The sequence below is a fragment of the Enterococcus pernyi genome (assembly GCF_045371165.1).
Lineage (GTDB): Bacteria > Bacillota > Bacilli > Lactobacillales > Enterococcaceae > Enterococcus_B > Enterococcus_B pernyi.
Genome location: NZ_JBIQDM010000001.1, coordinates 1 through 57297, shown reverse-complemented (window position 1 = coordinate 57297; position 57297 = coordinate 1). Strand labels below are relative to the sequence as shown.

The 57297-nt window shown below is 38.3% G+C and carries 60 protein-coding genes and 2 pseudogenes; 19 read left to right on the top strand and 43 right to left on the bottom strand.

Annotation, left to right across the window (positions count from 1 at the left end; all coding sequences use genetic code 11):
• Nucleotides 1-232: 232 nt before the first annotated feature.
• Both ACH0AK_RS00310 and ACH0AK_RS00305 read right to left on the bottom strand, forming a co-directional pair.
• A complete protein-coding gene (locus ACH0AK_RS00310) occupies nucleotides 233-496 on the bottom strand; it encodes a hypothetical protein (RefSeq protein WP_499796682.1) in 264 nt (87 codons plus the stop codon).
• A 17-nt stretch (nucleotides 497-513) separates the two neighbouring features.
• Nucleotides 514-1566, bottom strand: a complete 1053-nt coding sequence (locus ACH0AK_RS00305; protein ID WP_023518870.1) for a radical SAM/SPASM domain-containing protein — start codon at nucleotides 1564-1566, stop codon at nucleotides 514-516.
• Nucleotides 1567-2233: 667 nt separating this feature from the next.
• Between ACH0AK_RS00305 and ACH0AK_RS00300 the strand changes: the two genes are divergently transcribed.
• Nucleotides 2234-3829, top strand: coding sequence for an ATP-binding cassette domain-containing protein (locus ACH0AK_RS00300; RefSeq protein ID WP_010734530.1), 1596 nt, complete (start codon nucleotides 2234-2236; stop codon nucleotides 3827-3829).
• A gap of 121 nt (nucleotides 3830-3950) precedes the next feature.
• Here ACH0AK_RS00300 and ACH0AK_RS00295 read toward each other — a convergent pair whose 3' ends face one another.
• Nucleotides 3951-4778 (bottom strand): class I SAM-dependent methyltransferase, encoded by an 828-nt coding sequence (locus tag ACH0AK_RS00295; protein WP_194179946.1) that lies wholly within the window; start codon nucleotides 4776-4778, stop codon nucleotides 3951-3953.
• 445 nt (nucleotides 4779-5223) lie between these two features.
• Nucleotides 5224-5786, bottom strand: a pseudogene (locus ACH0AK_RS00290) (LOG family protein).
• Nucleotides 5787-5854: 68 nt separating this feature from the next.
• On the opposite strand from ACH0AK_RS00290, the gene ACH0AK_RS00285 reads away from it, so the two are divergent.
• From ACH0AK_RS00285 to ACH0AK_RS00270, 4 genes are all read left to right on the top strand, one after another.
• Complete coding sequence (locus tag ACH0AK_RS00285; RefSeq protein ID WP_010734535.1) at nucleotides 5855-6172, top strand: MazG nucleotide pyrophosphohydrolase domain-containing protein; 318 nt, start codon at nucleotides 5855-5857, stop codon at nucleotides 6170-6172.
• A gap of 87 nt (nucleotides 6173-6259) precedes the next feature.
• Nucleotides 6260-7006 (top strand): MurR/RpiR family transcriptional regulator, encoded by a 747-nt coding sequence (locus ACH0AK_RS00280; RefSeq protein WP_019722675.1) that lies wholly within the window; start codon nucleotides 6260-6262, stop codon nucleotides 7004-7006.
• Nucleotides 7007-7151: 145 nt separating this feature from the next.
• Nucleotides 7152-8462, top strand: coding sequence for a PTS sugar transporter subunit IIC (locus ACH0AK_RS00275; protein ID WP_019722676.1), 1311 nt, complete (start codon nucleotides 7152-7154; stop codon nucleotides 8460-8462).
• A 33-nt stretch (nucleotides 8463-8495) separates the two neighbouring features.
• Nucleotides 8496-9935 carry a 6-phospho-beta-glucosidase gene (locus tag ACH0AK_RS00270; RefSeq protein WP_010734539.1) on the top strand — a complete coding sequence of 480 codons (1440 nt, stop codon included), beginning with the start codon at nucleotides 8496-8498 and terminating at the stop codon, nucleotides 9933-9935.
• A gap of 52 nt (nucleotides 9936-9987) precedes the next feature.
• Here ACH0AK_RS00270 and ACH0AK_RS00265 read toward each other — a convergent pair whose 3' ends face one another.
• A complete protein-coding gene (locus ACH0AK_RS00265) occupies nucleotides 9988-11016 on the bottom strand; it encodes an FUSC family protein (RefSeq protein WP_023518865.1) in 1029 nt (342 codons plus the stop codon).
• A 470-nt stretch (nucleotides 11017-11486) separates the two neighbouring features.
• Between ACH0AK_RS00265 and ACH0AK_RS00260 the strand changes: the two genes are divergently transcribed.
• Entirely contained in the window at nucleotides 11487-11936 is a 450-nt protein-coding gene (locus ACH0AK_RS00260) for a hypothetical protein (protein WP_023518864.1), read from the top strand.
• 311 nt (nucleotides 11937-12247) lie between these two features.
• Here ACH0AK_RS00260 and ACH0AK_RS00255 read toward each other — a convergent pair whose 3' ends face one another.
• Both ACH0AK_RS00255 and ACH0AK_RS00250 read right to left on the bottom strand, forming a co-directional pair.
• Nucleotides 12248-12388, bottom strand: coding sequence for a hypothetical protein (locus ACH0AK_RS00255; RefSeq protein ID WP_153830006.1), 141 nt, complete (start codon nucleotides 12386-12388; stop codon nucleotides 12248-12250).
• A gap of 186 nt (nucleotides 12389-12574) precedes the next feature.
• Nucleotides 12575-13153: a TMEM175 family protein gene (locus ACH0AK_RS00250; RefSeq protein ID WP_023518863.1), complete on the bottom strand. Its 579-nt coding sequence runs from the start codon at nucleotides 13151-13153 to the stop codon at nucleotides 12575-12577.
• Nucleotides 13154-13347: 194 nt separating this feature from the next.
• On the opposite strand from ACH0AK_RS00250, the gene ACH0AK_RS00245 reads away from it, so the two are divergent.
• Entirely contained in the window at nucleotides 13348-13545 is a 198-nt protein-coding gene (locus tag ACH0AK_RS00245) for a hypothetical protein (RefSeq protein ID WP_010734544.1), read from the top strand.
• Nucleotides 13546-13624: 79 nt separating this feature from the next.
• On the opposite strand, the gene ACH0AK_RS00240 is transcribed toward ACH0AK_RS00245, so the two are convergent.
• Both ACH0AK_RS00240 and ACH0AK_RS00235 read right to left on the bottom strand, forming a co-directional pair.
• Nucleotides 13625-14443: a ZIP family metal transporter gene (locus tag ACH0AK_RS00240; RefSeq protein WP_019722681.1), complete on the bottom strand. Its 819-nt coding sequence runs from the start codon at nucleotides 14441-14443 to the stop codon at nucleotides 13625-13627.
• Nucleotides 14444-14540: 97 nt separating this feature from the next.
• Nucleotides 14541-15518: a Gfo/Idh/MocA family protein gene (locus ACH0AK_RS00235; RefSeq protein WP_023518861.1), complete on the bottom strand. Its 978-nt coding sequence runs from the start codon at nucleotides 15516-15518 to the stop codon at nucleotides 14541-14543.
• Between the two features lie 159 nt (nucleotides 15519-15677).
• Between ACH0AK_RS00235 and spxB the strand changes: the two genes are divergently transcribed.
• On the top strand, nucleotides 15678-17420 hold the full coding sequence (gene spxB / locus ACH0AK_RS00230; protein WP_010734547.1) for a pyruvate oxidase: 1743 nt from the start codon (nucleotides 15678-15680) through the stop codon (nucleotides 17418-17420).
• Between the two features lie 100 nt (nucleotides 17421-17520).
• Here the strand turns inward: spxB and ACH0AK_RS00225 are convergent, their stop codons facing one another.
• A complete protein-coding gene (locus ACH0AK_RS00225; protein WP_010734548.1) occupies nucleotides 17521-18042 on the bottom strand; it encodes an HdeD family acid-resistance protein in 522 nt (173 codons plus the stop codon).
• Nucleotides 18043-18276: 234 nt separating this feature from the next.
• On the opposite strand from ACH0AK_RS00225, the gene ACH0AK_RS00220 reads away from it, so the two are divergent.
• The gene (locus tag ACH0AK_RS00220; protein ID WP_010734549.1) at nucleotides 18277-19899 is read left to right on the top strand and encodes an ABC-F family ATP-binding cassette domain-containing protein; all 1623 of its coding nucleotides are present in this window, start codon (nucleotides 18277-18279) and stop codon (nucleotides 19897-19899) included.
• A 72-nt stretch (nucleotides 19900-19971) separates the two neighbouring features.
• Here the strand turns inward: ACH0AK_RS00220 and ACH0AK_RS00215 are convergent, their stop codons facing one another.
• The 22 genes from ACH0AK_RS00215 to ACH0AK_RS00110 form a co-directional block, all read right to left on the bottom strand.
• Nucleotides 19972-20835 (bottom strand): DegV family protein, encoded by an 864-nt coding sequence (locus ACH0AK_RS00215; RefSeq protein WP_010734550.1) that lies wholly within the window; start codon nucleotides 20833-20835, stop codon nucleotides 19972-19974.
• 379 nt (nucleotides 20836-21214) lie between these two features.
• Nucleotides 21215-22507, bottom strand: coding sequence for an adenylosuccinate synthase (locus ACH0AK_RS00210; RefSeq protein WP_010734551.1), 1293 nt, complete (start codon nucleotides 22505-22507; stop codon nucleotides 21215-21217).
• Nucleotides 22508-22882: 375 nt separating this feature from the next.
• Nucleotides 22883-24250: a replicative DNA helicase gene (dnaB, locus tag ACH0AK_RS00205; RefSeq protein ID WP_010734552.1), complete on the bottom strand. Its 1368-nt coding sequence runs from the start codon at nucleotides 24248-24250 to the stop codon at nucleotides 22883-22885.
• 189 nt (nucleotides 24251-24439) lie between these two features.
• On the bottom strand, nucleotides 24440-24892 hold the full coding sequence (gene rplI / locus ACH0AK_RS00200) for a 50S ribosomal protein L9 (protein WP_010734553.1): 453 nt from the start codon (nucleotides 24890-24892) through the stop codon (nucleotides 24440-24442).
• Between the two features lie 5 nt (nucleotides 24893-24897).
• Nucleotides 24898-26871 (bottom strand): DHH family phosphoesterase, encoded by a 1974-nt coding sequence (locus ACH0AK_RS00195; protein WP_226075977.1) that lies wholly within the window; start codon nucleotides 26869-26871, stop codon nucleotides 24898-24900.
• Nucleotides 26872-27222: 351 nt separating this feature from the next.
• Nucleotides 27223-27690, bottom strand: a complete 468-nt coding sequence (locus tag ACH0AK_RS00190; RefSeq protein WP_499796681.1) for a type II toxin-antitoxin system death-on-curing family toxin — start codon at nucleotides 27688-27690, stop codon at nucleotides 27223-27225.
• Nucleotides 27691-27692: 2 nt separating this feature from the next.
• Nucleotides 27693-28709: a DNA-binding protein gene (locus tag ACH0AK_RS00185; protein WP_499796680.1), complete on the bottom strand. Its 1017-nt coding sequence runs from the start codon at nucleotides 28707-28709 to the stop codon at nucleotides 27693-27695.
• A gap of 1379 nt (nucleotides 28710-30088) precedes the next feature.
• On the bottom strand, nucleotides 30089-30457 hold the full coding sequence (locus tag ACH0AK_RS00180; RefSeq protein ID WP_499796679.1) for a sigma-70 RNA polymerase sigma factor region 4 domain-containing protein: 369 nt from the start codon (nucleotides 30455-30457) through the stop codon (nucleotides 30089-30091).
• 196 nt (nucleotides 30458-30653) lie between these two features.
• Nucleotides 30654-30857, bottom strand: a complete 204-nt coding sequence (locus ACH0AK_RS00175) for a cold-shock protein (protein ID WP_499796678.1) — start codon at nucleotides 30855-30857, stop codon at nucleotides 30654-30656.
• 13 nt (nucleotides 30858-30870) lie between these two features.
• Nucleotides 30871-31461 (bottom strand): hypothetical protein, encoded by a 591-nt coding sequence (locus tag ACH0AK_RS00170; RefSeq protein WP_499796677.1) that lies wholly within the window; start codon nucleotides 31459-31461, stop codon nucleotides 30871-30873.
• A gap of 1 nt (nucleotide 31462) precedes the next feature.
• Nucleotides 31463-32062 (bottom strand): hypothetical protein, encoded by a 600-nt coding sequence (locus ACH0AK_RS00165; protein WP_499796676.1) that lies wholly within the window; start codon nucleotides 32060-32062, stop codon nucleotides 31463-31465.
• Nucleotides 32059-32376, bottom strand: coding sequence for a hypothetical protein (locus tag ACH0AK_RS00160; RefSeq protein ID WP_499796675.1), 318 nt, complete (start codon nucleotides 32374-32376; stop codon nucleotides 32059-32061). Before ACH0AK_RS00160 ends, ACH0AK_RS00165 begins: the two co-directional genes overlap by 4 nt.
• Nucleotides 32373-32729, bottom strand: coding sequence for a hypothetical protein (locus ACH0AK_RS00155; protein ID WP_499796674.1), 357 nt, complete (start codon nucleotides 32727-32729; stop codon nucleotides 32373-32375). Before ACH0AK_RS00155 ends, ACH0AK_RS00160 begins: the two co-directional genes overlap by 4 nt.
• Nucleotides 32719-33090: a phage replication protein gene (locus tag ACH0AK_RS00150; protein ID WP_499796673.1), complete on the bottom strand. Its 372-nt coding sequence runs from the start codon at nucleotides 33088-33090 to the stop codon at nucleotides 32719-32721. The genes ACH0AK_RS00155 and ACH0AK_RS00150 overlap by 11 nt, the downstream gene beginning before the upstream one ends.
• 193 nt (nucleotides 33091-33283) lie before the next feature.
• Nucleotides 33284-33466, bottom strand: coding sequence for a hypothetical protein (locus ACH0AK_RS00145; RefSeq protein WP_458868917.1), 183 nt, complete (start codon nucleotides 33464-33466; stop codon nucleotides 33284-33286).
• Nucleotides 33467-33730: 264 nt separating this feature from the next.
• A complete protein-coding gene (locus ACH0AK_RS00140) occupies nucleotides 33731-34654 on the bottom strand; it encodes a phage replisome organizer N-terminal domain-containing protein (RefSeq protein WP_499796672.1) in 924 nt (307 codons plus the stop codon).
• Between the two features lie 20 nt (nucleotides 34655-34674).
• Nucleotides 34675-34863 carry a hypothetical protein gene (locus ACH0AK_RS00135; protein WP_499796671.1) on the bottom strand — a complete coding sequence of 63 codons (189 nt, stop codon included), beginning with the start codon at nucleotides 34861-34863 and terminating at the stop codon, nucleotides 34675-34677.
• Nucleotides 34860-35081 (bottom strand): hypothetical protein, encoded by a 222-nt coding sequence (locus ACH0AK_RS00130; protein ID WP_458868919.1) that lies wholly within the window; start codon nucleotides 35079-35081, stop codon nucleotides 34860-34862. Before ACH0AK_RS00130 ends, ACH0AK_RS00135 begins: the two co-directional genes overlap by 4 nt.
• Complete coding sequence (locus ACH0AK_RS00125) at nucleotides 35074-35223, bottom strand: hypothetical protein (protein WP_458868920.1); 150 nt, start codon at nucleotides 35221-35223, stop codon at nucleotides 35074-35076. The genes ACH0AK_RS00130 and ACH0AK_RS00125 overlap by 8 nt, the downstream gene beginning before the upstream one ends.
• Nucleotides 35224-35471: 248 nt before the next feature.
• Nucleotides 35472-35771 (bottom strand): DNA-binding protein, encoded by a 300-nt coding sequence (locus ACH0AK_RS00120; RefSeq protein ID WP_206854279.1) that lies wholly within the window; start codon nucleotides 35769-35771, stop codon nucleotides 35472-35474.
• 11 nt (nucleotides 35772-35782) lie between these two features.
• Nucleotides 35783-36484 (bottom strand): BRO family protein, encoded by a 702-nt coding sequence (locus ACH0AK_RS00115; RefSeq protein WP_458868923.1) that lies wholly within the window; start codon nucleotides 36482-36484, stop codon nucleotides 35783-35785.
• Between the two features lie 2 nt (nucleotides 36485-36486).
• Complete coding sequence (locus ACH0AK_RS00110) at nucleotides 36487-36675, bottom strand: hypothetical protein (RefSeq protein ID WP_499796670.1); 189 nt, start codon at nucleotides 36673-36675, stop codon at nucleotides 36487-36489.
• A 161-nt stretch (nucleotides 36676-36836) separates the two neighbouring features.
• Between ACH0AK_RS00110 and ACH0AK_RS00105 the strand changes: the two genes are divergently transcribed.
• Both ACH0AK_RS00105 and ACH0AK_RS00100 read left to right on the top strand, forming a co-directional pair.
• Nucleotides 36837-37469 carry a helix-turn-helix domain-containing protein gene (locus ACH0AK_RS00105; RefSeq protein ID WP_458868925.1) on the top strand — a complete coding sequence of 211 codons (633 nt, stop codon included), beginning with the start codon at nucleotides 36837-36839 and terminating at the stop codon, nucleotides 37467-37469.
• A 51-nt stretch (nucleotides 37470-37520) separates the two neighbouring features.
• Complete coding sequence (locus tag ACH0AK_RS00100) at nucleotides 37521-38669, top strand: site-specific integrase (protein ID WP_499796669.1); 1149 nt, start codon at nucleotides 37521-37523, stop codon at nucleotides 38667-38669.
• A gap of 90 nt (nucleotides 38670-38759) precedes the next feature.
• Here ACH0AK_RS00100 and rpsR read toward each other — a convergent pair whose 3' ends face one another.
• The 9 genes from rpsR to dnaA form a co-directional block, all read right to left on the bottom strand.
• On the bottom strand, nucleotides 38760-38996 hold the full coding sequence (rpsR, locus tag ACH0AK_RS00095; RefSeq protein WP_010734555.1) for a 30S ribosomal protein S18: 237 nt from the start codon (nucleotides 38994-38996) through the stop codon (nucleotides 38760-38762).
• Between the two features lie 25 nt (nucleotides 38997-39021).
• A complete protein-coding gene (gene ssb / locus ACH0AK_RS00090) occupies nucleotides 39022-39543 on the bottom strand; it encodes a single-stranded DNA-binding protein (protein ID WP_010734556.1) in 522 nt (173 codons plus the stop codon).
• A 47-nt stretch (nucleotides 39544-39590) separates the two neighbouring features.
• The gene (gene rpsF / locus ACH0AK_RS00085; RefSeq protein ID WP_019723039.1) at nucleotides 39591-39890 is read right to left on the bottom strand and encodes a 30S ribosomal protein S6; all 300 of its coding nucleotides are present in this window, start codon (nucleotides 39888-39890) and stop codon (nucleotides 39591-39593) included.
• A gap of 238 nt (nucleotides 39891-40128) precedes the next feature.
• Entirely contained in the window at nucleotides 40129-42624 is a 2496-nt protein-coding gene (gyrA, locus tag ACH0AK_RS00080; RefSeq protein ID WP_023518859.1) for a DNA gyrase subunit A, read from the bottom strand.
• 19 nt (nucleotides 42625-42643) lie between these two features.
• Nucleotides 42644-44590, bottom strand: a complete 1947-nt coding sequence (gene gyrB, locus ACH0AK_RS00075) for a DNA topoisomerase (ATP-hydrolyzing) subunit B (RefSeq protein ID WP_010734559.1) — start codon at nucleotides 44588-44590, stop codon at nucleotides 42644-42646.
• Nucleotides 44591-44596: 6 nt separating this feature from the next.
• Nucleotides 44597-45712, bottom strand: a complete 1116-nt coding sequence (gene recF, locus ACH0AK_RS00070) for a DNA replication/repair protein RecF (RefSeq protein WP_010734560.1) — start codon at nucleotides 45710-45712, stop codon at nucleotides 44597-44599.
• The gene (gene yaaA, locus ACH0AK_RS00065; protein ID WP_019723041.1) at nucleotides 45699-45941 is read right to left on the bottom strand and encodes a S4 domain-containing protein YaaA; all 243 of its coding nucleotides are present in this window, start codon (nucleotides 45939-45941) and stop codon (nucleotides 45699-45701) included. The genes recF and yaaA overlap by 14 nt, the downstream gene beginning before the upstream one ends.
• A 207-nt stretch (nucleotides 45942-46148) precedes the next feature.
• Nucleotides 46149-47279 (bottom strand): DNA polymerase III subunit beta, encoded by a 1131-nt coding sequence (dnaN, locus tag ACH0AK_RS00060; protein WP_023518858.1) that lies wholly within the window; start codon nucleotides 47277-47279, stop codon nucleotides 46149-46151.
• Nucleotides 47280-47476: 197 nt separating this feature from the next.
• Nucleotides 47477-48811 carry a chromosomal replication initiator protein DnaA gene (gene dnaA, locus ACH0AK_RS00055; protein WP_023518857.1) on the bottom strand — a complete coding sequence of 445 codons (1335 nt, stop codon included), beginning with the start codon at nucleotides 48809-48811 and terminating at the stop codon, nucleotides 47477-47479.
• Between the two features lie 539 nt (nucleotides 48812-49350).
• On the opposite strand from dnaA, the gene rpmH reads away from it, so the two are divergent.
• From rpmH to jag, 4 genes are all read left to right on the top strand, one after another.
• On the top strand, nucleotides 49351-49485 hold the full coding sequence (rpmH, locus tag ACH0AK_RS00050; RefSeq protein WP_002293121.1) for a 50S ribosomal protein L34: 135 nt from the start codon (nucleotides 49351-49353) through the stop codon (nucleotides 49483-49485).
• 118 nt (nucleotides 49486-49603) lie between these two features.
• On the top strand, nucleotides 49604-49960 hold the full coding sequence (gene rnpA / locus ACH0AK_RS00045; protein WP_010734564.1) for a ribonuclease P protein component: 357 nt from the start codon (nucleotides 49604-49606) through the stop codon (nucleotides 49958-49960).
• Nucleotides 49957-50778: a YidC/Oxa1 family membrane protein insertase gene (locus ACH0AK_RS00040; RefSeq protein ID WP_010734565.1), complete on the top strand. Its 822-nt coding sequence runs from the start codon at nucleotides 49957-49959 to the stop codon at nucleotides 50776-50778. Before rnpA ends, ACH0AK_RS00040 begins: the two co-directional genes overlap by 4 nt.
• A 14-nt stretch (nucleotides 50779-50792) precedes the next feature.
• Nucleotides 50793-51536, top strand: a complete 744-nt coding sequence (jag, locus tag ACH0AK_RS00035) for an RNA-binding cell elongation regulator Jag/EloR (protein WP_062805932.1) — start codon at nucleotides 50793-50795, stop codon at nucleotides 51534-51536.
• Nucleotides 51537-51695: 159 nt separating this feature from the next.
• On the opposite strand, the gene ACH0AK_RS00030 is transcribed toward jag, so the two are convergent.
• Nucleotides 51696-52034, bottom strand: coding sequence for a heavy metal-binding domain-containing protein (locus ACH0AK_RS00030; RefSeq protein ID WP_010734567.1), 339 nt, complete (start codon nucleotides 52032-52034; stop codon nucleotides 51696-51698).
• Nucleotides 52035-52373: 339 nt separating this feature from the next.
• Here ACH0AK_RS00030 and mnmE point away from each other — a divergent pair, with 339 nt between their 5' ends.
• Both mnmE and mnmG read left to right on the top strand, forming a co-directional pair.
• Entirely contained in the window at nucleotides 52374-53771 is a 1398-nt protein-coding gene (gene mnmE, locus ACH0AK_RS00025) for a tRNA uridine-5-carboxymethylaminomethyl(34) synthesis GTPase MnmE (protein ID WP_010734568.1), read from the top strand.
• A gap of 14 nt (nucleotides 53772-53785) precedes the next feature.
• Nucleotides 53786-55687 carry a tRNA uridine-5-carboxymethylaminomethyl(34) synthesis enzyme MnmG gene (mnmG, locus tag ACH0AK_RS00020; RefSeq protein WP_137073068.1) on the top strand — a complete coding sequence of 634 codons (1902 nt, stop codon included), beginning with the start codon at nucleotides 53786-53788 and terminating at the stop codon, nucleotides 55685-55687.
• Between the two features lie 79 nt (nucleotides 55688-55766).
• Here mnmG and ACH0AK_RS00015 read toward each other — a convergent pair whose 3' ends face one another.
• Entirely contained in the window at nucleotides 55767-56219 is a 453-nt protein-coding gene (locus ACH0AK_RS00015) for a VanZ family protein (RefSeq protein WP_226076015.1), read from the bottom strand.
• 351 nt (nucleotides 56220-56570) lie between these two features.
• Here ACH0AK_RS00015 and ACH0AK_RS00010 point away from each other — a divergent pair, with 351 nt between their 5' ends.
• Both ACH0AK_RS00010 and ACH0AK_RS00005 read left to right on the top strand, forming a co-directional pair.
• The gene (locus ACH0AK_RS00010) at nucleotides 56571-57089 is read left to right on the top strand and encodes a hypothetical protein (protein WP_023520590.1); all 519 of its coding nucleotides are present in this window, start codon (nucleotides 56571-56573) and stop codon (nucleotides 57087-57089) included.
• Nucleotides 57089-57297 (top strand): annotated as a pseudogene (locus ACH0AK_RS00005) (triacylglycerol lipase); the annotation flags it as partial. The gene ACH0AK_RS00010 and the pseudogene ACH0AK_RS00005, both read left to right, overlap by 1 nt.

Here is a 57297-nt window from a genome sequence, read left to right as displayed (position 1 = left end):
AAACGAACGAAGGACTGCTATCCTGAATACAATTATTGTGGATGAAACAATCGGGACTAAAAATTGTTTGGGGAAGTAGTTTTTAGTACTTTTCGTCCATACGTGTCAATGGCGTGCTACTTTCAGCATCACTAAAAACGAGAGTAGAACAAATCGGTCTCCTCTCGAAAAAATAAGCAGCAACCCATCAAATTTGATCGGTTGCTGCTTATTTTGCTAGATTCAACGATCTTCAAGATCCAATCATAATTCCATTAATTTTAAGTACGGTCAAAAATTCCTCTATATAACTATCTTTTTCATCATCTGTAAATTCTTGATCTAAACGATACTTGTCTCGCACAAAGGCTTTTATGTTTTCTTTCGTCGATTCAGCCTTTAACAAATTAAATATATCAATTGCTACGTCATTGTCTAAAACATAACGTTCATCCTCGACCATGATGTATAAGTCATTACCCATTTTTTCATAAGTGATGTGCTCATTGAGTTTCATGTCTTCCACTCTTTTCGTTATTCATTTGTACAGCTACGAACCATTTGATGCTTTAGGATTTCCTTGATCAAATTACACTCTACTTCGTCTACACCTTGGGTATCATTGGTTGCATAATAATGATGTGCACGACATCCTCCACCGCATAAGTAACGGAATGAACAATCATTACATTTTGTTAAATGATTGATGCTTTGAGAGCGAATAAAAGCAATATTCTCTTCGCCAAAAACCTCGCTAAGTTGCTTTTCTCTAATATTTCCCAGTTTGTAGTCAGCAGTTTCTAACAGTTTACAGGCAAATATATCACCAACAGGATTGATTGCAAATTCTCCAACGCCAAGTCCACAGGATTCTTTGATGGTGAAAGGTTTTAAAAATGGTGAACGATTTTTGTTCTTTTGTTTTAACTCTATTTCTGTTCTCTCACTATCAGTTAAAGAAATCTCTGCCATTTTTGCACGTCCTAGTTCACTGAATCCGCCTAATTTATAATTGATGTTATTCTTCTTTAAAAATTCCACCGTTTCGTCAATATTATTGAAATTATTATTGGTAATGATCGTATTGACTGCAATATTTGGATAATTCAAGTCTAATAGATTTTGAATCCCTCTCATTGCTATGCGATAGCAGCCTTTCCCTCTATTTTTATCATTTGCAACTTGATCGATCGAATCTAAGCTGATGGTGATCGAAGCACATCTTTCAGCTAGAAACGCTGCATCTTTTGCATTCCGCACTAAAGTCCCATTCGTGATCAAACCAATAGTTAGACCAATTTTTTTGGCATAATCGATATATTTTAGCGCATCCTTACTTAACCCAACCTCACCGCCAGTAAAGATAATTTTCTTTACACCGCAATCCTTCAATTGATTGAGAACGTCGATCCATTCGACAAAATTTAAACTATCCTCATATTCCTTTTCAGGACTGGCTTCTGCATAGCAGTAAACACACTTCAAATTACATTGATGGGTCATAACCAAATAAGCTGTCTCTGGTATTCCATGCTCCGTTTTTTCTACTTCAATCGGGTCTTCTAAAAGGATTTGAAACAGATCCATCTTTTTCTGGGTTGTCATTGGTAGATATTTGTAATCTTGCTTTTTTATTTTGTTTAATTCTTCTTGATCAACTAATATCCATGTACTACGTAGGACATTATGTACAATAAATTGTTCATTGAATCGATAGGCATGAAGATTCTCTTTGATTCGGATAAAATCACCTCATTTTTTAAACCACAAATTCATTTTCGCAGGGTAAACCGAAGGGAGCGCCCACTTTCTGCACCAAAAATAAGTAGCAAACATTTGAAACCCCTTTCAAAAAAACAAGCTGAAAGTCACAAAAATCGCATGAACAATTTCCGTAATCTTCAGCTTATTTCTTGAGGTAAGACATGTTGTCATCGTCTCATCTCTATTTACGATCCTTGACCAGCAATAATCCCACAGTTGCATGGAACTGCGTATGTACCTGTAATTCTTTTCAAGTCAGGTTTTTTGAACATTACTATTCCTCCTTTACGTTTTCAAACCATATCAAAAAATCAGCATGAGCATACGAAACAACATAAATTCTGTTAAGTAACTACCTAATTTTTCTGTCTTTACACACTCACAAATTTAGGAAAAAAAGAGAAAAATAACCTTTCCATTTTTTCCTAATAAAAGTATAATATTCTTTATAATGATTTGTCAACCACGTACTTAAGGAGTGTAATGGAAAATGAATTTTTTTTCAAAGAAAGGCTACATATATCTATTTATATCTATGTTATTAGTTTTAGTAACCGTACTAACCACCTTGATTGCTCCCTTCATCCTTAATAGTATCAATAGTTATCAGTCAACCACTATTTTTCCTATTATCTTCCTAATAATTGGTGCCATGACACTCTCTTATCTTTTTCAGGTTTGTTTGATCATTTACCGAGAAAATTTTGCAAAAAAATTCAATTTGAACTCAATTTCCGATTTGTTAGCCAAAATATATACTTTGAAATTTGAGAAATATATCAATTTAGAATCTGGTAATCTAGTCACTCGAATTTTCAGAATTGTAGATACCTCCTATATGTTTATGACGACCAGCTTCTTTTTAGTACTGAAATCAGCCATCTCTATTCTTATCGTGTTAGGTATATTTTTAACCCTCGATGCAACTATTTTCCTGATTACGCTTCTTTTGATCCCTATTAACATCTTCTCTTATCTTTTTATCAATAAAACACTCAATCAAAGAATCAAAACGATGCAAGACGAAAATGCCAATGCTCAAAAAGATTTGATTTTGCTCTTGGGTAATCCAGAACAATTTAAAATGTTACCTAGCTTTGATACTGTCAAACAACTAACTTCAAAAACACTCAAAAAAATGTACACAAGTTTGGCAGCAACAAATAAATTTGCTCAAATCACTAGTTATACTGTCTCATTCATCAACCAACTTTCTCAAAATATTATTTTTATAACGATCAGCTACTTGGTGTATAACCAACAGCTCCAATTGAATAATATGATGGTAGTTAGTATATTAATGCCCGTTTTCTTCACTTCCCTTTCTGACTTATCCAAAATCAATGTCGATTATCGAACAGTCGTGGCAAACCAACAATTTGTTCAAGAAAACTTAGAACTACATCAAGAAGATTTATCCGGCACACCAATTGATCCAATCACTAGCATCAAATTTACCGATCCGCAAATCACGATGGCATTAAATGCGAAAAGAATCCATTTGTCATTGACTGAAACACTGAATTTAGGAGATATTTGTTATATCGAAGGCCCTTCAGGTTCTGGAAAATCGACGCTGATAAAAGCCATCTTGAGCTTTTATGCAAGTAATGGTATCTATATCAACGACTTCCCTCTTGATCAGTTGAATGGGAAGCAAGTCAGAGAACAAATCACTTATCTTTCTCAAACAACTTTGCTCTTTTCAAATACACTTGAATACAATATCACTCTTGGTCAACCGATTTCAGAAGAAAAAAAAGAAGCGCTGAGAAATTCAACACTTCTTGCTCCGATTTTTAAAAACAAAGACTGGGATTCTTTAATCATTGATAATGGCGCAAACCTGTCGGGGGGCGAAAAACAACGCGTGTTCATTGCCCGTATGATACTCCAAGACAGTAGGATATGGATTCTAGATGAAAGTACGAGTAGTATCGACAAAGACTCTGCGGATGCCATCTTTGACACACTCATGAACGTAAGACAAAATAAAATCATTTTATTCACCTCTCATGACAAGGAAAATAAAAATTTTGCCAATAAGTTCATTCAAATCTCTTCTCGTGTAGAAACGATTGTATAGATCTATCCTCCGTCCTCTTCAAAAAACAAGTAAGAATCCACAAAAATCCGATGAACGACTTTTGTGGATTCCTGCTTTTATCTACGCTAGATATTTTCCTTTTGGACTAATAGTAAAATTGTTATTCTTTCTTTTCTAACACTACTGCTAGTGTCGGCGAGTTCTCATCATAAGGACTTCCTTTTACATCCCCGTAAAACCCACTAACAACAAAACCAGCAGCTTCCATTTCTTTTTGCAGAGTTTCTTTTGTGAAATACGTCATCCATAGATAATAATTTTTGTTTTCATGATCGGTAAGGATCGTCGTTTGTTCTAAAGTTACATGTTCGTTGTATTTTGTATTATATTGTAATGCTACATGAGGTTCATCTGTCCAGAATCTTCCGTCTGGACAAGTATCCCAAACTCGCTTTTCTTCAAATGATTGATAACTTGCCATCGAAAAAACATCCAATAAAACTTTTCCCGTCGGTTTTAGATGCTGATAAATATTTTCTAATAATCTTTTTCTATCACTCGCTGATAACGCTCCAAAGTCACAATAGATCATTGTGATGCTATCGTATTGTTTATCTAAATCCATTGTCAGATAATCTGCGTAATGGTACGTAATCGGTAACTGTTGGTCTTCCGCAGATTTTTTGGCATATGCTATCGAACGCTTAGAAAAATCAAGCCCCGTTACTTCATACCCTAATCGACTAAATTTTTCTGCATAGATTCCCGGACCACAGCCAATATCTAATAACGTTGGATAGGCTTTCGGCGGGATTACTGTATTGATCCAACGAACAGATTCATCAATAAACCCAGCTTTTCGACTTGCGCCTTCAAATTCAGGGTCAAGATGTGCTTGTAACATTTGTTTTGAGATGTGACGATCATCCCAAAATGCGCCTTTCGTTTGTTGATAAAGTGTTGGTTTGTTTAAAAGTGTTTCAATCATTGTTTTCCATCTCCTCATTTTTTTATAAATTTGAACAAAAGAAAAAGCCGTAGATTTTACTCTACGGCTTCCCTGCATAAGGCGAAGATGCGAGTAAAATAAAATCAAATACATAGGTACGCTAAATAAAGCTGTGTCTCAGCTAAATTTTTTACCTATTGAATTGATTTTATTTACTCGCTTCCAGTCATACCCATGTTACTGATTATATAACATCTGATATGCCGGATTCATCACCTTTTTCTGTTAAATTTATAGTTTCGTTTTATAGGACATACCAGTAATTGTCAATTTTTCTCTGGTAAATATAAAACGATCGTAAAAGAAGCATACCTATAAAATAATGGGACATCAAAGTAATTTTTTCTAAACGGGAGAAATATTCCTGGATGGCGCAGCCAACTATTTTAGTCGTTGTGAAAGAGGAGCATTCATGTAATTGATTTTATTTATACTCCCTGATTTTAGGCGGGATATACTGATCTACAAAAGGTTGAATTTCTGTCAACGCATCCGCAAACAAAATTTTATCGAACTCTTCTCTTGTTAAAAAGCCTTGATTGACCATGGCTTGATACTGCTGCTTAAAAGGATCGAAAAATTCTTTGTAATTCATTAACACACACGGATTGACATGTTGCCCGATCCTCCCCCAAGAGATTACTTCAGTAATTTCTTCGATGGTTCCTGGGCCACCTGGTAACGCAATATAGACATCTGATAATTCAATCATTTTTTGTTTCCGTTCGTGCATCTACGACACGATCATCAAAGAGGTGCCATCTTTTTTGCTAGTTCTCGTTTTGCCAAAAAGTCAGGCATGATACCTGTCACTTTCCCTCCAGATCCTAGTACTGAATCAGCAATAATCCCCTTCAAACCAGCGTTTCCACCACCATAAACCAACTGATACTCATTCTTCCCGATCCACTCACCTAAGCTTCTCGTTACTCGTTCAAATTCTGGAGAATTCCCTTTACTTGCTCCGCAATAGACTGCAATCTTTATTTCCGAAACCCCTTCCAAATTTTTTTCAGCTTATGCTATTATATAATTGAAAGGTGGTTAACCTCAACATGAACATAAAAGAATACAACGACTGGGTGGTTGATTTTTATAAAAAAAGAAAGTGGTACGACTACGATCCATTTATCCGTATCGGCTTTTTAACTGAAGAAGTTGGCGAAGTTTCAAGAGCGGTTCGAAGTCTCGAAATCGGTCGTGATCGTCCGGATGAATCTATACAAACAATTGATTTTTACAAGGAAAATCTGATGGAGGAATTGGGTGATGTCTTAGATAATGTTCTGATTCTTGCTGATAAATATGACCTATCCTTCGAAGAAATCATTCATCACCACAAACAAAAACTAGAGAAGCGGTTCAATATGTAGTCTTCTCACGATGCCATTTCCAATTTTTTTAGAAAAACCCTTTCCATCGTGCTATACTCTAAAGAAAAAGAATCTTGAGGTAAACACATGGCTATCTTTGAAAGTCTTAACTTAAATAAATTGTCTGCCGTTGAACAAGAGATTTACCGCTTTATCGTTAATAACCTTGAGAAAATACCTTATATGCGGGTACGAGATATTGCGACGGATGCGCATGTTTCGTCAACCTCTGTCTTTCGTTTTATCCAAAAAGTCGGCTTTGATTCATTTCCGGAATTTCGTTTTTATATTAAAAATCATTTGGAAAAAGCCCATTATGAAACAGATGACAAGCAATTAATGTTAGAAGAACGAATCAATCAGTTGAACATGACGATTTTTCATCCCGATATTGAATATCAAATCAAAAAAATGGCAAAAACATTGCGTCAAGCTGATTTTATCCTATTTATGGGCATGGGGGCTTCGGGAGCATTAGCGCAATATGTGGCACGAAAATTAGCGAATATCGGTTACTTTTGTATTAGCTTAGATGAACTGACTTATCCGATTCGTAGCTTTTTGCGTCCAGATCAAAAAAATGCGTTAGTCTTTTTGAGTGTTTCAGGTGAAACAAAAGAACTGATCGAAGTAATTTCAGGTTTAGCTCATGCGGATAGCGTGCATAAGTATTGTATTACCGCTCATAAAGAAAGTTCATTGGCCCAATTGTGTGATTACTCAATTGACTATGCCATTAAAGAAGAACGGAAAGACATCTTTCTTGATTTGACTAGTCAGCTACCTTCCATGGCGATCCTTGAAACACTGATCGGTTATTTAGAGGATGAATGATTCACCACTCAATTTGGAACACTATGTTCCTACCACGAAATAATTTTCATTGTTCCAAATTTTTATCCTAAATAAGAATGCGCTTACTTTTCTTTCACACCTTTCGCTATAATGAATCCATCATATAGCGAAAGGTGTTATTCTTATGCAAAAATTCAATGATTTATTAGATCGAAGTCTTGTTCCTATTGCAACACGGTTAAACAACCAACGACATATTGCAGCCGTTCGAGATGCATTCATGCTTATTTTTCCATTGACGATTTCTTCTTCATTAGTCATCCTAGTCAATAATATTTTATTTTCAAAAGACAGTTTTATCGTGCAATTATTTCAACTTTCACGTATTTTTCCAAATTTAGAAAGTGCACAACAAGTCCTTGCTTCTGTAGCAAATGGCACAATCAATATCATGAGTTTGTTTATTGCTTTTTTAGTCGCTCAGCTGTTGGCAAAACATTTCGAAGCTGATGCAACCTTAGTTGGGCTAACTAGTGTCGCTTGCTTTATGATTTTTTACCCTACTTCTTTTGCAGTCGATGAAATGAATGTCATCTCGACGCAATATTTGGGTGCTCAAGGTTTATTCGTTGCGATGATTGTCGCTTGCTTGGTTGGCGAATTCTTACCGAAATTATTCAAAGTTAAGAAATTACAAATCAAGATGCCTGAACTCGTTCCACCAGCTGTTTCTCGCTCTTTTTCTGGAATGATCCCAATCATTATCGTTGTTTCTATGTCAGCTTTGATCAACTTCTTCGTCTTGATGATCGCGCCTGAAGGAATCAACGAGTTGATTTATGCCGGTATCCAAGCACCTTTACGTGACTTAGGTGGGAATGTGTTTGGTGTCCTACTCTTAGCTTTTATTCAGACACTGCTATTTTCTATTGGTATTCATGGTCCAAACACATTGAATGCTGTTCGTTCAGCGATTTTTACCGAGCAAGACTTAGCCAATCTCCAATTCATCAATGATGGTGGTTCGCTGTGGGATGTCCCTTACAAGGAAACTTGGGGCATCTTGAACGATATGTTTGCAAACATGGGTGGAACGGGTATGACCTTAGGCTTGATCATTGCGATTTTTATTGCTTCACGACGACCTGAATATCGCGAAATCGCCAAACTATCTTTTGTACCAGGTATTTTTCAAATCAATGAACCGATGATTTTTGGACTACCGATCGTCTTAAATCCAATTATGATCATTCCTTTTGTTTTAACACCGATGGTCAATATTCTGGTCGGTTACTTCGTCACAGTCGTCTGGCCAATCATGCCATCACCAGCGATTGGTTTACCTTGGACCACCCCAGGGATCATCAATTTGTTTTTAGGAACTGGTGGGAATATCATGGGAATTGTAATAGGCGTACTTTGTTTAGCGATTTCCGTTTTGATTTACCTACCTTTTGTCATGGCTTCCAACCGCGCACAACGCACAGAGATATAACTTGAGAATCACTGAAACTTAGGAGGAATTTGTATGAATAGAGAGTTACCCAAAGATTTTTTATGGGGAGGCGCAATTGCTGCTCATCAAGCAGAAGGTGCTTGGAATATTGATGGACGAGGTCCAAGTATCGCTGATGTTATGACTGCTGGCGGAAATGGGATTCCGCGGAAGATCACTAAAGGCATCATCGAAGGGGAATATTACCCAAATCACGAGGCCATTGATTTTTACCATCGTTACAAAGAAGACATCCAATTATTTAAAGAACTAGGCTTAAAATGTCTACGCACTTCCATTTCATGGAGTCGGATCTTTCCTACTGGTCAAGAAGAAACACCGAATGAACAAGGATTAAAATTTTACGATGATCTTTTTGATGAATGCTTAAAAAACGGGATCGAACCGGTAGTTACGTTGTCTCATTTTGAGATTCCTTATGCCATTTATGAAGATTTTGGTGGCTTTGCCAATAAAGCGGTCATTCCTTTATTTGTTAAATTTGCTCAGTGCGTATTTGACCGTTACAAAGACAAAGTAACTTACTGGATGACCTTCAATGAAATCAATAATCAGGCGGACGGACAAGAGCCCGTTCATGTTTGGACCAATTCAGCCATGATCATTGAAGATGACCAAGATAAAGAGGCCTTAGTATTTCAAGCAGGGGTCAACGAACTGATTGCCAGTGCTTGGGCTGTCAATGAAGGGAAAAAGATCAATCCCAATTTTCAGATTGGTTGTATGATGGCTTACGTTCCAATCTATCCCTACTCCTGTGCGCCAGAAGATATGATTGCTTCAGTCAAAGCAAATGAACGTCGTTTCTTCTACAGTGATGTCCATGTACGCGGAGAAATCCCTACCTACACAGAAAAGTATTGGGAACAAAAAGGGCTCACAATCGATATTAGCGAGAAAGAACGACAAATTTTACGTCAAGGAACTGTTGACTATATCGGTTTTAGCTATTATATGTCGGGAACGATCACAACTCTTCCCGATGTTGAGGGCAGACAAACAGAAGATATTCCTTCAGCAAAACTAGTTAAAAATCCTTATATTACTGCTTCTGACTGGGGCTGGCCGATTGATCCTGTTGGGTTACGTTATGTATTGAACACGGTGTACCAGCGTTATGATCTCCCCCTGTTTATCGTTGAAAATGGTTTTGGTGCCTACGATCAGTTAACTGATTCAAATGAGATCCATGATGACTACCGGATCAATTATTTAAGAGAACACATCGAACAAATGAAAAAAGCAGTAGTTGAAGATGGCGTACCATTAATTGGTTACACACCTTGGGGAATCATCGATATCGTCAGCTTTGGCAGTGGTGAAATGGAAAAACGCTATGGCATGATCTATGTCGATAAGGATAATACCGGTAAAGGAACCTTACAACGTTTGAAAAAAGATTCCTTTGCTTGGTACCAACAAGTGATTGAAACCAATGGGGAACAGCTTTAGTAACGAACAAGGAAAGGCGATCCGACTTCATTGTCGTGACCGCCTTTCTTTGTTATGTTTCATATTTTTCTTTCACAACTGCTAAGTAATGTTGCAGACCGATATTCATTACCCAGGCTACACCTAGACCAATGAAACTACCGATGACGATACCAATAAAACGATACTCGATCAATGAGATCAAGTACGTGTTCCTGACCAATGTCGAAAGCATCAATGCCATGGGGTTCAAGAAAATATTCGCCACTGCATAATTTCGGGCAACTAAAAACTGAGAAATACCATAAAGAAACGTAATTAAAAAAATCGTTTCAAGTTGGGAAAAAGGAATCAGTGATAAGACAGCCGATAAACACAACCCTAACATCGAACCAATCAAATATTGCACTTGCCGATGTTTCATCGCATCTAAATTCTCAGCTAATAAAATCGAGGCACAAGACAGTGTCAGCCAATAAGGATTTTTCATGTTCAAGCCATGGCTCACATAAACGGAAAGGAATAATGCAGCGCTGTAAAAAATCGAATCAATGATCACTAAAGGTTCTTGGTGAAAACGCTCCTTCAAAGATACCTTTATCACTTCCTGTTCCGGGCGCGAATCCATTTTTTTCGTTAGAAATGCAGCAATCAAAGCAAACACAACACCCATAAAGAAAAAAGAAGCTACTGTCGGCAAATGAGAAAATGGAACGGACATACTCGTTCCCATAGCCGCTAACATCGCAAAGAATAAGCCCCCTGGTTTAGAAATATGGAACAAACGCAAAATAAACCGACTGAAAAAAGCAACTGCTCCAACAGCAAATGGTTCAAGCCAGATGACATACGTCGACAATAGCCCTAATGTAAAAGCCAGTAATAGACCGCAACCAATCAAAAATAGGCGCTTTAGTAATTGCTTCATCGGAATGTTCTGGTAGTAAAAGAAGGTAAAGATACCTAGAGAAGAGAAACTTGAAATCAAAAAATTATGATTGATGTAACCGATCCATAAAACGAGAAAGATCAGCACCATCAGATTCATGATACGAAATGGATTTTCTTGAATTTTGTTAAATGTAAAATAAGATTTAACCATAAAAAACCTCCTTATTTTGAAATGTATATAAAAATCGTTTTCGCCTTAAGGATGTCTTGTCTATTATAAGAAGTATCAAAGAAATCAACTATTAGAAGTAAAAGGAGAGTTTTCCAGAGAAAAATTTAAACGAATTTACTTTATCTAGTATAACACCAATTTTCATCGCTTAAACAGACAGAAATTCCCATCAATCATTAAATAACTAATTAAATATTATAATTAATTAATAATAACCACCATTATTTGTAATAATATAGATAGTTTTAGCTATCTAAAATTAAAAGCTTTTCATCTAGTCAAAGAATTTGTGAAATCTGCTTTATTTTTTTGTATTTTAAATTTATACTATGAAAGAAATCATTTTTAATAACAAAAAAAAAATAAAATTTATTGTTACATAAAGTTTTTTTGATTTTAACATCAGACATATACGTTGGAGAACACAGAAAGGACAAAAAGTAAGGAAAATGAAGAAAATTATTGTAATTATCAGTAGCTTGTTTGCATGTGTCGGTTTATTTTCTTTTATTCATTTTTTGAATTCTCCTGTTCGAGATGTTACCTCCAAAGCTGAAATGATCCAAACAGACGAAATTAAAATGGAATATGTTCCTACAAAAAATCAGTTATTGAAAAGCATTGGTGACTCGGTCGATTTTTTAGGCATCTACGAAGTAACAGAAATCAATTTTAATGATACACCTCATATCGTACTAACAAAAGAAGATGAAAATGAACTATCGTTTGAAATCAGAGTAACTGATCCAAAAGAGCAATCGTTCTCGATTCCAGCAATAAAATTCTCTCCACAAAACATTCATGTTTCTGATACATTTGGCATTGCGAAAAAAAATGATCGCTACTTTGCCTATAAAAACAATGTATCCATTGAAGGAGAACCTTACAACACACGCTGACATACCCTGTGGGGGTAAATATAGATTTATATTTATACTACAAAAAAACAAACTGAAACGAAGAAATTCCTCTTCCTTTCAGTTTGCTTTTTTTTGAGATCCAACGAATATCTGTCCATCCTTTAGTATCGTTTTATCTATGTTATTTAAAATAACAACAAAAAATAAATGTGCTTGTTATCTAAATTTTTGATTTAATAATGAGTTGTCCACAGTGGATAACTCATTAGCTCTTTCTATTTGTCCACAAAATCCGTCATCTTTGACCTTGTGACCGATCGAGCTCAAGTTTGTTTACTTCTTTGTATCGTCTATCCTTTAAGCGTGACGATGACAGTAAGTAAAACTGACAACAGGAGAACGAGCAAATTACACCTCGATTGCTCTACATAAATAAGTACGGTAATAAAACTTGTAATGATTGCTGGATAAAATTTTTTTCGTTTTCTCATATGCATCCCTCTTTAACTATCATTGTGCCTAAAAAATTCGATTGTTTTTTTATTTTTTACTTATGTTTCTGTTAAATTTTTTTATAATCGTTAAAAGAGTCAAAAGCATACAAAAAAAACACAGAACAGGAAAGGAGTATTTCCTAACTATTCTGTGTCTTTTGATTGACTATGTTATTCAAGTATCTAGCGATAGTATGCTTCAATTTTACGACTTGGGATCAACCAAGTAACCAAAATCAAGACATTGACTATTAGTACTGCGATGGGCGCGATCAAATATCCGAGAATCAATCCCACGACATTCAAACCAATAGATACGTAGGATTTACGATAATTGCCAAACAACTCTTTGATAGATGCATTCTCGTCTTCCTCTGAGGCAACTAATGTCCTTGCTAACAAATAATACGTGAGATTAGCTCCTAATATCACTATACCATAGGTCATTTCAGGAACAAGACTGTTACTGTATTCGCTGATCCATGAAGTAACGAATGGAAACAGCGACAGGAAAAAAATAAAAAAGCTATTCACCCAGAGCACTCGCCCATTCACTTTGTGGACGGCTTGAAACAAATGATGGTGGTTATTCCAATAAATGCCCAGGGTAAAGAAACTAATGATATAAATAAAAAAACGTGGCGCAAGTGCAACTAGCGCTTCCAAGGTATCTGAGTGTGGTTCATGTAGCTCCAACACTAAAATCGTCATAATAATAGCGATCACGGCGTCTGTAAAGGCCTCTAGTCGATTTTTCGGCATGACTTTCCTCTCCTTTCGCTTCATTTTATTCGTAATAAGGGCAAAAAAGCAACCTTTTCACACCAAAGTAGCAAGTAGAAATCGGGCTCTGGGTGGAGGTTAAGTCAATCAATCCTTGCTATACTTACTATATAGAAAACAGCAAGCGTAACTTCTATTGAGAAGTTTATCAAACGAGAAAAGAGGCGATCATCATGCAAAAAAGAAATACGTTTCAAACAATCATTCTATTAGTGGTAGGTTTCGTCGTAGCTAGCTTTGTCCTCAATCTATTCGTTGGCGTGATCAGTGGTTTATTATGGTTAGGTATTAAATTGTTGATTCCAGTAGCCATTGCGATTTGGTTAGTCCGTTGGATCACTCGCACCACGCAACAAAGAAAATACTACTAATACTATTTTCCTAAATGAAAAACAAAAAGAGGCAGAAAATTTCTGCCTCTTTTTTTACTTCTTTTAAATGATATATCATTTAACCTAATGCTACATCTAAGATCATCATGATAATAAAACCAGTCATAACACCAAAAACTGCATAGTGTCGTTTACTTGAAAGTGTTTGTTGCGCTTCAGGAATCAGTTCTTCCACGACGACGTAAATCATTGCACCCGCAGCAAAAGCTAAGGCATAAGGCAGTAAGACTGCAACTTTTGTCACTAAGATTGCCCCGATGACTCCAGCAATCGGTTCAACCACTCCTGAAGCTTGCCCATAGACAAAGGCTTTTGTTCGACTTAATCCTTCTTGTCGGAGAGGAATCGAAACAGCCGCACCTTCTGGAAAGTTTTGAATACCAATCCCTAACGCAACAGAGATCGCTGCTAGCACCGCAGTCGTTGGATTATCTGCAGTTGCCGCTGCACCAAATGCAACACCTACTGCTAAACCTTCTGGAATATTATGCAAGGTAATGGAAAAGACAAGCAAAATCGTGCGTTTTAAATGTGTTGGTAAGCCTTCTTTTTCGTGTGCTGGACCAAAATGCATGTGTGGTAAGGTTTTGTCGGCAATGTATAAAAATAATCCCCCTAGCCCAAAACCAATACTCACCACAAGCCAAGCAATATCACCATTTTCTTCTGCTTTTGTGATTGCCGGATCTAATAAAGACCAAAAACTGGCGGCGATCATCACACCCGAAGCGAAACCTAACATCAAATTGAGTACATCTTTTTTGATTTCTTTAAAGAAAAAAACTAAGCCAGCCCCAAGCGCAGTCATAAAATAAGTAAACGCCGTACCCGTCAACGCTTGCTGCCAAGGTTCTAGCTTCAGTAACCAATCAACCATACAATTCCCCTTTCACCTTTTTATTCTTACTCTAGCATATTGCCAAAAATGTGACTACTATTCTACTATTAATCTGATGATCCTTTATTCTAAGCGGTTATCCCCTCACGTTTTTCCAATCATTCCCAAACCACTTATGGTAAAGATCATCAACGACTTGAACATTTGTAATCGTCATGTTTGGATCGACCACCGTATCTTGCTTCTTACCTGAGGAAAGTAAATCGGCGACATGACGGATCTCAAAGACAAATTCACTATCCATTGGAAAATCTTTTGTTAACACTTTTCCGTTGTTCATCTGGATCGTATAATGGTCTGTTTTCCAATAGTTAGGGATGATGATCGTGCCTTTTTCTCCAACGATGGTATACGTACTAGTAAAATCCATTTTTGTCGTAAGGAATAAACTGATGAAAAGGTCTTTCTTCTTCAGGTTGACCATACACTCTTCATCCGTCAGACCTTCTCCATGTTCTACACATAAGCCGTTATATTCATCAAATCCTGTACCAAATAAATATTGACTGACACTTAATGGGTAAGAGGCGTTGGAAATCAATACGCCACCTCCTTGTTCCATCTTCCAAAACCAAGGGATTTTTTCAGAACCCGGTCGAGCATCACGAATATCGACTAATTTTACTTGACCGATTTTTCCTGATCCAATGGTTTTTTTTACGTCTTCGATCGCAGGTAGAAATAGGGCTTTTTGTGCTTCCATGAGAAAAACCTTGTGCTCCTTAGCCAAGGCATAGAGTTCTTGTGCTTGCTCCGAATGTAGCGTAAAAGGCTTCTCTAAAAGCACATGTTTCTTTGCTTGGATCGCGGCTTTCGCGGCTGAAAAATGCAAGTGATTGATCAATGGAATATAAATCAGTTCTATCTCGTTGTCAGAAAGTAACGCTTCGTAACTGCCATACGCTTTTGGAATGCCTAACTCTGTGGCTAACTGTTGCGCCTTTTCTAAGCGACGTGTCGCAATCGCTACAGCTTGTGCCACGCCACTTTCTTTGATCCCCTCCACAACACGTGGCACGATCGAAGCACCGCTCATAATACCGATTTTCAGCATACTCTTCCTCCTAACATTTTGAATCCACTATAACATAGTTTCACACATTACTGGCACTTCACTCTACTTGGTTGAAAGTCGCTTTAGTTGGGCTTTTGATAAGGAAGATTTATACTTTAGACAATAAATATAATTTGTTTTTTTAGGGAGTGGATCAAAATGTCAACGATAAATGCCGGTATTGCCATGGTAAAAGTGCTTGAAAGCTGGGGAGTTGATCATATTTATGGGATTCCGGGTGGTTCGTTCAATTCCATTATGGATGCGTTGTACCATGAAAAAGACCAAATCGATTATATCCAAGTACGTCATGAAGAAGTAGGCGCGTTAGCTGCCGCAGCGGATGCCAAATTAACAGGAAAAGTCGGAGCTGTCTTTGGCTCAGCTGGTCCTGGAGCCACTCATTTGATCAACGGACTTTACGATGCTCAAATGGATCACGTCCCAGTTGTCGCCCTTTTAGGGCAAGTGGCTTCGACTTCTATGAATTATACTGCCTTTCAAGAATTAAATGAAAATCCAATTTTCGCTGATGTTAGTGTTTATAATCGGACAGTCATGACACCTGAAAGTTTACCTTATGTCGTTGATGAAGCGATCAAGGCAGCTTATGCACATCAAGGAGTCGCTGTTGTGACGATCCCAGTTGATTTTGGTTTTGAAGAAATCGAGTGGCAGGATGTTTCTAATGCTTCTACGTACAAAACAGGGGTGATCCTCCCTGAGATTGAAGACGTGAAAGCAGCCCTTCCTTATCTCGAACAAGCTCAAAAACCTGTCTTGTTCATCGGTCAAGGTGTTCGTCATGGCTATGATCAGATCAAGAAATTTACCGAATATTTCAAAATGCCCGTGGTTGCCTCTGTTTTAGCAAAAGGAATCGTGCCAGATGAAGACAAAAATTTTCTTGGATTTGCAGGTCGGGTAGCGACAAAACCTGCGAATGAAGCATTAGCAGAAGCCGATTTGATTTTATTTGTAGGAAGTGACTTTCCTTTTGGGCGAACCTTTTTCAATCCAGAAGCTGCTTTTATCCAAGTCGATATTGATGCCGCCAAATTCGGCCGCCGTCATCATACCGATTTAGCTATTTTAGGGGATGGTAAAACAACGTTAGAAAAACTGATTGAATTGGGGAACGAACGCACAGAAGATGCTTGGTATCTAGCCAATCAAGAAAATCTTCGCAATTGGCGGCGTTGGTTAACGTCCTTTGAAGAACCCACGGAGAAATCGATTCGACCAGAAGCGGTCTATAAAGAAATCAACCGAATTGCCGAACGTGATGCTATTTTTGTGACAGATGTTGGAAATACGACCATTCATTCGATTCGTTTACTGAACATGACTGGTGAGCAGTTACACACTACTTCGGGTTGGTTTGCGACGATGGGAAATGGTATACCCGGCGGAATCGCCGCTAAATTAAGCTTTCCGGAGAGACAAGTCTTTACTTTGAGCGGAGACGGCGGTTTTGCCATGGTGATGCAAGATATCTTGACTCAAGTCAGCTATCAGTTGCCAATCATCAATGTCGTTTTCTCAAATGATTCATTCGGATTTATCGAAGCAGAACAAGAAGATACTGAACAACAAAAATTTGGTGTTTCCCTTGAACAAGCTGATTTTGGGAAAGCCTGCGAAGCCTTAGGTGCCGATGGCTTCACGATCACACACTACGAACAATTACGCCCTGCCTTAGATGCTGCGGCGAAATCTGATCGACCAGTCGTGATCGACGTCAAGATCCCCAACAAACGGCCCTTACCTGTCGAAGACTTACACTTAGACCCAAGAAAGTATAGCGAAGAAGAAATTGAGCGCTTCAAAGAAAAATACGAAGTACATGATATGCCGGTGCTTCATGAAATATATACGCATCATCTTTCTAAACAGTTGTAAAAGTCCAGTAAACCACAACTTAGTGAGAAAAGATCCACCTCAAATTGATAGGATTTGAGGTGGATCTTTTTCAAATTTCATACACTTATTTTATTACTAATCATCTAAACGCATAAACGATCTGATTGATCCCAACGACCATAAAATAAAATCCAACTAAAAAACTTAGCGTCAACGCAGAGGATAAAGGATTGAATAATAAAATAATACCTAGTAAGATACCCAATACATTGATGACCACTGTAAACCAATAATGTCCTTCGCTTATTCCTCTGAATAAATCAGCAGTAAATAAAGCCAAAACAGAATCAATAATAAACCAAACAGCGAAGACAAATGGTAGTGCAACTACCCCCGCACCAATATTGAAAATGAAAAAGATCCCAATCAATAAATCAATGATCCCAATCACTATCGGCATCTTCCCTTTATATCCTGTCAGTTCTTTTACTCGACTACGTAGAAATAACTCAAATAATCCTTTTAGGATCGCAAAAATAGCAAATACAATAACGATAGCAACTAAGTTACCTACTGGATCGCGAAAAGAAATCAAGGAAACTAAAACAAATAGTATCCCCAAAATAAGTGAACCCCAATCAATTTTTCTACTTTCTTTCATTTTAATCCCTACTTTCTTCTAATCTATTTCTATCTTACGCCCCCATTTAAATAACTTCAAAAATTTAGCATTTATGAAAATGCTTTAGTTGTAAAAAACGGTTTATCTCTTTTCTTCTTTTGATTGTTTCACGTGAAACGTAAAGAATTACTGATTTCCTTGAAACTTTCAACATTCCCCTATATAATTCTAGAAGACTTGGCAAATATTATAAACATAAAGTGAGGAAAAAAATTGATTACTGTAAATGATGTAAGTTTGCACTTTTCAGATCGCAAACTATTTGATGATGTTAATATAAAATTCACTCCCGGCAATTGTTATGGCTTAATTGGAGCAAATGGCGCAGGTAAATCAACATTCCTTAAAGTATTATCAGGTGACTTGCAACCTTCAACAGGCTCTGTCACATTAGGTCCAGATGAACGTATGGCTGTTTTGAAACAAAACCACTATGACTATGAAGAATATACTGTGATGGAAACAGTAATCATGGGTCATAAACGTTTATATGAAGTAATGAAAGAAAAAGATGCCATCTATATGAAAGAAGATTTCACAGATGAAGATGGGATTCGTGCGGCAGAATTAGAAGGCGAATTTGCAGAATTAAACGGATGGGAAGCAGAACCAGAAGCAGCCGTTTTACTCCAAGGATTAAATATTCCTGAAGAGTTGCATCATCAATTGATGAGCGAACTAACTGGTGGCCAAAAAGTGAAAGTGTTGCTTGCACAAACGCTATTCGGTAAACCAGATGTTTTACTTTTAGATGAGCCGACAAACGGACTAGATATCCAATCGATCAACTGGTTAGAAGAATTTTTGATCGAATTTGAGAATACAGTGATCGTTGTTTCCCATGACCGTCATTTCTTGAATAAAGTATGTACCCACATGGCAGATTTAGACTTTGGAAAAATCAAGCTTTATGTAGGAAACTACGATTTCTGGTTAGAATCAAGCCAATTAGCAACTAAGTTACAAGCAAACGCCAATGCGAAAAAAGAAGAACAAATCAAAGAATTACAAGACTTTATCGCACGTTTCAGTGCAAATGCGTCAAAATCAAAACAAGCGACATCCCGTAAAAAAATGTTAGAAAAAATCACATTGGATGATATCCAACCTTCTTCACGTCGCTATCCTTTCGTTGGATTCAAACCAGAGCGTGAAATTGGAAATGACTTACTACAGGTAGAAAACGTTAGTGTGACAATAGATGGTAAAAAGATTTTAGATGATATATCATTTACATTAAACAAAGAAGACAAGGTAGCATTCGTTGCCGAAAACGATATAACAACTACAACGCTATTTAAAGTTATCATGGGCGATCTAACACCTGATACCGGTACTGTCCGTTGGGGTGTAACAACTAGCAATGCTTATCTACCAAAGGATACAACGAAGGAATTCGATACGGACTTAACGATTCTTGATTGGTTACGTCAATATGCAAGTAAAGAAGAAGACGACAATACGTTCTTACGTAGCTTCTTAGGTCGTATGTTGTTTTCTGGAGAGGAAGTACTAAAACCCGTGAATGTTCTTTCTGGGGGCGAAAAAGTGCGTTGCATGCTTTCTAAATTGATGCTTTCAAAAGCAAACGTCCTTGTCTTAGACGACCCAACGAATCATTTAGATTTAGAATCAATTACTGCATTGAATGATGGTTTGATGGCATTTTCAGGTTCGATCCTATTTGCTTCTCATGACCACCAATTCATCCAAACGTTAGCAAATCGTATCATTGCTGTTTCTGATAAAGGCGTGATCGATCGTGCAGATACGACATATGATGAATTCTTAGAGAACAAAGACATCCAAAAACAATTAGAACAATTGTGGAACTAAATATTCCAAAAATAACTATAAAAACAGCTTTACAACGTGAGTAATCTTACGTTGTACAGCTGTTTTTCTTTTTTATCGACTCACACCCATTGAAAAGATGGCGATACACCCATAGCCTGTATGACTGGCGATCGTTGGTCCTAAGGGATAGAGTTTGATTTCTTTTGTTTTGATATTTTCTTCTAATAATTTTTTGGCTTTCTCAGCACTTTCTAGGTCTCCGGCATAAGCGATATACACCGTTTGTTCCAATGGAGCTACGATCGTTTTGACCGTTTCCTCCACGATTTTCTGAATGGATTTGTTTCTACCACGCACTTTATCGACATTCTTCAAATGACCACTTGGTTCAACGGTAATGATCGGCTTCACGCTTAACAGACTACCAATAGCAGCACTTGCTTTAGAGATGCGTCCTCCACGTTCTAAATGTTTTAAATCATCAACGGTTACCCAAGAATGAACTTTGAGGTAATTATTTTGTAACCAAGCCAATGTTTCTTCCAAAGAATAACCCGATTCTTTCAAACGAACAGCTTCTAATACAAGTAGTCCTTCCCCGATACTTGCGGCTTTCGTATCAAACACATGAACTTGCGGGTCCTCATAGGTTTCTTTCAATAATTCGACTGCTTGTAAGGCACTGCTGTAAGAACCACTCATGCCACTCGAAAAAGCAACGTACAAGACTGGGATACCTTTCTCCACATAGCTACGGAAGAACTCCAAATAGCGACCCACATTGATTTGTGAGGTCGTAGGCATTGCTCCTTCACGTAACTGTTGGATGTACCCTTCATAATCAAATGTTTTTCCCAGATCATCGATTCGTATTTCCTCACCAATCTGGATCTCCATGGATAAAAAATCAACATTTGCATTTGCCAACACTTGATAGGGCAGATCGCAACATGAATCTGTGACTATTTGATACATTCGTTCCAACTCCTTTTTTTCTCCACTTTTCATCGCAGTCTATTATAGCAAACTCCTTTAATTTTAAATAACTTCAGCTCTTATATTCGTTGTACTTGGTACAAGCAAATCAAGCGAACGCTTAAATGAATACGATCAGTCTAAAACAAAAGTCACATTCATTTTTGTGTGTCGCTCTAAAACCGATAAATAATGGCAACAGGAGTAATCTCTTGGGAAATAAAGCGACAACCACAAAAATTAGAAAAACAATTTTCGTGGTTGTCGCCGTATTTCTCGAGGCTAAACACTTCTGTCCCGATTTCATTTATTTCTCGTGATTTCAGTGGTCCACTCATTCTTAAAGAATGTTCCTGTTAGCGAATCATCACTGAAAGGCTTAGATTTGCGCCCACACGCTTTCTAAGATATTTGTTTGGTTTCGGTCAGGACCTACTGAAAATGTTGAAATACGCACGCCTACAAGCTCTGAGATACGTCTTACATAGTTACGAGCATTTTCTGGTAATTCAGCTAGTGTGCGACAAGCAGTAATGTCTTCTGACCAACCTGGCAATTCTTCGTAGATTGGTTTGCAACGGTTCAATTCTTTCAAACTCGCTGGATAATGATAGATTCGTTCACCGTCTAATTCGTATGCTGTACAGATTTTCACTGTTTCCAAACCGCTCAAGACATCGATCGAATTCAATGATAGATTCGTGATACCTGACACACGTTTTGAGTGACGCATCACGACTGTATCAAACCAGCCGACACGACGTGGACGTCCAGTCGTTGTACCATATTCGCGACCGACTTCACGAATTTGTTGACCTGTTTCATCAAACAATTCAGTAGGGAATGGGCCATCTCCCACACGTGAAGTGTAAGCTTTACATACACCGACCACTTTATTGATTTTTGAAGGTCCGACACCACTACCGATCGTCACACCACCAGCCACTGGATTTGATGAGGTAACAAACGGATACGTTCCTTGATCGATATCCAACATCACACCTTGTGCGCCTTCAAATAAAACACGTTTTCCTGCATCTAACGCATCATTTAAGATAACTGATGTATCCGTCACGTATTGTTTGATTTGTTGTCCATATTCGTAGTATTCTTCAAAGATTTCTTCAAATTCAATTGGCTCTGAATCGAACATTTTCACAAATTGACGGTTTTTATCGTCTAGATTCACTCGTAAACGCTCTTCAAAAATTTCTTTATCTAATAAATCGGCTACACGGATACCGACACGAGCGGCTTTGTCCATATAAGCAGGGCCAATCCCTTTGATGGTCGTACCGATTTTATTTTCTCCTTTTGCATCTTCTTGCAATTGGTCTAATTTGATATGATACGGTAAAATCACATGCGCACGATCAGAAATACGTAAATTATCTGTCGTCACATTTTTTTCATGTAAATAAGCCAATTCTTTGACTAAAGATTTCGGATTGACTACTACACCATTCCCGATCACGCTGATTTTATCTTTGTAAAAAATCCCCGAAGGAATCAAGTGCAGTTTATACGTAACACCATCGAATTTAATTGTGTGTCCCGCATTGTCGCCACCTTGGTACCGTGCGATCACTTCAGCATTTTCACTAAGAAAGTCAGTAATTTTTCCTTTCCCTTCGTCGCCCCATTGTGTACCCACTACTACTACAGATGACATTTGAACACCTCATTTAATATTATTTAATCCTGAATTATTGTAACAATACTTCAAACTTTATTCAACTAAAATCGAATGATATTTAATATATTTTAGAGAAAACGTTTAAAAAGCGAACATTATAATTTTCTATGTTCCATTGGTTACTAACAAGTAGGCGCCTGACCTAACTGAGTTTGAAAAACCATCTTCGGACATTCGTCCTCTCGCACCACCAAAAATCGAATAAACGGTGGGAATAGAAATAACCTCTTTGAAAAATAAAGCGCCAGCCACAAAAATTTGAAGAACAATTTTCGTGGCTGGCACCTTATTTCTCGAGGCTAAACACTTCTGTCCCGACCTCGATGTTTGATTTATTCAGATTTATTCGTCCTAATATTCTTCTCGCGGAGAAAGCGAGGAAAATTTATTGTATTCTTTGATAAAGAGCAATTCGACCGTTCCCCTTGCTCCACTCCGGTTTTTTTCAATGATGACTTCGATCACATTATCGTTTTGTGGTTCTGGCGCATCACCATCTTCGCCACCTTCACGTTCGTAGTAATCATCACGATATAAGAATGCCACGATATCCGCATCCTGCTCAATCGAACCAGACTCACGGATATCACTTAAGACAGGTCGTTTATCTTGGCGTTGTTCCACTCCACGAGAAAGCTGGGAAAGAGCAATGACGGGAACTTTTAATTCTTTCGCTAGTTTTTTCAATTGACGTGAGATATCGGATACTTCTTGTTGACGGTTTTCTTTCCCATTTCCTTCGATCAACTGCAAGTAATCGATGAGTATCAAGCCTAGATTTCCTTTTTCTTGTGCAAGTTTCCGACATTTTGCTCGTATCTCAGAGATTTTGATCCCTGGTGTATCATCAATAAAGATATTTGCTTTCGATAAACTACCCATCGCAACAATCAAATTGGACCATTCTTCTTCGGACAGCTGTCCCGTACGTAAGTGACTCGCTTCAATCGAACCTTCCGCACAAAGCATCCGGTTGACCAGTGATTCTGCCCCCATCTCTAGACTGAAGATCGCTACAGAACGATCCGTTTTTGTACCAACATTTTGGGCAATATTCAAGGCAAAGGCTGTTTTCCCTACTGCCGGACGTGCAGCCAAAATAATCAGCTCTTCTGCTTGGAAGCCAGCAGTCATTTTATCTAATCCTTGGTAACCAGTTGGCAAACCTGTGATCTCTTCATTGTTTTGCGCGAGTTGGTCAATATTTTCAATCGTAGAATTCAAGACTTCCGCAATAGATAAGAACCCGCTACGGTTACGTTTTTCTGATACTTCAAGGATGCTACGTTCCGCATCATCTAAGATGGATTGGACTTCTTCTCCTTGTTCAAATCCTCTAGTCACGATCCCTGTTGCTGTTTGGATCAAATTACGGAGCAATGATTTTTCTTCCACGATTTTTGCGTAGTAGACAATGTTCGCTGCCGTTGGTACAGCTAAAGCTAAATCAGATAAGTAACTGACTCCACCAGCATCTTCCAAGAGATTTCGTTGCTCCAAACGATCTTTGACGGTCACGACATCAATCGCTTCACTACGGTCATTCAATTCGATCATGATTTCAAAAATGATTTGATGTCCCCGACGATAAAAATCTTTCGGTTCTATGTACTCCATGGCATCGATGATCGTTTCAGCGTCTAGAAAAACAGAACCTAGAACCGCTTGTTCAGCTTCAATATTTTGCGGTGGAATTCGATCCTGCCACACTTCACTCATATTCTATCGCTCCTTGCTTTCAATTGCTTCATTTTACAAGAAAATGGCAGAAAAGTCATCCCTAAAATGAACATCTGTTCCAAAAGCTCTTCCTTCGAAAATAGGCCGCAAAAGTCAAAAATAATCGAAAGCGATTTTTGTCCTCTGCGGCTGATTTATCGAAGTGATTTCGTCACATGTTCTTTTCGTTTATTCAGAGACAACGTGTACCTTGATCGTTGCAGTTACTTCATGGTGTAGTTTCACAGGTACGTTGGTATAGCCTAACGTACGAATTGGGTTGTTCAACTCAATTTTACGTTTGTCTAATTTTACTTTGTATTGCTTATTCAAGCCTTCAGCGATTTGTTTCGATGGGATCGAGCCAAATAAACGGCTATCTTCTCCTGCTTTGGCTTTTAATTCCACGACTGTTTCTTCTTTTTCAAGAAATTCTTTTAATTTTTTGGCTTCTTCAAGAATTTCTGCTTCTTGTTTTTCTTGGGCTTTTTTCTGTCCTTCTAACTGACTGATGCTGCTTTTATTTGCTTCTTTTGCCAGATTGTTTTTGATCAAATAATTTTGCGCATAGCCTGTAGGAACTTCCTTGACATCGCCTTTTTTGCCTTTGCCTTTAACATCTTGTAAGAAAATGACTTTCATCTCATCTACTCCTTTTTATATAATTGATTCATATTTTCTTGGATAGCAGCGAGCAGTTGTTGTTTTGCTTCTTCTACAGTCACATTTTCCAGTTGTGTTGCCGCATTGGTGAAATGTCCGCCACCGCCTAAGGATTCCATGATCAATTGGACATTGATCGTTCCTGTGCTGCGGGCACTGATACCAACTAAGCCATCCGTCCGTTTCGTAATGACGAAAGCGCCATTGATATTGACCATTGAGAGCAACGTATCTGCTGTTTTTGCTGCGATAACACTATTATACTCTTTTTCATCCGTCCCTGCTGCCACCACAATATCCTCCGTCACTTGTTCATTGTGGGCGATCAAGTGGCTGATTTCTAAATAAGTGGCTAAATCAGAGCTCAATAAATATTGTACTAAGGATGCGTCCGCACTACAAGTCTTTAAATAGCTTGCAACATCAAACGTACGTGCTGTCGTTCGCACATTGAAGTTATTCGTATCAACGGTCATGCCAGCTAACAACAACGTCGCCTCTAAACGGCTGATCCGATTGGTTCGGCTACTTTGGTATTGGATTAATTCTGTGACTAATTCAGAGGCAGAAGACGCAGAAGATTCAATATACGTTAAGAGCGGTTTGCTTGGAAACTCTTCGCCTCGACGATGATGGTCAATGATCACGATCTTATCAAATTGCTCGTAAAGGCTCTGAGAGATCGATAGCGATGGTTTATGGTAATCGACCATTACGAGTAGATCCTTGTCTTTCTTAAGCTCCATTGCGCGTTCTGGCGTAATCAATTGCATCTCCAACTCTGGTTCTTTATGGATTTCTGTTAAACAGCGTTCCACATCTGGAATGATTTCTTTTTCATCGATGACGATATAGGCTTTTTTCTGATTGAAGCGCGCCAGACAACTGACTCCAACGGCTGAACCGATAGCGTCCATATCAGGGAAGCGATGCCCCATAATAAATACATCGCCTGTTTCATCAAAAATTTTGCGTAAAGCAGTACTCATCGCCCGTGAACGAACGCGCGTACGTTTGATGGTCGTTGCTGATTTCCCACCATAGTAAGTAGGTTTCGCTCCTTCACGAACTTCTTTCACCACGACCTGATCCCCACCACGAACCAAAGCGATATCTAAGTTATTTTGAGCTTCGCTACCGATTTCTTCTAGTGTTTGTTGTCCATAGGCAATTCCCATACTAAGGGTCAACGGATGGTTTTGTCTTTCAGCTTCTGCTCGTACGCGATCTAAGAGATCAAATTTCTTATCCATCATTTTCTTTAAGTCACTCATCTGTCCAAAAAAGAAAAAGCGCTCTGAATTGATTCGTTTAAAAAACACATGATATTCATTCATCCAGTCAGAAATCAGTGTCGTAATGAAGGAGTTCAAATAAGAAACTTCTTTTTCATCCAATTTATCGACCGTATCTGCATAGTTATCGATTGAAAGAATCCCGATGATTGGCTGGCTATTCACTTGATGGATCTTCAGTAGTTGGTTCTGGGTCACGTCAATAAAATAAACGACCCCTTTCACCGTATCCAATTCAAATTGAAACGTTTTGTCAGCTAAATAGACTTGATTTTTCTTTTTTTCTTTTGCTGAAAAAAAAGTTTCTAACAAGTCTGCTTCCAATAAAGAGCTTTGGTCTTTCACATTCAATGCGAAAGGATTCAGCCAATCAATGGTTTGTGTCGCTGGTTGGTAAGAGATGATTCCGACTGGCATGATCTCAGAAACATAATTCAAATTGGATTCCGCAACTGTGGAAGCTTGTTGGATCTTATCACGATTCCTTAGAGTCAACCACCGTTTCATCTTTAAACCATAACGAATACAAAATAGATTCACGATCAGGATGAACAACGCACTGATCAAGCGAAATGGCATCAATAATACAACCAAAACTTCTGCAAGGATCAATAAAAGAATGAGCAGAGGGCTCGGGCTTACTTTTATTTTTTCTTTATCCATGTCTTTCCTCCCGTAACTGATTAGCCTAATTTTACCATAACTCATGTCATGTAAGCGACTAAACACCTAAATGGAACAAAAAGAGGAAGTCACGACAGTAGTCATAACTTCCTCTGTAATGGTTTGAAACGATTGGGTATTCCTACAGAATCATTCCTAAAGCGAATTATTCTTCGCCAACAAATATTTTCGTTATTTAATGGGCTTTAACACGTTTTAAATTGTTGGTATTTATTGCAAAATTAGGTAATTTTATTTTAACACAGTTTAACAGAATTAATTTTAATCGGATTCAATTCCGTATTCACAATTCTTCATCTAGCGTGGGGCACATTTTATAAAGTTCTTTTACTAGCATCTATTATTTTCTCTTCTTTTTAATTCCAGCAATGCATTTATTAATTTAATTTGAAGACTTTCTGGTAGTGGATTTTCACTAATTATTAAAGCAATATAGTCTCCGAATTCTTCTTTAGTTAGAATATTTTCTACTAATAACAATACTAAATCTTCCATCTGTAGAATAAAATCGCTAATAATCCAGCTTGGGTACCCATTGATTATTAAGAAATAAGCTCCTAGAGAGATAGATGTTCTTTTATTTCCATCCATAAATACATGATTTTTGGCCACAGAAAAAACCAAATGTATTATTTTTTCTTCAAATGTAGGATAATATATATCATTTTGCATGTGGCATAAAGAACTTTCTAGTAAACCTCGGTCTTTAATGCCAGGTACACCGCCAGTTTTTTCTAATATCATATCGTGGGTTTCTAATGCGTGCTCAACTTCAAAATATCTATAATTATTGCTCATAGCTATTTGTCCTTCAGTCTTTCAAATACATCACGATGTTCTTCGATTTGTTCTTCCAAAGCTTTACTTTGCTCACCAAGAAATTTATCATAATCACTCTCAGGTATGGGTTTTATATACTCTGCTAATTTATCATGGTAAGCATTACGAAATCCGTTATCTCTACTAGCCATCTTAAGTCTTGCATCTTCAATCAATGGTTTTTGTGCTGGATGGTTTGCAAAGTCACGTAGAATATCCAACGTTTCTTGTTTAGTCAGCTTCCTATTTAATGAATTACTTTTTTTCTCAATCTCGTAGGCAATTCCCGCTTCATAACTTGCAATTATTAACAATACCTCACTGTACATAGTGGAACGAGCATTATCCCTCTTGGCCAATGATAAAATTTCTCTATATTCTTTAGTATTCTCCAAAAAAACCGACTTGTATATTTCATCTGTAAAGAAAGCGTATTTATATTGATTCATATCAACAAATTCATTTAGCGCACCAGTAAATTTTTTCCTTTCTGATTCTTCTACAAAAGCACGGTCTAGATAGGAAGCATCTCTTTGGTTAATGTGTTTTATTTTGCCACCAGTTTTTTTTGTAAGCAACTCTAAAACTAAATCTAACATTCTTGTTCTGACTATACGTGCTCTATCACTACTTTTTATAAGCATAGAAAAGTTTAAAACAGTTCTAAAAGAAGAAACTGAAAAGCTTCTTGAATTTACTCCCACAGCAATATGCGAATCAGTTTCATTTAATACGGTTTCTTTAAACGTTGCTAATTTTTTTCCGGTTAATATCTGTAAACCGTTTTGCTCTAATTCTTCTCGATTAGCTTCTATTGCCCGCTCTATAGTTCTTATATCAACTTCAAAAAAATCAGCAATTTGTTGATTTGAGTACCTTTGAACTCCTTCAAACATTACCCCCTTCATTTCATATTCATTTTCTGCTTCGCTAATTGCTATTTTATTATTTAATATATTTTGTCTATCTAAATATGATTCTGTTAAATCATTACTCACTTTATCACCTTTTCTCTATCTTTAAGTAATATAAATACTTGTATATCAACTTTATTCATTGACTGACCGACATTTTTGTCGGTCAGTTAAATAAATTTTTGACAGTCTTTAGCTTCTATATTAAATATTATCAAGAATAAAAGAAAACACAATCCCCAAAATAGGAAAAACTGAAAAAGAAAAGGAATTGAATATAAAATGAGGGCGCCCTGTTTCAGGGCCCCAGGGTCGGACATTTTTGGGTTACCCCTTTTTTACTCAAAAAATCTTTATTGATTTCTTCGCACTTCCTTTATGAACTCTTTATATGTACACTCTATACTAAGCACCAAGAAAGGAGCTGATCCATTATGTACGCAGTCAAAGTGCTACATGGCTACATCACCCCTAGCGGTTGCCGTACACGTCTTAAATATGAAGCAAGACGGTTCCGGAGCAAGTCTGATGCTGAAGAATTTGCATCTAGGATAGGCGGTAGGGTAAAGCAAATTGGATAGCCAACTAGAATAAAGAGCGCACTCGTATACAGGATGGGCGCTCTTTTTCGTTATACTCAACGCAATTTTGCTCTCAGCTAAAGTCAATCAAATTGACCTTATGCCAACGCAGTTTTTCTCTCGTTGATTTTTACGCCTCCTAAAGTCGTTCTGAACGACCTTAGCATTTTCGCTATCACTCTGTGTGACCTCGGATTCCGTTATGTCTCAGTTCCATATCGACTTATAAGGTAGGCGTAAATTGAGCCACCCTACCTAACTGCGATGATCTCCTGATCCGTTAGGTCATCATCACTCAATAATGATTCGTTATCAAACCCTTAAATTTTGTGGTCGTTCTGAATGGCTACAATTTTAAGGAGTCAATCAAATGGGTACCTAGCACTTTTGCGACAACGAATTTCGTCGGTGCGATCTGCCATAACGATTTTTTTCGGTCAGTTCATGGGGTAGCGGTCGAATAGGTCATCTCTGTAACATGCGTTTTTCCGAAAAAACGGATAAACTACTTATCCCCAATTTTGGGGATATCTTCTATTGGGCGGAAAATTCCGCCGAATGATGTTTCATGTCGACCATTTTGGCGGGTATGGATCAGCCTGCGACGTTTTTCGTCACACCCTTAACTAGGTCGAAAATTTCGACGCTGTTCGTTACAGACATTTTTGTCTAACACGGTCAAAGCGCCGATTTGCTAGTACGAATTTCTTACAACCCTATGACAGCAACGATATTTTCGGTACACCTTCGCCTAATGCAATGTTTACGGATCACCTGAGCTTATTTGTGAGTACGAATTTCGTACCCACTCGTTGCCAATGCTACTAGGTCGATTATTTCGACTTAGCTAGATAGTTTTACTCTTTTTCCAGTAAAACCACGTTACAATTTGTAACGCTGTTTAAATTCACTTAAAAACCGCATACTCCCCTGCGCTTTGAACTTCTCAATAGATTTCAAGGAGTAATCCATCTTTTCCGCTATTTCGATCATTCTCATTGGTTCTTTGCCTAAATACGTATAGAAAATGACTTGTTGCTCTTTACTCGGTAATGCTTGCCACACTGTGATAATGGCAAGCTGACAATTCAAGCAATGTTCACCTGCACACTGTGGCACTGTGGCTTCGCTCATGAAGCTTTCTTCTGTCACCCGATATATTTCATCAAGCGAGTACGAACAGCCTGTGAGACGTGCTAAGCGCCTATAATTCATCAAGACATTTTTAGCTTCTCGAATAAGTGGGGTCATTAAGTGATCGCTCCTTTGTAAATGATAAAGGGGGTAACGAAACGTTCCCCCCTTCTGCCACTAGTGGCAGAATCTAATCAGTAATAGTTACTTGTCAGTAACCTAAAGTAACGTTTCGGTACTTTTGACTACACACCAACAAAAAAAGGACAAGGAAAAAACTCCCTGTCCTCGCCCAATCTAATTTTGGCTTTACCTAATCGACTACAACAACCTCAACTGCCTGCAAGCCCTTCTCGGTCTCCTCAGCTTCAAAGACAACGTTCTGTCCTTCTTCAAGCGTACGGAAGCCGTTGGCTACAATGCCAGTGTAATGGACAAAGATGTCTTCGCCATGCTCCCCTTGGATAAACCCGAAGCCTTTTTCATTGCTGAACCATTTTACTGTGCCTTTATTCATTGTTGTTTTCCTCCTAAAAGTTGATTTCTTTGTGTAATTCTTCTAGCAATACTTGATTGATCAATCCCGATCCGTGGAATTTCCGAAAATTATATTCTTCTTGTGACGCAATCGCCCTAAAACCGATTTTCTCAGGCATCGCTACATAATGACTTACCCCCACACCAAGCGCCTCTAACTCCTTATAGGCACCACTGATTTCACTCTCAGCCTCACGAATAACCTCGACAATCTCAGCAGCAATCTTCTTCAATTTATCTTCTGTCTTATCACCAATTTTTTGGCCAACTCCGGACAAAGCACCGTAATACATAGTCTTGATATCACTGACAAAGTCGTAGCTATTTTTTTTAAGGAGTTGTTTTCGATCGGCTTCGATTTCATGCGTTAAGGAAATTAATTTTTCACGCCGTTGTTCCTGTTCTTTTCCTGCAAGATAACTATCGACATCATAATTCTTTTCCCCCTCATTGCTTGGGATCGCCTGCAATTCGTTTTTAGCTTTCGCAAGTGCTTCATCGATGACTTGATATTTTTGTTTTTCTTCCTCTTGACGGGCAATGATTTTCTCTTTGTTCACTTGGAATTGATCCTTGTAGCTCATATTATAAGCTTCCTCGTTTGACTGTGACAGTGATCTCTTTTGCCTGTAACGCTTCATGATCCGCTAGTTTAGGGGTGATCATATTCAATCCGATTTTCATACGAGTATGATCCCCGCTCTTCATCGCTGTAATAAAACCCTTGAATAAGTCCCCTAAGCTCTTCTTATAGCCCATTTCACGTGCATAGGACGCTCCATGTACCTCTAAATTGTTCGCTAGTGCAATCTGTTCTAAACGCCGTAAAGCCGCACCGTTGCCCTTAAATTTACGGATATACCCTTCCATTTCTAATAAATCAACTGGGGTCTTGCTGATCAATTCCAACTCTGCAGCATTTTCCACACTGATGTTATTAAAGAACTTTTTATCAAGCGATACTTGTATGCTGTTCATGGCGGTTTCTAGGTAGCTGGTAGCTGATTCGTGAATCTTCGCTAGCTTACCCTCCGTCTCATCGGCGATCTGTTTCATAACGTCTTTTAGATACTCGCCTGCATAACGTTCGTTGGCTGTTGCAAGTGATCGCTCCATCGAATCGTTGGCTTGTTGTGCTTGGTCGGCATAGTCTGCCAAGCGGTTCATAATGTCTGTATAGGTCATTTCTTTTCCTTCTTTCTTTTATCGATAATTTTCTTTTCCTCAAATGAATCAGTGATCCCTCGATCAAGTTCAATTTCTACCCACGTATCAACGATTAAAATAATCTCATCGCCCTTTGGGTACCGCTGATCAAGATAATTCGTTGCCTCTTCTTCAGTGTCAAAGAGTAGCACGTCATTTTTCATAGTCAGTGCGAGGCAATTGTAGGTAGCCGATTTCTGCAAATAGTAAATTGGCTCATCATCGCCCATTTTCTTAATTCCGTCTTCTAAGCGTCTCATACGCACGCCTAAGCTGTTCCAGTTCCCTCTCATGAATTTATACCAAAATAACTACAAAAGCTCTCATACGCTTCCTCATACCAGCTATCAGTGAAGCTTTGATAAGAAACATCTAGTTCTGGATATTTCTTTTGAAACGCTTTGACAAACTCGTTCTTGTGAGCTGTATTGAAGAATACACGAGCATCTTCTTTGCTGATCAGATTTTGCGTTCCGTAAACAATGAATTGCTCTTCATCATCCGTTCGTGGCGGAAGTACTTCCTTGACCACTAGCCCTAGTTGCAACTGAACGAACTCATATGCTCGATTCGTCAATGGTGGATTTTGTTTCTGTAAAAATGCATTGATCTTTTGTCTCAATGCTCGGCTTGCTTTATTCATCATTCATAAATGCCTCTACTTTCTCAATTCGTTCTGCCATGTCGTCAAGTTCAATCGATCGATAAGCAACGTCTAACGTATTCTTAGCCGCTTGGACACGTGCGTTTGGTGAGTTGACCTTGTCGTTCATAATCTCAGCCAAAACGCCTACTGCTTCCTCAGACTTCTTCTGTAGCCTTGCGGTGACCTGTTGCATCGCTTCACGTCGTAACTTTCGATACTCGACTAAAAAAGCCTCGTCTTTCAAATACTTGTAGCCTGTGGTCTTGTTGATTCCTGCCATTCTACAAGCCTGTTCAATCGTTCCTGCTTCCAATAGTGCTTTTAGAAACTTTTCCTGCCTGATATTGAGTTCCTTGTTCATCGTTGCCCTCCCTTCCGTTGGTTTTACTCACTTTTCGTTGCTAGAGACAAAAAGAGGGCTACGAGTTTCCCAACAAATTGGGAATTACTCATAGCCCTCTGAATTCATTCAGCCAGACAGTGTTATTCAACTACCAATATTATACCATATCATTAACGGAATTCATATGTTTTGACGCCATTCTCTAGCTATTTCAACCTCGTTTTTCGTATGCTTTTTCTCTCAATACTGGTTGCATCTTCTTCTTTTCGTGTACACCACAATCAACGACTTTCCCGTTTTGGATTTTAAGGGTGACTGTGGCAAAATCAGGAACGAGTTGTAGTTGTTGTTCTCCTTTAGTGTTTGTATAAAGCAATTCGTTTTTCTTAATCATTTTGCATTCTCCTTTATTGTTTATTCAGCTGAATTCTCAGCCAATCTCTTTAATAATCACAACTCTTTTTCTCCACTTGTAGGGAATGTGCCTATAATTCGGCTGATCACTTTTAATAATGGGGTGGTGATTCAACACCAGATGACTTTGAGGTCAATCTGGTTGACCACCGTACCCCCAAGTGGGCACACAACCCGTCCAATTATGGCTTGGTCTCAAACAACCGATATTTTCGGTGTACCATATGTTCAACAAGATATCGATTCACTCATACTTTGCATTAAATGCCTGCTGTTCCTCTTCTAGATCATCAATCGATGTGAAACCATTACTTGTCCAGTCTTTAATCACCTTAGTAACGTATCCTAATGGATTGACGACATCGTCTTTATAGATTGTTTTCTCAATAGCGACATATAGAAAATCAGTTCCGCCTTCATCTTTAAGCCGTGATAATGTATTCTTGTCAATGGCGGTCAGCCTGTGGAAGTTTTTTTCATAGAGGGAGCAACAAGCGTCGAAGCTGTGCGTAGCAACGTGGGTCTCTTTCTCTGTATTTGGTTTTAACTCTTTATCTAGTTCTTTCTCTAAATCTTGCTTTTGCTCTTTCTTGACGACAACGTCGTCAAGGTATAACTCTTTCTTTTTCTCTAAATCTATTTCTAACTCTTGCTTTTGCTCTATCTCTATCTCTGGTGTACGTTCGTCCGACAAATGTACGATCATTTGTCTTTCTTTTTCTGGACAAGCGTCCGCTTCATCTGTAGACGTCTGTCCGGACATTTGTCCTTGAAGCGAAAGATTCTTCTTCTCAGCATTAATCCTTTCACGATATTCTTTTTTCCTATCCGCTTCAGTAGAGGTTTTCCCAATGTAATTTTGAATATCTAGCATGTAAATTGCGCCATTATCTAAAACATCAATTAAACCTAAATCCTTAAAATGTCTGATTGCTTTTTCAATCACTACTTCAGAATGGCGTGTGATGGTCGCTAGCATCGTTGAGTTAAATGGTATTCGCTCATTGAACATTAGTTTGCCTTCGTTCTTTAAACTTTTAAGATATAACTTTAAAAGAATATTTGAGTAAATGTACCCGTTCTCCATGCTCTCAAGGACAATCATTTCATCGCTCTCAAAGAAATTGTCTTTTAATCTCAAATAATAGTATTTTTTATTATCTGCCACTATAATTCACTTCCTAACCATCATTTTCTAATTGGTACATTTCTTTTTCTTGCACCTCCATGCGTCCACATGTAATCAAACTCATCGAATTTAATCACAAGATTGACCACGCATTGCAACACGACCAACAACTTCCATAATGGTGACATCGCTGAGAACATTACTGCAAGAATAAAAATGGCCAAACGTCTGCGGTATTTTCTTTTCATGAGATCAACCCCAAAAACTTCGATACATCGTTAGGCTTACCAGTTAGGATCAGTTTGCAAAGGTCGTCTATGAACGCTTGACCTCCATCGGATAACTTTCCTTCTAAACCTTCTTTGATTATTTTTACTTCTGCCTCTTTTGTTTCTTGATCAGCGTTCTCAAATTCAGCAAGGAAGGCTATAAGTGAACATCGAAGGCTTTTATCTGATTCACACATGAATAAGTACCTCCTGTATGTTATTTTCTACGACAATGCCAGTAGTGTTATCTGCAAACTGGATCAAATAAATTTGTGGTTGCATCTCCTGTATAATTGTTCCAATCATGCCGTTAAATTGCCCTTTAGTTACGCTTATCATTTAAATTAAGTCCTTTCTGTGATAGAATAGGACAAAAGAATAGGGGTGTCCCACCTTTTTAGGTAGGGTGTCCCACTACTTGTTGCCTTTTGCTGAAATTCCGCCAAGAATATACACAGCAAAGGCTTTTTCTTTTGTCCTCGTTTCATTTTGTACCCTCTCTGTTTACGTGTAACTGACATTTGACTGAGTAACATTGCAATTATGTGCCGCCAATTCTGGCGATTTTTTCCTGCGCCCCACGCTGTTTATTTTTTGTGTTTCTCAAGAAATGCATCAGCATCTCGTTGATCAATTTTTTCATAACCATCGATCATTACGACACGTAAGCCTAATTTTTCAATGAATACATACTTCACAGTGTTGTAACTGGTGTTCATGTATTTTGCAGCTTGCGCCATACCCATAAATCTAGGAAGCTCTAGCTTCTTCTTGTACTCCTCGATTAAAAGCTGGGCTTGTTGCTTCCCTTCCTCTGCCGCTGTTTCTTTTATTACGTCAAGCAGTGAGGGAGATAGGTCTAATTCGTCAATACTTAGCTTCGCCATGATTTCACCACCTAACGAGCCGTCTCAGGAATTTTGAGCGTAGTTTGATAAATTACCCCACCATTGGATAGAATCTCTTTTATTTGCTCGTAGTCCATCCCTAGCCCGATTAAAGTAGCTATTTGTTGCTCTCGCTTATTCACTGCCTCATGCTCTTCAATAGTTAAAAAATCTAAGATATTATTGCCTTTCTCAACTCCTCGAGCTTTACGGATTTGAGTAGCATTAAATCCAATTGCTGACTTATAGCACAAATTCATGAAATGCTTATAGAAATGTGGTGAAAATCCTGCATCACGGATTGCATCTGTCATAGATAGACGGATTTGCTTTCCGATTACTCTTTTTTCCTTCCAAACGATTTGACCATCCATAAAAGCAGTAAGGACTTTCCTTGCCCATGCCCTGAATTCACGAGCCTTTGGTTTATTAGAGAGAAAGGCAATTTCCATGATGCCGTCTCTTGTGAAGACGATTGTTTCTTGAGTTCCTCCAGCTGATCCAAGTACCCCCAATTTGTGGGTACCTGAGAATTCATTTTCTCTCAAATATGGATTTCTTGAAATTATGTTTTCAATCCCAGACTTACTTTTGTATCCTAGGACATTCGCTAGTTGTTGAATGGTCATAAACAGGTTTCTATCTTTATCCATCCACAAATCACAATGAATACCTTGAAACAACTCTTCTTTAGCTAAAACTAAATTTTGCATCGCTAACCTCTCTTTCGTTCTGCTACCAACTCATCAATCGCTTTTTCAATTCGTGCCTTGTTCTTATCATTTAGTGGTGTTCGTAGCAATACACATAATCGACTATCGGATACTCCCATTTTCGCTGCAACTTCCCAATTTCTAAAACCATTTGTAAAAATTTTAATACGAATATCTTGATTTTCTTTCATTTTCCCACCTCCCAAAAAACAGCCGCTATTGACGTCATTTGCTTCCGGAAATAAAGACGCTATTGACGTCTTAGGTAAAGATACTATAATTGTTAGCCTAAGTCAACAATTTTATTGCTATTGACGTCAAACACTGATATATTTATTGAGGAGGTGTATAAATGAACACTATTGGTGACAATATAAAGAGCTTAAGACTATCACTAAAGTTAACACAAGATCAGTTTGCAAAGAAATTCAATATTTCAAGATCTTATCTAGGCGATTTGGAAAATAACCGTAGAAATCCTAGTGCAGAAACTATTAAGAAACTATCAAAAACTATAGGAATTTCAACATTATTTTTGCTTGAAGGAATACCAACGATCACAGATTCTTTGATCTTAGGAGAAGAGTATTTTAAAAATCAACCATCAAATTATTCAAAAAAACAGGAAGAGATGATCGATCAGCTTCTAGTTGAAAATGCCGCTAAAACAGTAGATAAGATAAATAATTTTACTATGTCGGAAAAAGATTTATTCAGATTGGAAAAAGTAAACCTTATCTTAGAGATTATCGATATAGAGGAAAATCCTTCTGTTGATATAGACCGTAGAAAAATTGCTACACTTCTAATCGCATCTCTTTCTACTGCTAATTCATTTTTATTTGAGTTAGATGCAATTGAGTGGGCAAAAACGACCGCTGACGATTATGATCACAAAAAAAATGCTAAAGAGGAAATAGAAAATTTTACTAATTATCAGAATAAAGTCACTGAATTAATGAAAAAAATTCTATTTAATACGTAAAATTCCCTGTACATACCAGCGCCCCACGCTAGGTACTGGGAGGAAAAAATAATGGCAACATTCAAGCAATATGAGAAAAAGGATGGATCCAAAGCATGGTTATTTCAAGCCTATCTCGGCATCGATCAACTAACTGGGAAAGAGATTCGAACGACTAGGAGAAATTTTAGAACAAAAAAAGAAGCCCAACTTGCTTTATCACGTCTGCAAGTGGACTTTGAAAATAACGGATTAGAAAACAGGAATGACGAGCGTTTCAAAGAAGTATATGAGTTGTGGCTTGAAGTCTATCGATCAACGATTAAAGAGGTCACACTAATCAAAACGGAAATAAAATTCAACAAATGGATTTTACCAGTCTATGGAAATATGAAAATAAAAGACGTCACTACAAAGCATTGTCAAAAGATCATTAATCAGTGGGCAAAAGAAACTGATCAGTATAGGGTGCTACATTCATCAGCTAGCCGTATATTTAAGTATGCTATTAATCTAGGTATCATCGCTACAAACCCTCTGGCTAATGTGATGATGCCCAAACGAAAAAAAGAACTTTCTGTAGAGGAACCGATTAAAGTGTACAGCAAGGAGCAAGTGGTAAAGCTATTTGATCATCTTAACCATCGCCCTTCTACCTACACAGACGATTTTAACAAAACTTTGCTACGTTTTCTTGTTTATAGCGGTTGTCGTATCAGTGAGGCTTTAGCCTTGAATTGGTCAGACATTAATTTCACAGATAAATCAGTAGTGATCAGTAAGACACTAAGCCATACAAAAAACGGTTTGACCATTTCATCACCAAAAACAGAAAATAGCTACGGAGAAATAGCACTTGATGACCAGACAATCAATATCCTTAAACGCTGGCAGATGAATCAACGGATCCACATGCTTGAATATGGTAAATCAAATCCAAAGATGATATTCTGCAACGTTAATAAGCAGTATGTGTCACATAATTCATTCTATGCCCGATTAAAAAATATCACTAAGAACGCTGGTGTTCCTTTTCTGGGTAACCATGTTACACGTCACACTCATGCCAGTATGCTATTAGATGCTGGTGCATCAATGAAAGAAATACAAGAACGCCTACGTCATTCATCTATAACAATCACAATGGACGTATACGGACATCTCAGCAAAGAAACCAAAGCCAACACAGTTGAAAAACTCGTTAAACACTTAAATTTTTAATCAACCTGATTCAAAAGCGGATTCAAAACTAAAATAAAAAAAGCTGAACCCTTATACACCAAGGGTTCAGCCGTTGTTTCAAACTATCTCTTATTCTTCGCCAACGAATGGTAGTAATCCCATGATACGTGCGCGTTTGATTGCAATCGTAATTTTACGTTGGTTTTTAGCGCCTGTACCTGTTACACGACGTGGCAAAATTTTACCACGTTCTGAGATAAATCTTTTTAGTAATTCGATATCTTTATAATCGATATATTCAATATGGTTAGCAGCGATGTAGTCTACTTTACGACGTTTACGTCCGCCTCTTCTTTGTTGTGCCATTCTATTTCCCTCCTATCAAATTCGTTTAGAATGGTAAATCATCGTCTGAAATGTCGATCGTTGAGCTTGATCCGAATGGATCAGAAGAATCACGATCAAAATCAGGCATACCGTTGGATGATTGAGATGTTTGATTATAGTTATTGTTTCCGCCGTTTCCGCCAAAATTATTTGTCGATTGACCAGTGTCTTGGTAGCCACCGCTTTGTTGACGGTTTTCAGATGCTGCACGACTTTCCAATAATTGGAAGTTTTCAGCAACTACTTCTGTTACGTACACACGTTGTCCTTGTTGATTATCATAAGAACGCGTTTGAATACGACCAGTTACACCTAAAAGTGTTCCTTTATGTGCATAGTTTGCTAGTGTTTCTGCTGATTTTCGCCAAATCACACAATTAATAAAATCCGCCTCACGGTTGCCGTTTTGGCTCGTGAAATTACGATTGACAGCTAAAGTGAACGTTGCTACAGCAGTGCCACTTGATGTATATCGTAAATCTGGATCTTTTGTCAGACGTCCAACTAGTACAACGTTATTAATCAAAATGGTCATCTCCTCTCATCGTTTGATTGTTCCATGTGAAACAATAATTAAGCTTCTTCTTTTACGATCATGTGACGAACGATATCGTCATTGATTTTAGCAAGACGATCAAACTCGTTGATTGCATCTGCTGATGATGGAGAAGATACTTTAACGATGTGATAGATACCTTCACGGTAACCGTTCATTTCGTATGCTAAACGGCGTTTTTCCCAATCTTTTGATTCGATAACTTCAGCTCCGTTATCTTTCAAGATTGAATCGAAACGTTCGATTAAAGCAGTTTTTGCTTCTTCATCAATGTTTGGACGAATAATATACATGATTTCATATTTCGTGTTTTCCATTGATTTTTCACCTCCCTATGGACTTTCGGCTCTCAGCTTTCCCAAGAGCAAGGAGAGTTTTCTAATAAATTAGACTACTCACAATCCTCAATTATACACGCAATGCACTAAAAAAGCAAGCTGCTGTTCTTTGTTTTCCAAATTTTTTCTTTTGAGACGACCAAAAACTCCCAAAGATAGTTTTACCTATTCTTGGGAGTTTTGATTTTAGACGTTCACTTTTGCTTTACGCCTATTTCTATTCTTCTGTATGATCTGTTTCCACATCAACTGTCTCTGCTTCGACAGTCGTTTCTTCCGCAGGTTCTGGTTCTACTGCTGCCATGGTCACCACTTTCGTTTCTGCTTCCATCTTGATCAAGCGCACGCCTAGCGTTGCCCGACCTGTCTGAGAAACCGTTGAAACGTTGAAGCGGATGATGACACCTTTGTCTGTGATCAACATAATATCTTCTTCGCCTGTCACCGTCGTCAATCCAGCTAATGGACCATTTTTCTCAGTGATATTCGCAGTTTTGATCCCTTTACCCCCACGTCCTTTGACAGGGTACTCAGAAACCTTGGTGCGTTTTCCATAACCTTTTTCTGTGATGATCAAGACTTCATGATCCTCATTCATCAAGGCTGCTCCAACGACGTAATCGTCTTCTCTCAAACGAACCCCACGAACCCCAGAGGCTGTACGTCCCATATCACGAACGGCATCTTCTGCAAAAGTCACAGAATAGCCATCGTGTGTACCAATGATGATGTTTGATTGGCCATCAGTCAATAAGACGTTGACCAATTCATCATTTTCTTTCAAACCAATCGCAATCAACCCATTGCTACGGATATTGGCAAAAGCAGTGACAGTCGTACGTTTGACTGTTCCTTGGCGTGTAGTAAAGAACAAGTAATGCCCTTCCTCTGCTTCACCAGTTACTGCGATGATGGCTTGGATCTTCTCACTTGAATCAATGCCCAGTAAGTTGATGATCGGAATCCCTTTTGCTGTACGTCCGTACTCTGGGATCTCGTATCCTTTCGCACGATACACTTTTCCGTTATTAGTAAAGAACAGCAATGTATCATGTGTGGAGCAAGAAACAAGATTTTTCACGAAATCATCGTTATGAACACCCATTCCTTGGATGCCTCGACCTCCACGACGTTGTGCGCGGAATTCGTTGTTGGCTAAACGTTTGATATAGCCATTATTCGTCAATGTGATCACGATTTCTTCTTCTTCGATTAAATCTTCGTCTTCTAAACTCAAGACTTCACCGACCAGTAATTCTGTACGACGTTTGTCGCCAAATCGTTGACTCAATTCAGCAAGTTCGGTTTGAATGATTTCTGTTACTCGTTCAGGGCGAGCAAGAATATCAGCTAAATCTTCAATGAGTTTCAATAATTCTTGGTATTCATTTTCGATTTTTTCTCTTTCCAAACCAGTCAAACGGCGTAAACGCATATCTAAGATTGCTTGCGATTGACGGTCAGAAAGATCGAAGCGCTCGATCATCGCGTTTTTCGCTTCTTCATCTGATTTGGACCCACGAATGATCGCGATGATTTCATCAATATGATCTAAGGCGATTCGTAGTCCTTCTAAGATATGTGCTCTTGCTTCTGCTTTATCTTTTTCAAAGACCGTACGACGTGTAATAACTTCGCGTTGGTGTTCAATATAATTTTCAAGGATCTGCTTCAAGCTTAGAACTTTCGGTACGCCTTTTTCGATTGCTAACATATTGAAACCAAATGAGTTTTGTAAGGATGTCAATTTGTAGAGATTGTTCAAAATGACAGAGGCACTCGCGTCACGACGCACATCGATCACGATACGCATTCCTTCACGAGAAGATTCATCTCTTAGATCTGTGATCCCTTCAATTCGTTTGTCACGGTGCAATTCTGAAATTCGCTCAATCAATTTCGCTTTATTGACCATATATGGCAATTCAGTGACTAAGATCCGCTCTTTTCCATTTGGCATTTCCGTGATTTCTACTTTTGCTCGAACAGTGATTGAACCTTTTCCTGTTTCATACGCTCGACGAATGCCGGATTTCCCCATGACTAATCCGCCGGTAGGAAAATCAGGCCCAGGTAAGACTTCCATCAATTCATTGGTTGTCACATCTGGATTTTCCATCAATAGATCAATCGCTGCTACAACTTCTGTCAGATTATGTGGGGGAATATTCGTCGCCATTCCGACTGCGATCCCTGTCGTACCATTGACTAGCAAGTTAGGAAAACGTGCCGGTAAGACAACTGGTTCTTTTTCCGTATCATCATAGTTGCTTTGGAAATCGACCGTATTTTTATTGATATCACGTAACATTTCTGTCGCGATCTTACTCATTCTGGCTTCAGTATAACGCATCGCAGCTGCGCCATCTCCATCAACTGACCCAAAGTTTCCATGACCATCTACTAACATGTAGCGATAGCTAAAAGGCTGCGCCATCCGAACCATTGATTCATAGATCGCACTGTCACCATGGGGATGGTATTTACCCATGACGTCCCCCACGATTCTGGCTGATTTCTTGTGTGCTTTGTCTGGTGTGACACCTAGTTCATTCATCCCATATAAAATACGGCGGTGAACTGGTTTTAATCCATCTCTAACATCTGGTAGAGCCCGAGCGACAATGACACTCATGGCGTAATCTATGAAGGAGTCTTTCATTTCGCTAGTTAGATTGACATCATGGATGTTTTCTCTGATTTCTTCACTCATTTTTCTTCCTCCTTCATGATTAAATATCTAGATTTTTAACATAGTGAGCATTTTCTTCAATGAATGCACGACGAGGTTCCACTCGATCGCCCATCAACATTTCAAATACTTCATCGGCAGCAATAGCATCATCTACACTGACACGAGCCATCATACGTTTGCTTGGGTCCATCGTCGTTTCCCATAGTTGATGATCATCCATCTCACCAAGCCCTTTGTATCGTTGAACACTTGGTTTTGGTGTTGCTGGTAGTGATTCGATGACTTTTCTCAACTCTTCTTCGGCATTTTTCCCTGGTTGGACATATGTGATTTTCTTTCCTTGTTTAACGCCATATAGCGGTGGTTGCGCGATATAAACATAGCCGGCTTCCACGATTGGGCGCATATAACGATAAAAGAGCGTCAATAGCAACGTACGAATGTGGGCACCATCGACATCGGCATCGGTCATGATGACTAATTTATGGTAACGTGCTTTGGACACGTCGAAATCTTCACCAAACCCTGTACCCATCGCTGTAAACAGTGAGCGAATTTCTTCGTTGGCTAAAATTTTATCCATACTTGCTTTTTCAACGTTCAAGATTTTCCCGCGGATCGGTAAAATCGCTTGAAATTCACGGCTTCGTCCTTGCTTTGCTGAACCACCGGCTGAATCTCCTTCGACGATGAACAATTCACTTTTTTCAGGATCATTGCTGGAACAATCGGCTAATTTACCAGGTAGATTACTGATTTCCAATGCTCCTTTTCTCCGCGTCACTTCACGCGCGCGTTTAGCCGCTAAGCGGGCTCTAGAGGCAAGTAGTCCTTTTTCGACGATCTGACGGCCCACACTTGGGTTTTCCAATAAGAATTTCATGAAATGCTCACTGAACAAACGATCAGTGACCGTACGTACTTCTGAGTTTCCTAATTTTGTTTTCGTTTGTCCTTCAAACTGAGGATCTGGATGCTTGATCGAAATGACTGCTGTCAATCCTTCACGCACATCTTCACCTGTTAAATTATCATCATTTTCTTTCATCAATTTTTGCTTACGTGCATAATCATTGATGACCCGTGTCAAAGCTGTCTTAAATCCTGATTCATGTGTTCCGCCTTCGTACGTATGGATATTGTTAGCAAAGCTCATGATATTGGAATGATAACCGTCTGTATATTGCATCGAAACTTCGACAGTGATTTCTTGTTGCTCCCCTTCTAAATAAACAGGTTCTGGGAAAATCACTGTTTTGCTCGCATTTAAATATTCGACGTAGCTTTTGATTCCACCGTCATAATGGTATTCTTTCACGACAGGCTTTTCTTCGCGACGATCTTCAATTGAGATTTTCATCCCACGATTCAAGAAAGCCAGCTCACGAATACGAGTCGCCAATTTATTAAAGTCAAAAGTTGTCGTTTCTGTAAAAATTTCTGGGTCTGGGATGAAGTGAACGGTCGTTCCACTTAAATCAGTGTCACCGATGACTTTCAAATCATCGACTACCGCCCCACGACGATATTCTTGGTAATAGATCTTGCCATCTTTGTACACTTTGACATCTAATAGTGTCGATAGTGCATTCACAACGGACGAACCAACCCCATGAAGACCACCGGATACTTTGTAGCCGCCTCCGCCAAATTTACCACCCGCATGCAAGACAGTAAACACTGTTTCTACAGCTGGACGACCGGTCTTCGCTTGGATATCGACCGGAATCCCACGACCATCATCGATGACAGTGATACTGTTGTCTTCCTCAATGATGACTTGGATCTTTGTCGCAAATCCTGCCAAGACTTCATCGATCGAATTATCGACGATTTCCCATACTAAGTGGTGAAGTCCTTCTGAACTTGTTGAACCAATGTACATCCCCGGACGTTTCCGAACGGCTTCAAGACCTTCAAGCACTTGAATCTGACTGGCATCATATTCTTTTGCGCGCTCGACTAAACTTCTTTCTTCTGTCATGTATGTTTATTCTCCTTTTATTTCTCCCTGCTGAACATAAAAAATCTCAGGTTCAACAGTCATTTTATTTTTAACGTGATCCAGGGAGGTAGTAGTTAAGAATGTCTGTACTTTCCCTTCAATCGTTTCAAGTAAATGGAGTTGACGTTGGTCGTCTAACTCACTCATTACATCATCCAGTAATAGGATCGGATACTCGCCTGTTTCTTCTTTGATCAAATCGATTTCTGCTAATTTGACACTTAATGCCGTTGTTCGCTGTTGACCTTGAGAACCAAAATTTTGCACGTTTTTTTCATTGACAAAAAAAGAAAGGTCATCTCGATGGGGACCCACAGTCGTTGTCCCTCGAAAGAGATCTTTCTTTTTGTTTTGTTCGAGCAACGTTAAAAATTGTGACTGGATCTCTTGAACTGTCATAGTGTCTAAAGAAGAGAGGGCGGTCACATATTCGATTGCCAACTGTTCTCTTTGATGCGTGATTTGTTGATGTAAAGAATTTGCCCAATATTCTAAACGCTTGATAAACTGCGCTCTTGCCTTTAGTACTTTGCTACCAAATTCTGCTAGTTGTTCAGATAAAATATCAAGATAAAGTAAATCCGTTTGTTTTTTCTCATTCAATTGCTTCAAATATTGATTTCTCTGCTTTAGGATTGCTTGATATTGGACAAGATCGTAAAGATAGATTGGATTGATCTGACCTAATTCCATATCTAAAAATTTGCGTCGGATCTGTGGGCTTCCTTTCACTAAAGAAAGATCTTCAGGAGCAAATAAAATGACATTCAATTGTCCAACATAACTACTCAACTTCTTTTGTTCGATATGATTGATCTTTGTTTTTCGTCCTTTTTTAGACAGTTGGATCTCTAACGGGATCTTAGAGGTTCCTCTTGTGATCTCCCCTTGGATCATCGACTGCTCATCGTTCCATCCAATCAACTCTTGTTCACTATTTGTACGATGACTTCTTGTCATTGCAAGCACATAAATACTTTCCAAAAGATTCGTTTTTCCTTGGGCATTTTCTCCTAAAAAAATCACGAGGTTTTTGGAAAAATCAATTTGCAATTCTTGATAGTTTCGATAATTTTTGAGGTGCAGCTTATTCAGCCTCATTATCGTTATTCCCTTTTTTTACCATAAAAAAAGTTCCTGCTTCTGGAACTTCGATCATCATACCGGGATAAAGCTTTCGTCCACGACGATTTTCTGGCTCGCCATCAACCAAAACCGTGTTTTCTGCTAAATACCATTTTGCTTGTCCACCACTGCCGATGACGGTGACTTCTTTCAGCATTTGACCCAACGTCATAAACTCAGTTTTTAGAATGACTTGTTGTTTCACTCTTCATCCCTCATTTTCATTATTAAAAGTATACTTTATTATACCCTTTTTTTCGCAAGAAAACAAATTTATCCATATATTTTTCCATATGAGCGGATTTAAATGAAAAAAGGTGATTTGAACAAAAAGAAACAGAAAGCCTTAAAATTGATTTTAGGGCCTTCTGTTTAAAATGGTTTATTTTTCAGTTTATTTTCAATTAGTATTTTAGTTTGTGCGTACTGGAGTGATCAATTGAATGAATTGTACCCCATCTTCCGTTGGTTCTAACGTAAATGGACGAATGGCAGAAATGAATTTTACTTTGATACTCATATCGCCAAATGCACGCAAAGCAGCTTTCATATAGTCCGGATTAAAGGAAATATCCAGCGGATCACCGGTGCTAGTCGTATAATTCAAGCTTTCTTCTACTTTTCCAATTTCAGGAGAATTACCGTATAGAACAACAGAATCAGGCTGGATCGACAAACGAACGATATTGTTGCGTCCTTCATGTGAGAGCAAAGAGGCACGCTCAATCGCTGCTAAAAAGCTTGGGACAGAAAATTCAACTTCGGTATTGAAACTTGAAGGAATCAAACGATTCGTATCGGGATAATTCCCTTCTAGCAAGCGTGAATAAAAATACATATTTTCAGTTTTGAACAATACTTGGTTTTCCATAATACTGATTTCTACGATTTCTTCTTCATTTGTCAATGAACGTGATAATTCAGTCAAACTTTTTCCAGGAATCACGATATCGAATTGATCAGCTGATTGTTCGATCGGGATCACTCGTTGACTCAAACGATGTGAGTCAGTTGCTACTGCTAATAACGAGTTGTCTTTCAAAATGAAATGAACACCTGTAAGAATTGGGCGACTTTCATGTTGAGAAACAGCAAACACTGTTTCATTGATCAATTTGGTCAATACATGTACAGGCAATTTCATCTGGTTGTGACTTTCTACAACAGGAAGATGAGGGTAATTATCCGCATCTAACCCATTCACTAAGAAATTCGCTTTCCCTGAAGTAATGGCCACTTGTTTGTTTTCTAACACTTCTAGCGTAAAGGTTTCTTCGGGCAATCGACGAATGATTTCACTGAAGAAGCGAGCTTGTAGAACAATGGCTCCTGTTGTTTCAATTTGCATTTGCGCTTTTTCATTTTCAACAGATAGAAATGTCTCAATTGAAATATCTGCATTACTACCTGTTAAAGTCAGTCCTTCTTGATTGAGGGTGATTTTAACCCCAGTCAAAATAGGAATTGTCGTTTTACTTGAAATCGCACGCTGAACAGTTTGCAATTCTTGCATAAATGTTGCGCGGTTTAAGGTTACTTTCATTGTAGATCTCCTTTGCCATATATTTATTTTATTATTAGTAAATAAAGTAATAAAAGTATTAGGTACTGTTGATACTGTGGAAAACTATAAAAATGCTAGAAGAGAAAAGAAAAAACAGCTGTGGAAAATATGTGCATAACTTTTGAATGATTTCTAATTTTATCCACAAGGCGTTTTTCTTTCTATCAAGCATCTTTTTAGTTTAATAGGAAATTTTTGATTTCTGATACTTCATTTTGCATGCTGACACTTGAATCGATCAGTTGCTGGATTTTTTCGTGCGCATGGATGACAGTTGTATGATCTTTTCCACCAAATTCGGCGCCGATTTTAGGAAGCGAGCTATCGGTTAATTCCCGAGCCAAGTACATAGCGATTTGACGAGGAACAACGATCGATTTGACGCGTTTCTTTCCTTTTAGATCCTTTAATTGAATATGGTAATACTTTGCAACTTCTTCTTGGATCTGCAAAATCGAGAGTTGCGGGTGACCTTTGCCAGATTTCAATGTCTTTAAAGCGTCAGCAGCTAAACTAGTTGATATATCTTCACTGTTCATCGTAGCAAATGCTTGAACACGTACAAGAGCGCCTTCTAGTTCACGAATGTTGGAATCGATTTGTCCTGCAATATAACTTAAGGTATCATCAGGGATTTCTAGGCGTTCTGCTGCGGCTTTTTTTCTCAAAATAGCTGTTCTTGTTTCAAGGTCAGGTGGCGTGATATCTACTGAAAGTCCCCAAGCAAAGCGAGAAACGAGACGTTCCTGCAATTTTGGGATTTCGTTTGGTAAACGATCACTCGTCAGGACGATTTGTTTTCCTTCATTGTAGAGCGCATTGAAGGTATGGAAAAATTCTTCTTGAGTTGCTTCTTTTTCAGCAAAAAATTGAATATCATCGACTAATAGTAAGTCGACATTTCGATATTCTTGGCGAAATTCTTCGGCCGTTTTATTTTGGATCGAATTGATAAAATCATTGGCAAACGTCTCACTGCTTACATATTTGACCTTCGCATTTGGCTGACTTAACAACATTTGATGACCAATTGCGTGCATCAAGTGAGTCTTACCAAGTCCGACACCACCATAGAAGAACAATGGATTATAAATCGAACCAGGATCTTCAGCAACTACCAAGGCAGCGGCATGAGCCATCTGGTTACCTTTTCCGATTACAAATGTATCGAAGGTATACTTAGGATTCAACATCGCTTTTTTGATTGGTGTGATTGGGGGAACTTTCATTGTTTTGATTTCTTCTACTTCTTCTTGTTCCGCTTCTTCACCGGTTACAAAACGTGGAATGATTTCTTTTCCCGTTAACATGTAGCCGACCTCAACAATCTTTGTTGCGAGATTTTTTTCCCAATATTCCTTATGGATCTTGCTTGGAACAGTCACCACTAATTGGCTTTGTTCTAAGGATTTAGGTTGTGCTGTCTCAATCCAAGTATTGTAACTTGCTGGAGACAGTTCTTTTTGATAAGTCGTTTTTAATTCAGTCCATAAAGCATCGAGGGATACCATACAAGGCCTCCTCCTTCATTAAAAGTAAATAGCTAGTACTAATTTAGCATTTTTTACAAAAGTTTTCCACAGAAAGAAAAGAAAAAAATTTTTTATAACAATTATCCACATTATCCAGAAGAAAAAAAAAGAAGAAAAACACAGGGAGGAAAAAAAGATATCCACAAGAGTAATCAACAGGTGGATAAGTGGTGCAAAACTAGAGATTTACCCAGTGGGTTGTGGATAAAAAAAGTAATAATGACAGTACTTACAGAAATTAATGCACAGGAAATTATGAAATTGTGGATTACTTATTTTCAGCTGTTTATTCTGTGTAAAAACCAAGGGTAAATTACTGTGGAAAACTTCTGTGTATAACTTTATCCACATTGAAAACACAGCGCGAAAAATACCGTTGTGGATAAAATGAGAGAATTATTTTCGAATAAAAGCTTTTTTTTATATTGACAAATCACCTAAGTACTCGTTATACTATCAAAGTATGTCTGTGTTTAATTCATGTACATGTAGATAAGAATTTCTGGAGGTGGAACAAGATGAAAAGAACATACCAACCAAATAAACGTAAACGTCAAAAAGTTCACGGATTCCGTAAACGTATGAGTACTAAAAATGGACGTCGTGTTTTAGCTAGCCGTCGTCGTAAAGGAAGAAAAGTTCTTTCAGCTTAGACCACTGGGGTTACAGTGGTTTTTTTTATGCCCTTTTTTAGAGGAAAAGGTGAAAGACTTATAGGAAATATGGTATGATTGGGAGCGTAAGTGAGAGATAGAAAAGGAAAGAAAACGAATGAAAAAAGCGTATCGAGTGAAAAAAGAACGAGAGTTCCAAGCGGTGTTTCAAACCGGCGCTTCCTTTGCTAACCGTAAGTTTGTCGTGTACCGTTTAGAAAAGAAGGAACAACCGCATTTTCGTGTTGGCTTATCTGTAGGTAAGAAAGTCGGAAACGCTGTATGTCGCAATGAAGTAAAACGAAAAATCCGTGCGGCGATCTATTCATTGAAAGAAGAGATCGAGCCGGAATTAGATTTTATTGTGATTGCTAGACCAAGCATCAAAGGACTGACTTACGATGAGATTCGCTCCAACTTAGTCCATGTCTTAAAGCTTGCAAAAATAATCGACAGAGAGGAAAAGAGTAAGTGAAGAAATACAAACGTTTACTTTTGATGGCCGGACTTGTCGGTCTGATCATCGTCTTATCCGGTTGTGGAACTGGAGAAGTCAGCGCACAAAGTACAGGAATTTGGGATCGCTACATTGTTTATTATTTTGCAGAAGCGATTAAAGCATTGTCATTTGGAAATGTTGGGATCGGGATCATTTTATTCACGATCATCATTCGCGTAATTTTATTACCATTAATGCATTTCCAAACAAAAAGTATGCGTAAGACCCAAGAACTTCAACCAAAACTAAAAGCGATCCAACAAGAATATAGTTCAAAAGATCCTGAAACACAAAGTAAGTTAAGAGAAGCACAACAACGGTTATATGCTGAAAATGGTGTAAATCCATATGCAGGTTGTTTGCCTTTATTAGTACAAATGCCAATCTTAATGGCTTTATGGCAATCAATTTCTCGTGTTCCTGCGTTGAGTCAAGGTCACTTCTTATGGTTGAACTTAGGGAACGCTGACCCAACCTTTATTTTACCAGTGTTGGCTGCCATCTTTACATTTGCAAGTACGTATTTATCAAGCATGAGCCAAGTGGAATCGAACGCTTCATTGAAAGTCATGAATTTTGCGATGCCAGTGATGATCTTAGTTATGGGGGTCAATTTAGCCAGTGGACTTTCATTATACTGGGTAGTATCAAATGCTTTCCAAGTGTTCCAAACACTATTGATCAATAATCCATTTAAAATCAAACGTGAGCGTGAAGAAGAAGCACAACGTATCCGTGAAAAAGAACGTGCTTTGCGTAAGGCACAAAGTCCTAAGAAAAAACGTAAAAAATAAGGGAGGGAATGCAAATGCCGATTTATGAAGCTGCAACCGTAGATGAAGCTGTTGAAATTGGATTGAATGAGTTAGGACTAGCAAAAGAGCAAGTCGCTATTGAGATACTTGATGAAGGAAAAAAAGGATTTCTCGGAATGGGAAAAAGAAATGCCAAACTTTCAATCGAACCGAATATCAGCGAAGTTGTCTCTGAAACGATCGAAGAAACCGTAGAAGAAGTGTTGGAAGAAACATCTGTTCAAACAGAAGATACGGGTGAAATCGAACCTGAGGACTTGATTGAAGAAAAAAGTGAATTAGGTGACGAAGCAGCTTTATCGGAATTAGCAACCTATCTCACTGAGATCTCCCAGCAACTAAATGCACCAGCTGTAGTAAAAATGACACGAGAAGCGAACTTGATCGTCTTCCATTTAGAAACGGATAAACAAGGTCTGTTGATCGGCAAACATGGAAAAACGTTAAATGCTTTGCAATATTTGGCGCAAGTGTTCATTCATCGAGTAGCCGGTAATAAACTCTCTGTCGTGGTAAACGTGGGTAACTATCGTGAAAAACGACAAGAGATCATCCAACGTTTAGCTGAGCGCACCGCAGAAAAAGTCTTGCGTACGGGACATCCTGTATTTTTAGAACCGATGCCTGCGTTTGAACGCAAACAAATCCACGCGGCATTAAGTAAACATGAGGGAGTACAAACCCACTCAGAAGGTGATGAACCATATCGTTACTTAGTTGTCGAACCAGCTAGCTAGCGATTACGAAGAGAAGAACCAAAATCTTGCGATCAGATTGACAAACTTTTCCAAACAAAGTATATTTTATTAGAAATCATTCTTATCGGAGTATACGATGGTAGTCTTTACTTTGGTAGAAAAAACGTGCAGAGCGAAAGCTCTGCACGTTTTTTGTGATCAGCCAATCGTTGTTTGGACAAATTGGATCACGGTACCGTAAGCAAAAAGTTCGATGATCTGTTTGCCATCTCGGGGTTTTTGTTGATATTCAAAGTGACAATTGATGACTGCATTTGCGCCATAATCTAACACTTTCTTTTTTAATTTTTGTTTTGTTGTCAAGAACATGTCATCACTATTGAATGTAGGGTCGAATAAGTCTCCTTCAATACATTCTGCGACAAATACGATATCTCTGACGATATATTTTTGATTGATATTCCCTGTCGATAACACCACTTCATTGATTCGTGGATCATCTACTCCGTCTACTGCACTAGGCTTAAATTGGGCCATAATTTTTGCTCCTTTCGGTAAAGAAAAAGTATGTAGATACCGTTACCATTTAAGTGTAACGTTTTTTGGAACAAAGATAAAGATATAAGAGTAGATTTACTTCTATAGAGAGTGATCTAATGATAGTTTCAGTCAAAAGAACCCTGTGCAGAAAAAGTTTAAGATTGATTAGTGACTCTCATAAAAATAAATAAAAAAGCTTGATTACTAGAATTAGATATGATAGTCTATGACCAGAATTTAAACAGAACAAGCAGTCAAAGTGCGAAGTTCACCATTTATTGCAAAGGGTGAAGTGGGCACTTTTTTTGTGCGTAAAATGAAAAAGGAAGTGAAAAAATGGCTGAAATAACCTTAGAATTTGATACGATTGCAGCAATCTCTACGCCACCAGGTGAAGGGGCGATAAGTATTGTGCGTTTAAGCGGTGATCAAGCGTTGACCATTGCCAATAAAGTCTATCAAAGTGGCAATAAACAGTTGTTGGATGTTCCTAGTCATACGATTCATTATGGGCATATCGTCGATCCCAAAAGTGAACAATTAGTCGATGAAGTCATGGTATCCGTCATGCGCGCACCACGAACATTTACCCGAGAAGATGTTGTAGAAATCAATTGCCATGGGGGCATCGTTGTCGTCAATCAAATTTTACAGCTTCTATTAAGAGAAGGCGCACGTTTAGCAGAGCCAGGAGAATTTACAAAGCGTGCCTTTTTAAATGGACGAGTTGATTTATCCCAAGCTGAAGCAGTCATGGACCTGATCCGTGCGAAAACAGACAAGGCGATGGGTGTCGCGTTGAACCAATTAGATGGAAATCTGTCTGCATTGATCCGTTCCCTTCGACAAGAAATTTTAGAGACATTAGCACAAGTCGAAGTGAATATCGATTACCCTGAATATGATGATGTCGAAGAATTGACGACAAAACTTCTATTAGAAAAAGCGCAGATGATCCAACAACGCATCGAAGTTCTTTTAGCAACATCACAACAAGGCAAGGTCTTACGAGAAGGATTAAGTACGGCCATCATCGGTCGTCCAAACGTTGGTAAGTCAAGCTTACTGAACCATTTATTACGAGAAGAAAAAGCCATCGTGACAGATATTGCGGGAACGACAAGAGATGTGATTGAAGAATACGTCAATGTTCGTGGCGTACCGTTGAAACTGATCGACACAGCAGGTATTCGGGAAACAGAAGATATCGTGGAACAAATCGGTGTTGCTCGTAGTCGTAAAGCTTTGGCAGAATCTGAATTGATCTTACTTGTCTTGAATCAAAGCGAGCCGTTGACGATTGAAGATGAACAGTTGTTGGAAGCAACAAAAGGATTGAAACGGATCATTCTATTGAATAAAACTGATTTACCGAAACAATTAGAGGAAGACAAGCTTTTATCATTGATCGAGGATGAACCAGTATTCGCTGTTTCGGTTGCCAATAATGAAGGATTAGACCGATTAGAAACGGCCATCTCTGAGTTGTTCTTTGGCGGGCAAACTGGCGAAAGAGATGCAACTTATGTATCCAATACCCGTCATATTGCCTTGCTCGAAAAAGCGGCCATCTCTTTACAAGAAGTGATCGCAGGAATCGATGCGGGTATGCCTGTTGACCTAGTTCAAATGGATATGACTCGCTGTTGGGATTACCTTGGTGAAGTCGTAGGAGATAGTGTCCAAGATGAACTGATCACACAATTGTTTAGTCAATTTTGTCTTGGAAAATAAAGGAGGAACAGTTCTTGAATCATTATCAAGCAGAAGAATATGATGTGATCGTTGTCGGTGCAGGACATGCTGGTTCAGAAGCCGCTTTGGCTGCTGCACGTATGGGGTCAAAAACGTTACTATTAACGATCAATTTAGATATGGTGGCATTTATGCCATGTAACCCTTCCGTCGGCGGTCCAGCCAAAGGCGTTGTCGTACGCGAGATTGATGCACTAGGCGGCGAAATGGGTAAGAATATTGATAAGACATACATTCAAATGAGAATGTTGAACACTGGGAAAGGACCTGCTGTCCGAGCATTACGTGCACAAGCAGACAAGCATGCCTATGCCAGTGAAATGAAACATACAATTGAAAAAGAAGAGAATTTGACACTAAGACAAGGAATCGTTGAAGAATTGATCGTTGAAGATGGGGTTTGTCATGGTGTAGTCACTTCAACCGGTGCAAGCTATCGTTCAAAAGCAGTCGTTATCACTGCAGGTACCGCATTACGTGGTGAGATTATTATCGGTGAATTAAAATATTCATCTGGTCCGAATAACTCACAACCATCAATTGGTTTAGCCAATCACTTAAAAGAATTAGGTTTTGCCATTGATCGTTTTAAAACCGGAACGCCTCCACGTGTGAAATCAAGTACGATCGATTACTCTGTTACAGAAGAACAACCGGGAGACAAGGAGCCAAATCATTTTAGCTTTGCCACACCGGACAGTGCCTATAACTTAGAACAAGAACCTTGTTGGTTGACTTATACAGGTGAAACGACCCATCAAATCATTCGTGACAATCTTCACCGCGCACCAATGTTTACAGGAATCGTTGAAGGCGTCGGCGCACGTTACTGCCCATCGATCGAAGACAAAATCGTCCGTTTTGCAGACAAACCACGTCATCAACTCTTTTTAGAACCAGAAGGATTGAATACAGAAGAAGTGTATGTTCAAGGGCTTTCAACTTCACTTCCAGAAGACGTCCAAGTGGATATGTTGCATTCGATTGCTGGATTAGAAAAAGCAGAAATGATGCGTACGGGCTATGCCATTGAGTACGATGTGGTCGAACCACACCAGTTACGTCCAACATTAGAAACGAAAGTCGTAGAAAATCTTTATACGGCCGGTCAAACCAATGGGACAAGTGGATATGAAGAAGCAGCGGGACAAGGGCTGATTGCAGGAATCAATGCAGCATTGAAGGTTCAAGGAAAAGAGCCATTAGTCATCAAACGTAGTGACGGCTATATCGGTGTCATGATCGATGATTTAGTCACAAAAGGAACGAATGAACCTTATCGCTTACTGACGTCCCGAGCAGAATATCGTTTACTTCTTCGTCATGATAATGCTGATCTACGCCTAACGGAAATGGGTCACCAGATCGGTTTAGTAAAAGAAGATCAATATGCTGCTTACTTGAAAAAGAAAGCAGCAGTTGAACAAGAAATCAAACGTTTGATGAACGTTCGTATCAAACCGACAGCAGAAGTCCAAGCCTTTTTAGCAGAATTAAATGCTGCACCATTAAAAGATGGTGTGCTAGCAAGTGATTTCTTGCGTCGCCCAGAAATCACCTATGCCGATCTATTACGATTTATTCCAGAAAATGCGGAGTTAACACGTAAAGAAATCGAGCAAGTTGAAATTCAACTAAAATACGAAGGATACATCAAAAAAGCATTAGAAAAAGTAGAAAAACTAAAACGGATGGAAGCCAAACGCATCCCAGAAAACATTGACTACGCTGCGATCAACGGATTAGCAACGGAAGCAAAACAAAAGCTTCAAAAAATCCGTCCAGAAACCATCGCACAAGCAAGCCGCATCAGCGGTGTCAATCCAGCGGACCTAAGCATCTTGATGGTCTACATCGAACAAGGGAAGATTGCGAAAGTGGAAACATCTGCTTAAATAAAGCACTAAACAAAAAAAGAGCCGACGAATGATTGATTCGTCGGCTCTTTTTTTGTTAGCAAGAACATAGAGTAAATTACTTATGTAAAAAAGAAGAAACCTGAATATCCCATCGACTGATTAGCCACCTATTTATACATGCACCAATAAGAAACCCACAAGTATTTACAAAAACATCCCCTAAATCAAAAATACCTAGGTAAAAGAAATATTGGATCCATTCAACGCCTAAGACAGCTGAAAGGACTAAGATAGTATTAGTATTCTTCCAACTTACTGGTAAAATCCAGTCTAAAGGTAGAAACAGTAAAATATTAAACAGAACAATCATTGGATCACCATAAATCAAATCCTTCACCCACGAAAATAGCTGAAATTCTACGCCTCGTATCCCGATATTTTTTAAGAAAAGTAAATAAATAAGAAAGGTGATGTACAGCAAAGAAAAAAAGACCAGCCATTCTCGATAGATGTTTCTGGTGAAAGCACAGTGAAGACTGACATAAAGGAATAACGTAATGATTATCATTAAGAAGAAAGGAACCCAAAAATCGACAGGCCAGATGGTGGAAAAAGCGTAATAGAATAATAATAGAGATAACGCATGAAAAACCATCGAGAAAAAAGCAGGCAAGAAAGTAGCATTAAAAATTTTAAAAATAACATTTTAATTTTATTTTCGATCTAAAAAACCTCCTTATTTTTGTTATAATCAATTGAGATTAACTTTATAAAAAATATACGTCACAACACTTGTCTTTCTCTCTATAAGTATACATAAAATAACTTAATATTGAAATGTGATCGCAGAATAAAATGAAATATACGTATCTTATTGTGAAGCATTGACAAAAATAGTAGCTAACTGAAAGGAGGATCTATGAACAAACGGCTTTGGTTAGGTGTATTAGTGATCATTATCTTAGGAGGAATCGGAGGAAAGATCTACATGGATAAAAGAGAAGAAGATCTTCAAGAATTGCTGGAAATACAGAAGGATCTGGCAAATTATGTGTATAACAATTATCGTCTCTATGTAAACAATCGGGAGAAAGAAGAAGAAATTTTCAGAAAGTATGACTGCGGACAAGGTGAAATGACCACGGAAGAATATTTGAAAGCATTGTTAGAGGTCAGAGAATATAAGGAGATAACTAAAATTGAATTTACTGGATATTCAGTGAGTCCGATGAATTTTTTGACCATTTATTTCACTGTTAATGGAGTATATGAGGAGGAAGTAAGTTTAAGTACTATTTCCGCAGAAACAAATAAACCTATATACATGATTTCTGATAGCACTGGAACTGGTCCTTATTATATTACAAAAAGAAAAGAAAAAATTAATTCGATTATGGCAGATGAACAAATTATCTATTACGAAGGAGGGATAGATTGATGGATCAAAATAGGTGGCTATCTGATTCTGTGTATAAAGTTGAAGATGGATTGATAAAAGTAAATCATCTAGTAAAAGAAATCCCTTATATAGTCATAAAAACAGTAGATACAAATAAAGAAAAAATCGGTAATGAATCTAAGCCAAAGAAAAATAGTATGCAAGCAATGGTAGTTGCTAAAATAAAAGAGGAATATCTTGGGTACAA

Excerpts from the sequence above, each read along its gene's own strand:
- rpmH (WP_002293121.1), top strand. The coding sequence starts at position 49,351 with ATGAAAAGAACATACCAACCAAATAAACGTAAACGTCAAAAAGTTCAC.
- ACH0AK_RS00165 (WP_499796676.1), bottom strand. The coding sequence starts at position 32,062 with ATGACCTATACAGACATTATGAACCGCTTGGCAGACTATGCCGACCAA.
- ACH0AK_RS00030 (WP_010734567.1), bottom strand. The coding sequence starts at position 52,034 with ATGGCCCAATTTAAGCCTAGTGCAGTAGACGGAGTAGATGATCCACGA.
- ACH0AK_RS00160 (WP_499796675.1), bottom strand. The coding sequence starts at position 32,376 with ATGAGAGGGAACTGGAACAGCTTAGGCGTGCGTATGAGACGCTTAGAA.
- ACH0AK_RS00120 (WP_206854279.1), bottom strand. The coding sequence starts at position 35,771 with ATGGCGAAGCTAAGTATTGACGAATTAGACCTATCTCCCTCACTGCTT.
- ACH0AK_RS00235 (WP_023518861.1), bottom strand. The coding sequence starts at position 15,518 with ATGCTGAAAATCGGTATTATGAGCGGTGCTTCGATCGTGCCACGTGTT.
- ACH0AK_RS00195 (WP_226075977.1), bottom strand. The coding sequence starts at position 26,871 with ATGGATAAAGAAAAAATAAAAGTAAGCCCGAGCCCTCTGCTCATTCTT.
- ACH0AK_RS00260 (WP_023518864.1), top strand. The coding sequence starts at position 11,487 with ATGAAGAAAATTATTGTAATTATCAGTAGCTTGTTTGCATGTGTCGGT.
- ACH0AK_RS00190 (WP_499796681.1), bottom strand. The coding sequence starts at position 27,690 with ATGAGCAATAATTATAGATATTTTGAAGTTGAGCACGCATTAGAAACC.
- ACH0AK_RS00255 (WP_153830006.1), bottom strand. The coding sequence starts at position 12,388 with ATGAGAAAACGAAAAAAATTTTATCCAGCAATCATTACAAGTTTTATT.
- dnaN (WP_023518858.1), bottom strand. The coding sequence starts at position 47,279 with ATGAAAGTAACCTTAAACCGCGCAACATTTATGCAAGAATTGCAAACT.
- rpsF (WP_019723039.1), bottom strand. The coding sequence starts at position 39,890 with ATGGAAAACACGAAATATGAAATCATGTATATTATTCGTCCAAACATT.
- gyrA (WP_023518859.1), bottom strand. The coding sequence starts at position 42,624 with ATGAGTGAAGAAATCAGAGAAAACATCCATGATGTCAATCTAACTAGC.
- ACH0AK_RS00295 (WP_194179946.1), bottom strand. The coding sequence starts at position 4,778 with ATGATTGAAACACTTTTAAACAAACCAACACTTTATCAACAAACGAAA.
- ACH0AK_RS00125 (WP_458868920.1), bottom strand. The coding sequence starts at position 35,223 with ATGATAAGCGTAACTAAAGGGCAATTTAACGGCATGATTGGAACAATT.
- ACH0AK_RS00180 (WP_499796679.1), bottom strand. The coding sequence starts at position 30,457 with ATGACCCCACTTATTCGAGAAGCTAAAAATGTCTTGATGAATTATAGG.
- ACH0AK_RS00240 (WP_019722681.1), bottom strand. The coding sequence starts at position 14,443 with ATGGTTGATTGGTTACTGAAGCTAGAACCTTGGCAGCAAGCGTTGACG.
- ACH0AK_RS00305 (WP_023518870.1), bottom strand. The coding sequence starts at position 1,566 with ATGGATCTGTTTCAAATCCTTTTAGAAGACCCGATTGAAGTAGAAAAA.
- rpsR (WP_010734555.1), bottom strand. The coding sequence starts at position 38,996 with ATGGCACAACAAAGAAGAGGCGGACGTAAACGTCGTAAAGTAGACTAC.
- ACH0AK_RS00280 (WP_019722675.1), top strand. The coding sequence starts at position 6,260 with ATGGCTATCTTTGAAAGTCTTAACTTAAATAAATTGTCTGCCGTTGAA.
- ACH0AK_RS00010 (WP_023520590.1), top strand. The coding sequence starts at position 56,571 with ATGAACAAACGGCTTTGGTTAGGTGTATTAGTGATCATTATCTTAGGA.
- ACH0AK_RS00150 (WP_499796673.1), bottom strand. The coding sequence starts at position 33,090 with ATGAACAAGGAACTCAATATCAGGCAGGAAAAGTTTCTAAAAGCACTA.
- jag (WP_062805932.1), top strand. The coding sequence starts at position 50,793 with ATGCCGATTTATGAAGCTGCAACCGTAGATGAAGCTGTTGAAATTGGA.
- ACH0AK_RS00015 (WP_226076015.1), bottom strand. The coding sequence starts at position 56,219 with ATGATAATCATTACGTTATTCCTTTATGTCAGTCTTCACTGTGCTTTC.
- ACH0AK_RS00300 (WP_010734530.1), top strand. The coding sequence starts at position 2,234 with ATGAATTTTTTTTCAAAGAAAGGCTACATATATCTATTTATATCTATG.
- ACH0AK_RS00115 (WP_458868923.1), bottom strand. The coding sequence starts at position 36,484 with ATGCAAAATTTAGTTTTAGCTAAAGAAGAGTTGTTTCAAGGTATTCAT.
- ACH0AK_RS00100 (WP_499796669.1), top strand. The coding sequence starts at position 37,521 with ATGGCAACATTCAAGCAATATGAGAAAAAGGATGGATCCAAAGCATGG.
- ACH0AK_RS00250 (WP_023518863.1), bottom strand. The coding sequence starts at position 13,153 with ATGCCGAAAAATCGACTAGAGGCCTTTACAGACGCCGTGATCGCTATT.
- ACH0AK_RS00110 (WP_499796670.1), bottom strand. The coding sequence starts at position 36,675 with ATGAAAGAAAATCAAGATATTCGTATTAAAATTTTTACAAATGGTTTT.
- recF (WP_010734560.1), bottom strand. The coding sequence starts at position 45,712 with ATGAGGCTGAATAAGCTGCACCTCAAAAATTATCGAAACTATCAAGAA.
- ACH0AK_RS00225 (WP_010734548.1), bottom strand. The coding sequence starts at position 18,042 with ATGAAAGAAAGTAGAAAAATTGATTGGGGTTCACTTATTTTGGGGATA.
- ACH0AK_RS00210 (WP_010734551.1), bottom strand. The coding sequence starts at position 22,507 with ATGTCATCTGTAGTAGTAGTGGGTACACAATGGGGCGACGAAGGGAAA.
- rnpA (WP_010734564.1), top strand. The coding sequence starts at position 49,604 with ATGAAAAAAGCGTATCGAGTGAAAAAAGAACGAGAGTTCCAAGCGGTG.
- ACH0AK_RS00245 (WP_010734544.1), top strand. The coding sequence starts at position 13,348 with ATGCAAAAAAGAAATACGTTTCAAACAATCATTCTATTAGTGGTAGGT.
- ACH0AK_RS00130 (WP_458868919.1), bottom strand. The coding sequence starts at position 35,081 with ATGTGTGAATCAGATAAAAGCCTTCGATGTTCACTTATAGCCTTCCTT.
- ACH0AK_RS00170 (WP_499796677.1), bottom strand. The coding sequence starts at position 31,461 with ATGAGCTACAAGGATCAATTCCAAGTGAACAAAGAGAAAATCATTGCC.
- gyrB (WP_010734559.1), bottom strand. The coding sequence starts at position 44,590 with ATGACAGAAGAAAGAAGTTTAGTCGAGCGCGCAAAAGAATATGATGCC.
- ACH0AK_RS00135 (WP_499796671.1), bottom strand. The coding sequence starts at position 34,863 with ATGAAAAGAAAATACCGCAGACGTTTGGCCATTTTTATTCTTGCAGTA.
- ACH0AK_RS00105 (WP_458868925.1), top strand. The coding sequence starts at position 36,837 with ATGAACACTATTGGTGACAATATAAAGAGCTTAAGACTATCACTAAAG.
- ACH0AK_RS00270 (WP_010734539.1), top strand. The coding sequence starts at position 8,496 with ATGAATAGAGAGTTACCCAAAGATTTTTTATGGGGAGGCGCAATTGCT.
- ACH0AK_RS00310 (WP_499796682.1), bottom strand. The coding sequence starts at position 496 with ATGAAACTCAATGAGCACATCACTTATGAAAAAATGGGTAATGACTTA.
- dnaA (WP_023518857.1), bottom strand. The coding sequence starts at position 48,811 with ATGGTATCCCTCGATGCTTTATGGACTGAATTAAAAACGACTTATCAA.
- ACH0AK_RS00215 (WP_010734550.1), bottom strand. The coding sequence starts at position 20,835 with ATGTATCAAATAGTCACAGATTCATGTTGCGATCTGCCCTATCAAGTG.
- mnmE (WP_010734568.1), top strand. The coding sequence starts at position 52,374 with ATGGCTGAAATAACCTTAGAATTTGATACGATTGCAGCAATCTCTACG.
- rplI (WP_010734553.1), bottom strand. The coding sequence starts at position 24,892 with ATGAAAGTCATTTTCTTACAAGATGTTAAAGGCAAAGGCAAAAAAGGC.
- ACH0AK_RS00145 (WP_458868917.1), bottom strand. The coding sequence starts at position 33,466 with ATGATTAAGAAAAACGAATTGCTTTATACAAACACTAAAGGAGAACAA.
- ACH0AK_RS00265 (WP_023518865.1), bottom strand. The coding sequence starts at position 11,016 with ATGGTTAAATCTTATTTTACATTTAACAAAATTCAAGAAAATCCATTT.
- ACH0AK_RS00285 (WP_010734535.1), top strand. The coding sequence starts at position 5,855 with ATGAACATAAAAGAATACAACGACTGGGTGGTTGATTTTTATAAAAAA.
- ACH0AK_RS00155 (WP_499796674.1), bottom strand. The coding sequence starts at position 32,729 with ATGATGAATAAAGCAAGCCGAGCATTGAGACAAAAGATCAATGCATTT.
- dnaB (WP_010734552.1), bottom strand. The coding sequence starts at position 24,250 with ATGAGTGAAGTGTGGCAGGATCGAATTCCACCGCAAAATATTGAAGCT.
- ACH0AK_RS00275 (WP_019722676.1), top strand. The coding sequence starts at position 7,152 with ATGCAAAAATTCAATGATTTATTAGATCGAAGTCTTGTTCCTATTGCA.
- spxB (WP_010734547.1), top strand. The coding sequence starts at position 15,678 with ATGTCAACGATAAATGCCGGTATTGCCATGGTAAAAGTGCTTGAAAGC.
- ACH0AK_RS00175 (WP_499796678.1), bottom strand. The coding sequence starts at position 30,857 with ATGAATAAAGGCACAGTAAAATGGTTCAGCAATGAAAAAGGCTTCGGG.